Raw genomic sequence first — 56,363 nt, forward strand, 5'->3', positions numbered from 1 at the left:
TAAGGTACGGGGTTTTTTGCTTTTGTTTTCCCACTCTGGCCTTTCTCTTAATCCCTTATCCTGCTAATGGAATGTGTGATCTCTGTCTCAATGTGATTTATAACAAAATTATAACATTTCATTTACGAGGTTATTGAGTCTCCTGGCTCAATACGCCGCAGTTTATGGCAGGAGCATAATCATAATGATAGAAAGCATGACATCAAACGGGACGCTGGGTCACAGTGATACCCGAAGAAGGGTATGGGCAATCGTCAGCGCCTCTTCAGGGAATCTGGTTGAATGGTTCGACTTTTACGTTTACTCATTCTGTTCACTCTACTTCGCACATATCTTCTTCCCCTCCGGCAACACCACAACGCAGCTGCTTCAAACGGCAGGGGTATTTGCCGCAGGATTCTTGATGCGACCCATCGGGGGCTGGCTGTTTGGCCGCATTGCGGACCGTCGCGGGCGTAAGGCCTCTATGCTGATCTCGGTGTGCATGATGTGCTTTGGCTCGCTGGTGATCGCCTGCTTACCGGGATATGAATCGATTGGCACCTGGGCACCGGCGCTACTTTTGCTGGCCCGCTTATTCCAGGGATTATCGGTGGGCGGTGAATACGGTACCAGTGCGACCTACATGAGTGAGATTGCACTGGAAGGCCGTAAGGGTTTTTACGCCTCATTCCAGTACGTCACGCTGATTGGCGGTCAGCTGCTAGCCATCCTTGTGGTGGTGATCCTGCAGCAAATTCTGACGGACGAACAGCTTCATGCCTGGGGATGGCGGATCCCTTTCGCAATGGGCGCAGTACTGGCGGTCGTTGCACTTTGGCTACGCCGTCAGCTAGATGAAACCTCTCAGAAAGAGGTCCGGATGCTGAAGGAGGCGGGAACATTCAAAGGGTTGTGGCGTAACCGCAAAGCTTTCCTGATGGTGCTGGGCTTCACCGCGGGCGGCTCTCTTAGTTTCTACACGTTCACCACCTATATGCAAAAGTACCTGGTGAACACCACCGGTATGCACGCCAACGTCGCCAGCGTGGTCATGACCGTGGCGCTGTTTGTCTTTATGCTCATACAGCCGATCGTCGGTGCGCTCTCGGATAAAATTGGTCGACGTACGTCGATGCTGATTTTTGGCGGGCTGTCGGCGTTATGTACCGTTCCTATTCTGACTGCGCTTCAGCATGTCTCTTCACCGTATGCCGCCTTTGCGCTGGTGATGGTGGCGATGGTGATTGTCAGTTTCTATACCTCAATCAGCGGGATACTGAAAGCCGAGATGTTCCCGGCGCAGGTTCGTGCGTTAGGAGTAGGGCTTTCTTATGCGGTAGCCAACGCGGTGTTTGGCGGATCGGCGGAGTACGTTGCGTTGTCGCTTAAGTCATGGGGAAGCGAAACGACATTCTTCTGGTACGTAACGGGTATGGGGGCTCTGGCTTTTATTGTTTCCCTGATGCTGCATCGCAAAGGGAAAGGTATCCGACTTTAATAGCGCGCCATTTGCCACACGGCGTAGCCGGTCGTTGCGCCGGCAACATCCCAGGCGAAATCTTTCCAGCTCCAGCCGCTCCCTGCGGGGCGGCTATCCCACAGTTCTTTTGATGCCCCAAGACCTACTGAGAACATCAGCCCGATCGCCGCGCTACGGTCCCGGCTGTATCCCTGATGCTGGGCATATTCATTACCGGCTGCGGACAACATCGCGGAAGCGAGGAAATGCTGTGCTTTATCCTGTCCGGACCAGCTATCGTTGGCCATATGGCTACAGCCACTCAGGAAAAGGACGCTCAGTAACAGAGGAATACGCATCAACGGGCTCCATAAAAAAGCCCTGCGGGTGACAGGGCCTGGATATTACAGAATACGGCTGATAAGTCGGTCGATACGGATACGACGTAAGCGGCGAATAAGCTTGCGAACTTTTACCGGATAATCGGCAATGCTCTGCAGTTCGCGGTAGTGATTCACCACGGTCGTATGGGTGCGAATCAGCTCCAGCTCGTGTTCACGTTGGGCGGCTAACTCATGCTGCGGGTCATGAATCAGGATAGCGTTTTCCAGATCCAGTCGCCATGCGCGCGGGTTCAGGTTGTTACCGGTCAGCAACATCCACTCATCGTCGACCCACATGCCTTTCAGATGGTAACTATTGTCTTCATCTTTCCAGAGACGCACAACCAGCTGGTCAGTGTTGACGTAATACTGTAAGCGGCTCAGGAAACGACGCAGGTTAATCTCATAGAGATAAGGCAGCGCACCGATGATTTTGAACGGCTGATCTTCAGGAATGAAGAAGTCGTTTGCCGTTTTATCACCAACGATAATTTCCACTTTTTTACCGTCGCGCAGCAGCTGAATGATATTACGCACCAGCACGGCAGGAAGGTTAAAGTACGGCGTACAGATGGTGAGTTTCTGCTCCGCACACGGCATCAGATGGAAGATCGTTTTGTTCAGCTGGCTTGATTTGCCGAGTCCTACCAGCGGTGTAACGGATAACTCTTCGTTGTTCGCATCGCCCTGGAAATGATAGACCGCATCACGCAGCTCCTGGCGGAAGGCGCGAACATCGTTTTTGATTTCCGGGCTTTTAGGACGCTCGGGATCGTCAAGGCGGTTAACGCCACGGCCGTGGACCAGATTTTTATCAACCCAGTTAAACATGATATCGGCCATCTGCGGATTACGGATCAGATGGTAGCGGTCGTAGCGATATTTATCGAGCTGATGAAGGTAGACATCATTGAGGCTGGCGCCGCTATACAGCACGCTGTCATCAATGATGAATCCCTTGAAATGAAGGACGCCGAGCGCTTCACGGGTATTAACCGGGACGCCATAAACAGGCACATCGACGCCAGGATTTTCCTGCGCCGTACGGCAATACCAGTCAGCATTGGTGTTTGACGCGGCAGCGCCAATACGGCCACGCTGAGCGCGATGCCAGTCTACCAGCACGCGAACATCAAGTTCCGGGCGCTGACGTTTGGCGTCATAGAGCGCGTTCAGGATCGCGCGCCCGCCTTCATCCTGTTCAAGATACAGTGCCACAATGCAAATGCGTCGTGTGGCGCTGGCAATCTTTTCCAGAAGCGTCTCCCGAAAATGAGCGGGAGCGTAAAAGAACTCTACATCATCAACTGACTGAGAAATCTTCGGTAGTTGAGCAAGGTGTTGTTGATGTTTATTACGCTTAAATTTTGACAACATCACAGTGCGTATCTTCTCTGTTCATTGAAGGGTTGTCTGTACCATGCAAACAACATAAGCGGACAATGATACCACCAGTCCCGTCCAAAGTGGGTAACATTTCCAGTAGCTTACTCGCGTTTGCTGGCTGATGTCAGACTAAGGGACAAGGCAACAATACCTTCGTCAAGCTGAATATCAACGTCAAACCCAAGTTTTCGCGCCAGGGTCACCATACCGCGATTGTTAGGCATAGTAATGCCATTAAGGCGTAACAATCCGTGATCTCGCGTATAACTGATGAGTTTTTCCAGCAACCGTCTTCCCAGACCCAGGCCTTTAAGATCGGAGCGCACCAGCACCGCAAACTCCGCATCGACGTTATCCGGGTCAGAAATCGCACGCGTAACGCCGAGGATCTCATCACCCTTATCGGCGCGACGAACGGCAACAAACGCCATTTCTCGATCGTAGTCGATCTGGGTCATATTGGCTAAATCATCGTGGGTAAATTCGTTGATTTCGCTAAAATAGCGATAATAAAGATCCTCTTTCGTGACCTGAGAGATAAAGGCTCGCAGCTGGGGCTCATCTTCCGGCAGAATAGGGCGGAACAAGGCGCGTTCACCATTTTTCATCTCAACCCACTCCTCCAGCTGCAGGGGATACGGGCGGATTGCCAGGCGACTCTCTCTGTCTCCTTCGAATGGTGCGATATCCAGAGTCACGTCCAGCGCCGTAAACTCATTGCCGGAGGCGAGCAGCGGATGAATGTCCAGCCGCTGGATCTCGGCACAATCTACAATCAGGTTAGAGACCTGCACCAGGAACTGACTTAGCCCGGCAATATCGAGCGGACGCAGCGCGCTCCGGCCGCGGATCTTTTTACTTTTAATCGCCTGAATAATCAGATAACGCGCCAGATTCATGTTAAGAGGCGGCAACGCCACCACGGCCTGCTCTTCCGGACGCCACTCAACGCCGCCTTCTCCCAGCATGATGAGCGGACCGAAGACGGGATCGTGTTCAACCACCACCCGTAATTCCTGAGCACCAGCGCGGTTGGCCATACTTTGCACCAGCAATCCGTGGATCCTCGCCTGCGGCCAGGCCATTTTGACCCGATCGAAAATGGCATCAGCTGCCTGCTGCACCTCCGTTGCCGTGCGCAGGTACAACATGACCCCCTGCACATCCGACTTATGCGGGATATCCGGGGAACGCAGCTTCAGGGCAACCGGATAGCCAATCTGCTCGGCAATATGCACGGCCTCAGCGCTGTCGCTGGCGATCCAGGTCGGCAGGGTTTGCATCCCGTAGCTGCCCAGAATCGGCTGGACCTCATGTGTATCCAGCGACGTTGCGCCTTCTTCAATGGCCTGCTGCAGCAGCCTGTGAACGTCAACGGTGTTGGCCGTCAAATTCCCGGGCAAGGCCGGCGTCTCGCGGAGCTGTTTCTGGTTACGGCGATATTCCACCATATGCATAAACGCGGTGATGGTGCCTTCCGGCGTGCGGTAGGTTGGCAACCCGGCCTCGCTGAACAGGCGCCGCGCCTCCTGAGAAGAAAACTCACCGCACCAGTTGGTCAGCAGGGTGACATATTTGCCTCGCGGATGGTTGCGTACGGCCTCAATGAGCGCGCGCGCGCTTTCACTGCCCGGCGCGACCGCGCTGGGTGAGTGGATAATCATCAGCGCATCGAAATCCTGGCTATCCAGCAAAATTGAAATTGCCTTGATGTAGCGATCGCTGCTGGCGTCATCGCGCAAATCAAGCGGATTGCCGGGCGTCACGCTGGTCGGAAGCGCTTCTTTCAGGCGCTGCAGCGTCTCTTCACTTAGCGTTGCCAGCTTGCCGAAGCGCCGCCATAGCTCATCCAGAGCGAGCGCGGCAGGGGCGGCACCGTTACTGACGATCATTAGCTTCTCGCCGCGCAACGGGCGCATATGGCTTAACGTCTCAACGGCGGAAAAAAGTTCGTGTGTATCCTGCACCCGCAGCAACCCCGCGCGCTGGATGGCGGCGTCCCAGGCGGGATCCATGCCGGAATGCGAATGCAGCAGGCGCTGTGCCGCAGGGCTTCGCCCGCTTTTGATCACCAGGATCGGCTTATTGCGCGAAGCGCTTCGAGAAGCCGAGACAAAACGACGCGCGTCGCTGAGGTGCTCAAGATAAAGCAGGATTGCACTGGTTTTGCCGTCACGTGCCAGAAAATCCAGCAGCTCATCAACATCGATATCCAGACTGTCGCCGAGAGCAATGAAGTAGGAGAATCCCATTTCTCGCTGCTGCGCCCAGTCGAGGATAGTGTTCGATACCGCTGCCGACTGCGAGATAAACGCGAGCTTGCCTTTGCGGATTGGTACCGGAGAGAAGCTGGCATTTAAGCCCTGCCAGGGGGCGAGCAGGCCGAGACTGTTTGGCCCAAGAATGCGCATTTGATAGCGGCTGGCACAGGCCAGAAGCTCGGCTTTCTGTTCAGGCGGAGACGAGAGAATAATGCAGGTTTTACAGCCTTTCTTGCCGAGCGATTCCAGCAGCTCCGGATTCCGTTTCGCGTTTGTACACAGTAAGGCCAGATCCGGTACGAAAGGCAGGCTCTGTACATCAGGCCATGCAAGCACTCCCTGAACCGCCTTATACGCCGGCGTGACGGGCATGACGGGACCATTAAATCCCCCGGCCAGCAGGTTGCGCATCATCAGATAGCCAGCACGATCCGGTTTCATTGATGCGCCGATGACGGCAATGGATTTAGGACGAAGTAGCGCTTCTAACCCTCGCTGGCTCATGCAGGCCTCCTGTGAATGCAAGCGACCTGATGATTTTAAACGCTTTCCGTCTCGGCTGCTGTGACGCTGCCCTTATGAACGGTTTTTCCCGCCAGATAGCGTTCCCGGAAACAGGAGAAATGGTTGCCCAGGGCGCCAGCCGCAGCGGTATCACCCGCCAGGTCCAGAAGCGCAATCGCCACTTCGGCGGTGCAGTATTGCCCGTCAGCATGCGCCTCTCGCAGACGGTAGGCGGAGACGCGGGAAAGGTCGACAGAAATAACCGGCAGCGCGTCGAGATACGGGCTTTTGCGAAACATTTTTCGCGCTTCGGTCCAGGTGCCGTCCAGCATAATAAATAGCGGCGGTTTACCGGGTGGCGGCGTCGAAAGCACCTGGCGATCCACGCCTGCATAAGAGGCGGGGAAAACGACCATCGGCTGATAGTCCGGGCTAGCCACTAAGTCGAGCAGGGCCTGAGGGGGCTCCGTTCGGGACCACTGAAAAGCCGCGGTATCCGGGAGAATATCGGCGATAAGGCGTCCCGTATTGCTGGGCTTCATCGGCTCGGTATCGAACATGACCAGACAAAAACGGCTCTGTGCCGAACTCGGGGCCAGCGTCTCGCACAGGCAAACCTTCAGTGGCAACAGGCAGCGCTGGCAGCGGCGAATACGGTTTCCGCGCGCGAGGAATGGTCGAGTGGCGCGCGCAAGGCGTTCGGCGCGTAATTGAAGAACAGCGTTATCAGTCATGGGCGAAATGCAGGAAAAACCCTATTTTCGCAGAGGCAGGAGCGGGGCACAAGATGTGCCCCGTGAATGTTACAGCGACTCGTTTAACCAGCTTTCAAAAGGTGCTTTTGGAACTGCACCGTTGAGCATATCGATCACCTCACCATTTTTAAAAATCATAATGGTCGGGATGCTGCGGATGCGAAAACGGGCGCTTAGTTCGGGTTCAGCTTCAGTGTTGACCTTAACGAACCGCATTTTTCCGTTTCGCTCTTCGGCCACATCTTCGAAGATTGGCGCGAAGCTACGGCAAGGGCCGCACCATGGCGCCCAGAAATCGACCACGACAGGAAGATCGTCCTTGAGGAGTTTGTCCAGCGTAGCACCCGTTGCGTTAATGACGTCGCCATCAAACAATTCATGGCCGCAACGTCCGCATTTCGCACCATCTTCCATCCGATCGTCCGGAATGCGGTTAAGAGCCTGACAGTTGGCACATACGGTATTCATAACTAACCTCTGATAGAGCCGTGGGACAGCGGCGGAACGCCGATAATGTTTCTAATATGTTACATATTATCAATGAGCCTGTTTGAAACAACAATGCGTTTTATTCAATGAGAACAATAGTCACAGGCTTTTGTATGAAATTATGGCTATGCGCTGGCACATCGGGTAATCTGCGCGCTTCGCGCAGCGCTGGTGGAGAAAAGCATGAACGACGAAATGAAAAACAAAAGCGGCAAGGTCAAAGTGATGTATGTCCGCAGTGATGATGACTCTGATAAACGCACCCAAAATCCGCGTACCGGAAAAGGTGGCGGGCGTCCGGCGTCTTCTTCTCGTGCTGACGGTGGCCGTCGCCCCGCCCGCGATGACAGAAATAACCGCGGTGATGACCGCAAACGTGACGATCGTAAACGCGATGAACGTCCGCGTTCCGACCGCCCGCGTAGTGACCGTCCACGCGATGACCGTCCGCGGGAAGACTTCTCACGTGATAACGCCTCCCCGTGGCGTACCGTTTCTCGCGCCCCTGGCGATGAGACGCCGGAAAAAGCCGATCACGGCGGTATCAGCGGTAAAAGCTTTATCGACCCGGAAGTGCTGCGCCGCCAGCGTGCGGAAGAGACCCGCGTGTATGGTGAGAACGCCTGCCAGGCGCTGTTCCAGAGCCGTCCTGAGTGTATCGTCCGCGCCTGGTTTATCCAGAGCGTAACCCCGCGCTTCAAAGAAGCGCTGCGCTGGATGGCCGCGAACCGTAAAGCCTACCACGTGGTTGATGATGCTGAGCTGACCAAAGCCTCCGGTACTGAACACCACGGCGGCGTTTGCTTCCTGATCAAAAAACGTAACGGCACGACCGTGCAGCAGTGGGTCAGCCAGGCGGATGCCGATGACTGTGTGCTGGCGCTGGAAGATGTGGGCAACCCGCATAACCTGGGCGCAATGATGCGCAGTTGCGCGCACTTTGGCGTGAAAGGCGTGCTGTTGCAGGATGCTGCACTGCTGGAATCCGGTGCCGCGATCCGTACTGCGGAAGGCGGAGCCGAGCACGTGCAGCCGATCACCGGCGACAGCGTGCTGGATGCTCTTGAGCAGTTCCGTAAAGCGGGCTATTCCATCGTGACCACCTCGAGCCATGCCGGTACGCCGCTGTTTAAAGCGACGCTGCCGCGTAAAATGGTGCTGGTATTAGGTCAGGAACGTGATGGTCTGTCTGACGCGGCGCTCTCCAGTGCGGATCTGAGCGTCTCTATTGATGGGACAGGCAATGTAGAAAGTCTGAACGTATCCGTTGCTACCGGCGTACTGCTGGCCGAGTGGTGGCGTCAGAATAAGGCATAAGCCTCTTCATGTGCCGGGGCATACCCGGCACATTCAATTACTACTCGCTCTCAGCCGGTAGCACTGGCATCCAGTCAATGGGCGTTTCGCCACGTTTTTCCAGCCATTCGTTCGCCAGAACAAAATGATTACTGCCAAAGAAACCGCGATGTGCAGACAGCGGTGACGGGTGCGGCGCTTTCAACACGTGATGGCGCTGACGGTCAATAATCTCCCCTTTCTTCTGCGCATGCGATCCCCAGAGTAAAAACACGACCCCTTCACGATGCTCGTTGATCAGGCTGATGACTTTATCGGTGAACGTCTCCCAGCCCAGGCTGGCGTGCGAGTGCGCCTGGCCAGCCCGTACGGTGAGTACCGTATTCAGTAACAGCACTCCCTGACGCGCCCAGCTTTCCAGGTAGCCGTGGTTTGGCCGGGTAAACCCGGGCACGGTTCCTTCAAGCTCTTTATACATGTTGAGCAGAGAAGGGGGGATCGCCACGCCCGGACGTACGGAAAATGCCAGCCCATGCGCCTGGCCCGGGCCGTGATAAGGATCCTGGCCCAGAATGACCACTTTCACATCGCTCAGTTCGGTGTAGCGAAAGGCGTTGAACACGTCTTTCTGCGGCGGGTAAATCGTCTGTCCTGACTGACGCTCAGCGGCAACGGTGCTGAGCGTATTGATAAAATAAGGCTGCTGCTTTTCTTCTGCCAGCACGTCATGCCAGGTTAAAGGTGTTGTCATCTCGCTCTCCTGCGAATCTCAATCTGTCACTAGCTTACCTGTTTAAACCCGGTGAGCAAAATTACACGCTGAAATGTGCGCTAAGTGGCTAAATTTATGTTGAAAATGTGCAGGTAAAATTGAATTGGTAAGGTCGTGAAATTGATCTAAAACAATAAATTCAAACCACACTCTTTATGTGGTTGGTGTTTTTGTTGATTTAAATCAATAAATCACCGGGGTGTGAATGATATATATACACACAAGAAACAATGGTTTTACCAATTGGCCGCGAGAGGCCGACATCAGTTAATGTAGCCTAAGGGAGGCAACACATGATTACAGGTATCCAGATTACTAAAGCTGCAAATGACGATCTGCTCAACTCTTTCTGGCTGCTGGACAGCGAGAAAAACGAAGCGCGCTGTGTCGTTGCGAAAGCGGGTTTTGCTGAAGATGAAATCGTGCCGGTGAACAAACTGGGCGAAATCGAGTACCGTGAAATTCCAATGGAAGTGAAACCGGAAGTGCGCGTGGAAGGTGGTCAGCACCTGAACGTAAACGTACTGCGTCGCGAAACGCTGATGGACGCGGTTGAGCACCCAGAAAAATATCCACAGCTGACCATTCGCGTGTCTGGTTATGCGGTACGCTTTAACTCACTGACTCCAGAACAGCAGCGCGACGTCATCGCCCGTACCTTTACTGAAAGCCTGTAACGGCTTCTGCAGGGGGGAATAAAAAAGCCGGGGATTTCCCCGGCTTTTTTTTACTCTTCAGTTTTCGTCTCTGGTGCGGCAGAGCTTGGCTTACGTCGCTTACCAATATTCTTGGTGTCGCGGTGGCGCTGCTTCACGCGCGGTTTCTCTTTTTCTTTCTCTTTTCTCTCAGCACGTTTCGCGAGCGCTTTCTTGGACGGTTTACCCGTCATTTTTTCACTCGGCGCACGCGTGGTTGGGCGCAGGCCATCAATAACGCGCGCTTTCAGCGGCTCGTCAACATAGCGGCCAATTTTCTGCAGCAGCAGGTAGTCATGCGCTTCAACCAGTGAGATAGCAATACCTTTGCGGCCCGCGCGACCGGTACGGCCAATACGGTGCAGATAGGTATCGCCGCTGCGCGGCATATCGAAGTTAATCACGTGGCTGACGTCCGGAATGTCGATCCCGCGAGCGGCCACGTCTGTGGCAACCAGCACGTTAACGCGGCCATCGGTCAGGCGCTTAATGCCTTCGGTACGCTTGATCTGCGCCATCTCGCCTTCAAGATAGCAGTTATTGATCCCGGCGTTACGCAGCATTTCTGCCAGCTCGTGCACGCGCTCGCGCTTACGCACAAACACGATTGTGCGCAGCGCATCTTCCTGCTTCAGCAGGTGTTTCAGCAATTCGACCTTGTGCTCAAGGTTGTCCGCGCGGTAGTACCACTGGTGGATCTTCTTACGCTCACGGGTGGACGGCGTCGCCGACACTTCTACCGGATCTTCCAGCAGACGCTCGGCGAAGTCTTTAATCGCTTCCCCTTCGAGGGTGGCAGAGAAGAGCATCGTCTGGTTACGCCAGCGTGTTTCCCCGGCAATGTGCTCGATATCCTGTGCAAAGCCCATGTCCAGCATGCGGTCGGCTTCGTCGAGGATCAGCGTTTCAACCGCGCGGCAGTCGAAGTTCTCTTCTTTAATGTACTGCAGCAGGCGGCCCGTCGTCGCAACGACGATGTCCTGGTTTTCGCTGAACACTTCTGCGTGGTTCATGTACGCGACGCCGCCGGTAATGGTGGCGATATCCAGATGAGTATTTGCCGCGAGTTCACGCGCGTGATCGGCAACCTGCATTGCCAGTTCGCGCGTCGGCGTCAGGATTAAAATACGCGGCGGGCCAGATTTTTTACGCGGAAAGTCGAGCAGATGCTGCAACACAGGCAGCAAATAGGCTGCTGTCTTCCCCGTGCCGGTTGGCGCAGAACCGAGCACATCGCGGCCCTCAAGCGCAGGCGGAATGGCCGCTGCCTGAATGGCGGTCGGGCGTGTAAAGCCTTTGCTCTCAAGTGCATTGAGCAGGCTTTCATCGAGTTCAAGTTCGGAAAAAGTCGTTACAGTCATGTTCTACCTCTGTGTGGGGCGCTGATTATAGACGTTACGGCTGTAATCTTCATCTGTTTGTATGGATATCGCTTTTCGGCCACTTCGCTTTCCCCTATGCTACTCCAGTTTCACTTAGAAGGTTGCCCCGACATGTCTCAACTCAAAGCGCAGCTGCGCCGCGATGGTTTTACGTTTAAACAATTTTTTGTCGCTCACGATCGCTGTGCCATGAAGGTCGGTACGGACGGTATTTTACTGGGTGCATGGGCGCCTGTCGCAGGGGTTAAGCGTATTCTTGATATCGGTACCGGCAGCGGGCTGGTGGCGTTAATGCTGGCGCAGCGCACGGAAGAGCATGTCACCATTGATGCCGTCGAGCTGGATGCGCGAGCGGCAGATCAGGCGAATGAAAATGTAGCCGAATCCCCCTGGGCTGCCCGCATGAAAGTGGAATGCGCAGATGTGCTCGCCTGGGCGCCTGAACAAACCGCGCGTTACGATCTGATCGTCAGCAACCCTCCTTACTACGAGCCCGGCGTTGAGTGCGGTACCCCCGAGCGTGAGCAGGCGCGTTATACCGGTTCCCTCGATCACAAGGCCCTGCTCACCAGTGCGGCCGAGCTTATCTCCGAAGAAGGTTTTTTCTGCGTGGTCCTGCCTGAGAGTACCGGCAACACGTTCATCGGTATCGCGCAGGAGATCGGCTGGACGTTACGCCTGCGTACCGATATTTCGGATACGGAAGGACGACTGCCGCACCGCGTGCTGCTGGCGCTCTCGCCGAAAGAGGGGGAATGCTTTAACGATCGAATGGTGATCCGTGGGCCAGACCAGCGTTATTCCGAAGATTACACTGCCCTGACCCAGGCGTTTTATCTGTTTATGTAAACCTGCGGGGCGAGTATCGACGGGCCGGACTCAGCAAGCTGATTCGGGTAGTCCAGGGTGTAGTGCAGCCCGCGGCTCTCTTTACGCATCATCGCGCAGCGGACGATCAGCTCGGCAACCTGCACCAGATTGCGCAGCTCCAGCAGATTATTGGATACGCGGAAATTGGCATAATACTCATCAATTTCCTGCTGCAGCATAGTGATGCGGCGCAATGCGCGTTCAAGACGTTTTGTGGTGCGCACAATTCCGACGTAGTCCCACATAAACAGCCGTAGTTCATGCCAGTTGTGCTGGATCACGACCAGCTCGTCCGGGTTATCCACGCGGCTTTCATCCCAGGCTGGCAGGTGCTCAGTCTCGCGGGCGTAGGGCATGCGCTTCGTGATGTCTTCTGCGGCCGACCAGCCGTACACCAGACATTCAAGCAGCGAGTTAGAAGCCATACGGTTCGCGCCGTGAAGCCCGGTATAGCTGACCTCACCGATAGCATAAAGTCCGTCCACATCGGTACGCCCATGATCGTCAACCATTACGCCACCGCAGGTATAGTGGGCGGCTGGCACAATCGGCACCGGATCGCGCGTTAAATCAATGCCAAGATTGAGCAGCTTTTCATAAATCATTGGAAAATGCTGGCGAATAAACGCTGCTGGCTTATGGCTGATATCAAGATACATGCAGTCAACGCCAAGACGCTTCATTTCATGATCGATGGCGCGAGCAACGATATCGCGGGGAGCCAGTTCGCCACGGGCGTCAAAGTCCGGCATAAAGCGGGTGCCGTCAGGGCGTTTCAGATAGGCGCCTTCGCCGCGCAGGGCTTCCGTCAACAGGAAGTTGCGCGCCTGAGGGTGGAACAGGGCGGTTGGGTGAAACTGATTGAACTCAAGATTCGCCACCCGGCAGCCGGCGCGCCAGGCCATAGCGATACCGTCTCCGGAGGCAATGTCCGGGTTCGTGGTGTACTGATACACTTTGGAGGCCCCGCCCGTAGCCAGTACTACAGCCTTTGCCTGACAGGTTTCCACCTTCTCTTTATTACGGTTCCAGACCCAGGCGCCCACCACGCGACGCGTGCCGGGAAGGCCAATCTTGTCAGAGATAATCAGGTCAACGGCATTACTCCGCTCAAGAACCCGAATATTAGGATGGTTCAGTGCTTTACCGACCAGCGTGGTTTCCACTTCTTTTCCGGTGGCATCTGCTGCGTGCAGGATGCGGCGGTGGCTATGGCCGCCTTCGCGCGTCAGGTGGTAGCTCTCTTCACCGTTGGGTTGAACCTGCGTATCGAATAACACGCCCTGGTCGATGAGCCACTGCACGCAATGACGGGCATTGCTGGCGACAAACTCTGCGGCGTGTGCATCCACGATCCCGGCCCCGGCAATCAGCGTATCTTCAACGTGGGATGCAATGCTGTCTGTCTCATCAAACACCGCGGCAATACCACCCTGGGCATAAAACGTGGAACCCTCGCTTATCGGCCCTTTACTCAGAACGATAACGTTTTGATGCTCGGCCAGGCGCAGCGCCAGAGAGAGACCGGCAGCACCGCTGCCGATGATCAGTACATCACAATGGAGTTCAGGTGTTGTGTTCATGATTTTTGTTTAATTTACTAAACAGTGTTGGGTCAGAATAGCACTCGAATGCGATATATCGCACGTATTTTTTTAGCGACTGTTGCAATGGCTAAACGCTTAAGTTGAGGTAAACGAAGGGTAAATGAGTGAAATTATTTTGCGAAGCAGATCGTTAGCGTCAGATTTTGTGGTGAAATAAAGCCTGTGTTGCGTTACTCTTCTGGCGGGAAAAAGATGTTTCTTGTCAGAAACTGGTGCGTATCGTGAACAGACTTATAATGAGAGAAAATGAACAGTCTGCGGCGCGATGAACAAAAACAAAGGCGTTACGGAACTTATTGAAGATCAGACACTCTAATTCGGTGCTTGCTCAAAGTGCGGTATTTTTAGAGTGGCGTTTCGATAACGCGTGGAATTTAGGTTTGGGGAGACATTACCTCGGATGAGCGAGCAGTTAACGGACCAGGTCCTGGTTGAACGGGTCCAGAAGGGAGATCAGAAAGCCTTTAACCTACTGGTGGTGCGCTACCAGCATAAGGTGGCGAGCCTGGTTTCCCGTTATGTACCGTCAGGCGATGTGCCTGATGTGGTGCAAGAGTCTTTTATTAAGGCCTATCGCGCGCTGGATTCTTTCCGGGGAGATAGTGCTTTTTATACCTGGCTGTACCGTATTGCGGTCAATACGGCAAAGAATTATCTGGTCGCTCAGGGTCGTCGTCCGCCTTCAAGTGATGTTGACGCAATTGACGCCGAAAACTTCGAAAGTGGCGGCGCATTGAAAGAAATTTCGAACCCTGAGAACTTAATGTTGTCAGAAGAACTGAGACAAATCGTTTTTCGCACGATCGAGTCGCTCCCGGAAGATTTACGCATGGCAATTACGTTACGGGAGCTTGATGGTCTGAGCTATGAAGAGATAGCCGCTATCATGGATTGTCCGGTCGGCACGGTACGTTCACGAATTTTCCGTGCGCGAGAAGCTATTGATAATAAAGTTCAACCGCTTATCAGGCGTTGACGATAGCGGGATACTGGAAAAGGTATTAGGCATGCAGAAAGAAAAACTTTCCGCTTTAATGGATGGTGAAACGGTAGATAGTGAGCTGCTCAACGAGCTGTCTCATTCTCCCGAAATGCAAGAGACCTGGGAGAGTTACCATCTCATCCGTGACACCCTTCGCGGTGACACCGGCGAGGTTCTCCATTTCGATATCTCAGCCCGCGTAATGGCGGCGATTGAGAATGAGCCTGTTCATCAGACCACTCCGCTGATTCCTGAAGCTCAACCCGCACCTCACCAGTGGCAGAAAATGCCATTCTGGCAAAAGGTGCGCCCGTGGGCCAGCCAGCTTACCCAAATGGGTGTGGCTGCATGCGTATCGCTTGCAGTTATTGTTGGCGTCCAGCACTATAATACTCAGTCTGAAACTAATCAGCAGCCAGAAGCGCCAGTGTTTAACACACTGCCGATGATGGGCAAAGCCAGCCCGGTAAGCCTGGGCGTACCGGCTGATGCTTCCGCCAGCGGCGGCCAGCAACAGCAGGTTCAGGAGCAGCGCCGTCGCATTAATGCGATGTTGCAGGATTACGAGTTGCAGCGTCGTCTGCACTCTGAACAGCTTCAGTTTGAGCAGGCGCAGACACAGCAAGCTGCTGTGCAGGTGCCCGGAAACCAAACTTTAGGAACGCAATCGCAGTAATGAAGCAACTTTGGTTCGCCATGTCTCTGATGGCGGGTAGCCTGTTCTTCTCTGCCAACGCCTCGGCTGATGTATCATCCGGGGCGTTGTTGCAGCAAATGAATCTGGCCAGCCAGTCACTCAATTACGAGTTGGCATTTATCAGCATCAACAAGCAGGGCGTCGAGTCGTTACGCTATCGCCATGCCCGTCTTGATAACCAGCCGCTCGCCCAGCTTTTACAGATGGATGGTCCGCGTCGGGAAGTTGTCCAGCGTGGTAACGAAATCAGCTATTTCGAGCCCGGCCTGGAGCCTTTCACGCTGAATGGCGACTATATCGTTGATTCCCTGCCGTCACTCATTTACACCGACTTCAAACGGCTTGCCCCTTACTACGATTTTATTTCGGTAGGGCGTACGCGTATTGCGGACAGACTATGCGAGGTGATCCGCGTTGTCGCCCGGGATGGAACGCGTTACAGCTATATTGTCTGGATCGACGCTGAAACTAAACTCCCGATGCGTGTAGACCTGCTTGACCGTGACGGTGAAACGCTGGAACAGTTCCGCGTTATCTCCTTCAGCGTGAACAATCAGGTTGGCAACAGCATGCAGAATCTGGCTAAGGCCAGCCTGCCGCCGCTGCTTTCTGTTCCTGCCGGGGATTCCGTTAATTTCAACTGGGTACCTGCCTGGATCCCACAAGGGTTTAGCGAAGTGTCCAGCAGCCGTCGTCAGCTGCCAACGATTGAAACGCCGGTGGAATCGCGCCTCTATTCAGATGGTTTGTTCAGCTTCTCGGTGAATATCAATCGCGCAACGGCAAACAGCGCTGAACAAATGCTGCGTACCGGGCGCCGTACGGTGAGTACAACGGTACGCGATAATGCAGAGATCACCATTGTGGGAGAACTCCCTCCGCAAACGGCGAAGCGTATTTCCGACAGCATTAAATTCAGGGCAGCACAATGATCAAAGAGTGGGCGACGGTTGTCTCATGGCAGAACGGCATTGCGCTGGTGAGCTGCGATGTTAAAGCCTCATGTAATAGCTGCGCATCCCGCGCTGGCTGTGGCAGCCGCGTGCTGAACAAGCTCGGGCCACAAACATCGCACACGATTTCAGTGCCAAGCGAACAGCCGCTGATGGCCGGGCAGAAGGTGGAACTGGGCATCGCGGAAGGCAGCCTGCTCAGCTCCGCTATGCTGGTGTATCTCTCTCCGCTGGTCGGCCTGTTTATCATGGGTGGTCTGTTTCAGATGCTGTTTGGTACCGATATGGCCGCTATGTGCGGTGCCGCATTGGGTGGCGTGGGGGGATTCTGGCTTGCCAAAGGTCTCTCCCCAACGCTTGCCGCGCGCGAGGAGTGGCAGCCTGTCATTCTCAGCGTTGGGCTGGCGCCAGACCAGCTTCGTATTGAAACGCTCTCTTCTGAGGCCCGGTGATCCATCGGGCTTTATCTTTTTTTACACCCTAAAACAGAAAACGTCCTTTCTTCACGCTATACCAGTCTCTAAGTGCATTTCCAGGTAGCGAGGATGTAGTGTAGAATGCTGCGTTTTCGCACTGAAAAACGTCAGGCTAAGAACAGCGGCCTCCAGGAATTCGTAAGGCATAATTATTTAACTATATGAAGAACATACGTAACTTTTCGATCATTGCTCACATTGACCACGGTAAGTCGACGCTGTCTGACCGTATTATCCAGATTTGCGGTGGCCTGTCTGATCGTGAAATGGAAGCCCAGGTTCTGGACTCCATGGACCTGGAACGCGAACGCGGTATCACCATTAAAGCGCAGAGCGTTACGCTTGATTACAAAGCGGCTGATGGTGAAACCTATCAACTAAACTTTATCGACACCCCAGGCCACGTTGACTTCTCCTATGAAGTTTCACGCTCGCTCGCGGCCTGTGAAGGCGCGCTGCTGGTGGTGGATGCCGGGCAGGGCGTTGAAGCCCAGACCCTGGCAAACTGCTACACCGCGATGGAAATGGATCTCGAAGTTGTGCCGGTTCTGAACAAGATCGACCTGCCAGCCGCCGATCCTGAGCGCGTAGCGGAAGAGATTGAAGATATTGTCGGTATTGACGCGACCGATGCCGTGCGCTGCTCCGCGAAAACTGGTGTCGGCGTCACCGACGTGCTGGAGCGCCTGGTGCGTGATATTCCGGCCCCGGAAGGCGATCCGGATGCCCCGCTGCAGGCGCTGATTATCGACTCCTGGTTCGATAACTATCTGGGCGTTGTCTCCCTTGTGCGTATTAAAAACGGCACCATGCGCAAAGGCGACAAAATCAAGGTTATGAGTACCGGACAGGTCTACAATGCCGACCGTCTGGGTATCTTCACGCCAAAACAGGTTGACCGCACCGAGCTGACATGCGGCGAGGTAGGCTGGCTGGTCTGCGCCATCAAAGACATCCTCGGCGCGCCGGTGGGCGATACCCTGACCGGTGCGCGTAATCCGGCAGAAAAAGCGCTGCCAGGCTTTAAAAAGGTGAAGCCGCAGGTTTACGCGGGCCTGTTCCCGGTCAGCTCTGACGACTACGAAAACTTCCGTGATGCCCTTGGCAAGCTGAGCCTGAACGATGCCTCCCTGTTCTATGAGCCAGAAAGCTCAACGGCGCTGGGCTTCGGCTTCCGCTGCGGCTTCCTTGGTCTGCTGCACATGGAGATCATTCAGGAGCGTCTGGAGCGTGAATACGATCTGGACCTGATCACCACCGCGCCGACGGTAGTGTATGAAGTTGAAACCACCTCGAAAGAAGTGATCTACGTCGACAGCCCATCCAAGCTGCCGCCGTTGAACAATATTCACGAGCTGCGTGAGCCGATTGCCGAATGTCACATGCTGCTGCCGCAGGAGTTCCTGGGCAACGTCATTACGCTGTGTATTGAGAAGCGCGGCGTGCAGACCAACATGGTTTACCACGGTAACCAGGTGGCGCTGACCTACGAAATCCCGATGGCGGAAGTGGTACTCGACTTCTTCGACCGTCTGAAGTCGACCTCCCGTGGCTATGCATCACTGGATTACAACTTCAAACGCTTCCAGGCCTCCAACATGGTGCGTGTGGACGTGCTGATCAACGGCGAGCGTGTGGATGCGCTGGCGCTGATCACCCACAACGACAATGCGCCTTACCGTGGCCGCGAGCTGGTTGAGAAGATGAAAGATCTGATCCCGCGTCAGCAGTTCGATATCGCGATTCAGGCGGCCATTGGCAACCATATTATCGCGCGTTCCACCGTGAAACAGCTGCGTAAAAACGTTCTGGCGAAGTGCTATGGCGGTGACGTCAGCCGTAAGAAAAAGCTGCTGCAGAAGCAGAAAGAAGGTAAGAAGCGTATGAAGCAGGTCGGTAACGTCGAGCTGCCGCAGGAAGCATTCCTTGCCATCCTTCATGTTGGTAAAGACGGCAAATAACCCTAAGGAGTTGGCATGGCGAACATGTTTGCCCTGATCCTGGTCATTGCTACCCTGGTGACAGGTCTGCTGTGGTGTCTGGATAAGTTTATCTTCGCCCCAAAACGTCGCGAACGTCAGGCTGCCGCACAGGCAGCCACTGGCGATGAGATTGACGCGAAAACCCTGAAGAAAGTCGGCCCGAAACCGGGCTGGCTGGAAACGGGCGCCTCGGTATTTCCGGTGCTGGCGATTGTGCTGGTGGTACGTTCGTTTATTTACGAGCCGTTCCAGATCCCATCAGGTTCAATGATGCCAACGCTGCTGATCGGTGATTTTATTCTGGTAGAGAAGTTTGCCTACGGCATTAAAGATCCGATCTACCAGAAAACGCTGATCGAAACCGGTCATCCGAAACGCGGCGACATCGTGGTGTTCAAATATCCGGAAGATCCGCGCCTCGACTACATCAAGCGCGCGGTAGGTCTTCCGGGTGATAAAGTGACTTACGATCCGGTTGCGAAAGAAGTCACCGTTCAGCCGGGCTGCAGCTCCGGTACCGCATGCGAAAACGCGCTGCCAATCACCTACTCAAACGTTGAGCCAAGTGATTTTGTGCAGACCTTCGCCCGTCGTAACGGCGGCGAAGCGACCAGCGGATTCTTCCAGGTACCGAAAGGTGAAACCAAAGAGGACGGCATCCGTCTGGTTGAGCGCAAAGAGACGCTGGGCGATGTGACGCACCGTATCCTCACCGTGCCAATCGCGCAGGATCAGCTGGGTATGTACTATCGTCAGCCGGGCCAGCAGCTGGCGAGCTGGATTGTACCGCCAGGACATTACTTCATGATGGGTGACAACCGCGATAACTCTGCGGACAGCCGTTACTGGGGCTTTGTGCCGGAAGCGAATCTGGTCGGTAAAGCTACCGCCATCTGGATGAGTTTTGAGAAACAGGAAGGCGAGTGGCCGACCGGTGTTCGACTGAGTCGTATCGGCGGAATCCATTAATTCTCAATAAATGAACGCGTAGCCGCTTTAATTAGCGGCTACGCGAATTATTTCCACGATAAATCTCTTCGAACTAACGACATCCCCTGTCGTTGTGTATAGAATATTCCCCCGAAGTTTAAGGTTGGCCCTGCAAGGGTGCCACGGCACACGAAACCGCGTTGGTTTTCTCAGGTCGGTTTCGTGTGCTGCATTTTTGACGCATTCATTTATTGGTATCGCATGAACCCCATCGTAATTAATCGGCTTCAACGGAAGCTGGGCTACACTTTTCATCATCAGGAGTTGTTGCAACAGGCATTAACCCACCGCAGTGCCAGCAGCAAACATAATGAGCGTCTCGAGTTTTTAGGCGACTCTATTTTAAGTTTCGTGATTGCGAATGCGCTTTATCATCGTTTCCCGCGTGTGGATGAAGGGGATATGAGCCGCATGCGCGCCACGCTGGTTCGGGGTAATACCCTTGCGGAAATCGCGCGCGAATTTGAACTGGGCGAATGTCTGCGTCTTGGGCCGGGTGAACTGAAAAGCGGCGGCTTCCGTCGTGAATCTATTCTTGCCGATACGGTCGAAGCATTAATTGGTGGTGTGTTCCTGGACAGCGATATCCAGACCGTAGAAAAGCTGATCCTTAACTGGTATCAGACCCGTCTGGACGAAATCAGCCCGGGCGATAAACAAAAAGATCCGAAAACGCGTCTGCAGGAATATTTGCAGGGTCGTCATCTGCCGCTGCCGTCTTATCTGGTGGTGCAGGTTCGTGGCGAAGCGCACGATCAGGAATTTACCATCCATTGCCAGGTCAGTGGCCTGAGTGAACCGGTGGTGGGCACAGGTTCAAGCCGTCGTAAGGCTGAACAGGCTGCCGCCGAACAGGCGTTAAAAATGCTGGAGCTGGAATGAGCGAAGAAAAGACCTATTGCGGATTTATTGCCATCGTCGGACGTCCGAACGTTGGCAAATCCACTCTGCTGAATAATCTGCTTGGGCAGAAGATTTCTATCACCTCGCGTAAGGCGCAGACCACGCGTCACCGCATCGTCGGTATCCATACTGAAGGCGCGTATCAGGCGATCTACGTCGATACCCCGGGCCTGCACATGGAAGAGAAGCGTGCCATCAACCGTCTGATGAACAAGGCGGCGAGCAGCTCAATTGGCGACGTGGAGCTGGTGATCTTCGTTGTGGAAGGCACCCGCTGGACGCCGGACGACGAGATGGTGCTGAACAAGCTGCGTGACGGCAAAACGCCGGTCATCCTCGCGGTCAACAAAGTGGACAACGTGCAGGAAAAAGCCGATCTGCTGCCGCATCTGCAGTGGCTGGGTAGCCAGATGAACTTCCTCGACATCGTTCCGCTGTCTGCAGAGACGGGTCTGAACGTGGACACCATCGCGGGCATCGTGCGTAAGCATCTGCCGGAAGCGATTCATCACTTCCCGGAAGAGTACATCACCGATCGCTCTCAGCGCTTTATGGCGTCTGAAATCATTCGTGAAAAGCTGATGCGTTTCCTGGGCGCTGAACTGCCGTATTCTGTGACGGTGGAGATCGAGCGTTTCCAGAGCAACGAGCGTGGTGGCTACGACATTAACGGCCTGATCCTCGTTGAGCGTGAAGGGCAGAAGAAGATGGTGATCGGCAATAAAGGCGCCAAGATCAAAACCATCGGCATTGAAGCCCGTAAGGACATGATGGAGATGTTCGAAGCGCCGGTTCACCTCGAACTGTGGGTGAAAGTGAAATCTGGCTGGGCCGATGATGAGCGTGCTCTGCGCAGCCTCGGTTACGGCGAAGACCAGTAACTCAAGACGACGAGTATGATGGAAGGATGGCAGCGCGCCTTCGTTCTGCATAGTCGTCCCTGGAGCGAAACCAGCCTGATGCTGGACGTCTTCACGGAAGAGTCGGGCCGCGTGCGCCTTGTTGCCAAAGGCGCACGTTCCAAACGTTCTAACCTGAAAGGCGCCCTACAGCCTTTCACGCCGCTGCTGGTTCGCTTTGGTGGGCGAGGGGAAGTTAAAACCCTGCGCAGCGCCGAAGCCGTCTCCCTGGCGCTTCCTCTCTCCGGCATCACGCTCTACAGCGGTCTGTATGTCAATGAACTCATCTCTCGCGTTCTTGAACATGAGACTCGCTTCTCTGAACTTTTCTTTGATTATCTGCACTGTATCCAGGCGCTGGCTGGCGCAACCGGCACGCCCGAGCCTGCGCTGCGGCGTTTTGAGCTGGCGCTGCTGGGTCATCTTGGGTACGGGGTCGATTTTCTGCACTGTGCGGGCAGCGGTGACGAAGTGGAAGACTCCATGACCTACCGCTACCGCGAAGAAAAAGGCTTTATTGCCAGCGTCGTGATCGACAACAGCACCTTTACCGGGCGCCAGCTCCGGGCGCTGTATGAGCGCGAGTTTCCCGATCGGGAGACCCTGCGCGCAGCAAAACGCTTTACCCGGATTGCCCTCAAGCCGTATCTTGGCGGCAAGCCCTTAAAGAGCCGCGAATTATTCAGGCAGTTTCTGCCGAAACGTTAGACCACAGAATCGAAAAGAAAACCGAGGATTGTCATGGCTGAATTACTGTTAGGCGTCAACATCGATCATATCGCCACGCTGCGTAATGCGCGCGGCACGGCGTATCCCGATCCGGTTCAGGCGGCATTTATCGCTGAACAGGCTGGCGCCGACGGCATTACCGTTCATCTGCGCGAAGACCGCCGCCACATCACTGACCGCGACGTGCGCATTCTGCGCCAGACGCTGGACACCCGTATGAATCTGGAGATGGCGGTCACCGAAGAGATGCTGACCATTGCCTGTGAGACTCAGCCGCACTTCTGCTGCCTGGTGCCGGAAAAACGCCAGGAAGTGACCACCGAAGGCGGTCTGGATGTGGCCGGCCAGCTCGACAAAATGCGCGATGCCTGCAAGCGCCTGGCGGATGCCGGTATCCTGGTTTCTCTGTTTATTGACGCTGATTTCGCCCAGATTAAAGCGGCAGCCGACGTGGGCGCGCCGTATATCGAAATTCACACCGGCTGCTATGCCGATGCCAAAAACGATGCCGAGCAGGCGAAAGAGCTGGAGCGTATTGCTAAAGCGGCCACGTATGCCTCAAGCCTGGGCCTGAAGGTCAATGCCGGTCACGGCCTGACCTACCATAACGTGAAGGCCATTGCCGCCATCCCGGAAATGCACGAGCTGAACATCGGTCACGCGATCATTGGCCGCGCGGTAATGAGCGGCCTGAAAGAGGCGGTCGCCGAGATGAAACGCCTGATGCAGGAAGCGCGTCAGTAATGGCCATTCTGGGCTTGGGCACCGATATCGTGGAAATAGCCCGCATTGAAGCGGTGATCGCCCGCAGCGGCGATCGCCTCGCAAGGCGCGTGCTGAGCGATAACGAATGGGCCATCTGGGAAGCGCATCAGCAGCCGGTGCGTTTTCTGGCGAAGCGCTTTGCGGTAAAAGAGGCGGCGGCCAAAGCCTTCGGGACCGGCATTCGTAACGGTCTGGCGTTCAACCAGTTTGAAGTGTTTAACGATGAGCTGGGTAAGCCAAGCCTGCGTTTATGGGGCGAGGCGCAAAAGCTTGCAGAGAAGCTGGGCGTGAATCACATGCACGTGACGATCGCGGATGAACGCCACTATGCCAGCGCGACGGTGATCATCGAAAGTTAAAGTTTGTCCGCGTGGTGCATCAGGACAAACTTATCCCACAGCTGCTCTTCGCTCTCGACGTGCGCCGGATCCTTCAGAATGGTATTCGGGATCGGGCACACTTTCTGACAGGTCGGCGTTTCATAGTGGCCGATGCATTCGGTGCAGCGGTCGCTGTTAATCTCATAAATGCTGTCGCCCATCGAAATGGCCTGGTTCGGGCATTCGGGCTCGCACATATCGCAATTAATGCATTTTTTGGTAATTAACAGCGCCATCAGGAAATTCTCAGAAACAACACAAACTGGGCGGGCATTATACGCGTCAAACCAGTTTCTTTACCAGTTCTTCGCTGTGGCGAATGCGCTCTGGCGCTCGCTCCAGATCCTGCTGCACCAGCGCCATAAACAGCAGGTCCGTCAGCATCATTTGTGCGCTGGTGGACGAGATAGCCGCGCTGCGCGTGGCCTGCTCCTCGGCAATGGTATATAAACAGCGCGTGGCCCGCTGCTGCAGAGCATTCGGCGTAAAACCGGTGATTGCCAGAATTTTACCGCCGACGCGCAGCGCTTCATCAGTTGCCATGTTGATTTCACGACGCTCGCCGGAGTAAGAGATGGCCAGCAGCAGATCGTCAGGATCCATCGCCTGTACGGTCGCCAGCAGGGCGTGCATATCCTGTTCGACGATGGCGTTAAGGCCAATTTTCGTCAGCTTCCAGCCAAAGTTACGCGCCACAAGTCCGGACGCGCCGATGCCAGTCAGAATGATTCGCCGCGCGCCGCGCAGCATCGCCACGCTCTCCAGCAGCTTCTCTTCGGTATTCACATCAAGCGTCGCATGCATGGCCGCCACGTTCTCTTTGATCAGCTTTTCTCCAACCAGCCGCATCGGATCGTCTCCGCGGATCTGATTATGCACCGGCATGGACTGCGGATTGGGGTTGCTGACCAGCGCTTCACTGATCGCCAGCTTGAGGGCGGGGAATCCCTTAAAGCCAATCTTCTGGGCAAATTTCACCACGCTCGACTGGCTCACGCCGGCTTCACTCGCCAGCTGCTGCGAGCTGAGGTGGCGCGCGCGATCGGGTTGAGAAAGCAGAAAATCCGCCAGCTTCTTGTCGCTTTGGGCAAAGCCTGCGTAGCGCTGGCGAATGCGAATTAAACAGTTCATACGGTCTCCTGGCGAAAATGTGATTATCTGCGCAAATACGAATTTTGCTCGCCTGAATGAATTTTATATTCCATTATAGTGTGATTATTATGAATTAAAAATTCTTGAGGTACAAAAATGAATCTTGGCTCACTTGTTTCTGAAACGCGTAACCCGCAAACCATGGATCTGGATGCGCTCTCCACCCTGGAGCTGGTTAACCGCTTTAATCAACAGGATACGCTGGTCGCGCAGGCAGTGAAAGAGACATTACCCGAGGTGGCGAAAGCGGTCGATGCGGCGGCGGAAGCCCTCAAGGCCGGCGGACGCATTATCTACATGGGGGCGGGGACCAGCGGGCGTCTTGGAGTCCTGGATGCGTCAGAATGTCCGCCCACCTTTGGGGTGCCGCATGGTCTGGTCGTTGGGTTAATTGCCGGTGGTCCCGGTGCGCTGCTGAAAGCCGTTGAAGGGGCGGAAGATAACAAACAGCTGGGCGAGGATGACCTGAAGGCGCTGAATCTGACGGAGAAGGATCTGGTGGTCGGTCTGGCGGCATCCGGGCGCACGCCGTACGTCATTGGCGGCCTGGAATACGCAAACCAGACCGGCTGCACGACGGTGGCCATCTCCTGTAATCCGGGCTCCCCGATTGCGCAGGTGGCCGCTATCGCTATCTCTCCGGTGGTCGGGCCGGAAGCGCTCACCGGCTCCACGCGCCTCAAGTCCGGGACCGCGCAAAAGCTGGTGCTCAATATGATCTCCACCGGCGCGATGGTGAAGTTCGGCAAGGTGTATCAGAACCTGATGGTGGATATGCAGGCCACCAACGTCAAGCTGGTGGACAGAGCCTGCCGCATGGTGATGGAGGCGACGGGCGCAGGCCGTGAAGAGGCCGAAGCGGTACTCAAACAAACCGATCATGATGTTAAACCTGCCATTCTGATGATCTTAAGCGGGCTGGATGCGGCGACCGCGAGAGCAAAACTCGATGCGCATAACGGCTTCTTACGGGCGGCATTAGAAAACTAACAGAGGCGTCTATGGACAAAACAGCAGCGCTCGCCAGCGATATCCTGCAGGGGATTGGTGGGGAAAAAAATATTCAGCGTCTCGAAAACTGCATGACGCGCGTGCGCGTCGAGGTGCATAACGACGACCAGCTTGACGTGTCGCGTCTGAAGCAATTGTCTGGGGTCAGCGGTTACGTGAAGCAGGGCCAGCAGCACCAGCTGATCGTCGGCCCAGGGAAAGCGGCGCAGGTTGTCGATGCTATGCGCGCGCTGATGGGCGTTAGCGCGAGCGTATCGATTGACGATACTGAGCGCACCAAAGCGCAGGCGAAAGCCAAATACAAAGCCCCCATGAGCGATGCGCTGCGACAGCTGGCCAACGTCTTTATTCCGCTGATCCCGGCGTTTATTGCCTCCGGCCTGATCACCGGGATCATCAATATCCTCAAGCGACCGGATATCGTGGGGGATTTCGCCACGCAGTATCCGAACCTGCTGGGGATTCTCGGGATCTTCGGCAGCGCTGTTTTCGCCATCATGAACATTCTGGTTGGGGTGAATACCGCGAAGGTGTTTGGCGGATCGCTGGCGATGGGCGGCGTGATGGCGGGTATTTTGTCCAGCCCGCAGCTGGCGCAGATTACGCTGTTTGGTGAGGCGCTTCAGCCTGGCCGCGGCGGGGTGATTGCGGTGCTGCTGGTGGTCATCCTGATGTGCTGGATCGAGAAAAGGCTGCGCGCGGTTTTACCCGGCTCGATTGAGCTTATTCTCAATCCGCTGCTGACTACGCTGATTACCGGTAGCGTAGCGATTGTGGCCCTCCAGCCGTTAGGCGGGTGGATCTCTGAAGCCATCGCTCACGGTGCGTCTCTGGCGATTGACCGCGGCGGGCTGCTGGTTGGCGCTGTGCTTTCCGGTACCTTCCTGCCGCTGGTGCTGACCGGCCTGCACCAGGGGCTGGTGCCGATCCACGTCGAGCTGGTGCAGGCGCACGGCTATAACGCGCTGCTGCCTATCCTGTCGATGGCGGGCGTGGGGCAGGTCGGCGCGGCGATTGCCGTCCTGATGAAAACCCGCAACGCGCGTCTGAAGAAAATGATTAAAGGCGCGCTCCCGGTCGGCCTGCTCGGCATCGGCGAGCCGCTGATTTTCGGCGTTACGCTGCCGCTGGGTAAACCGTTCCTCGCGGCCTGTCTGGGGGGCGCGGTAGGCGGGGCGCTGATCAGCTACTGGAAAGTCGCCACCGTGATCACCTTTGGGCTTTCCGGTTTACCGCTGGCATTAACCATCGTGACCGGAAAAGTGATGCTCTATCTGTTAGGCTATTTAGTAGCGGTGATCGCCGGGTTCCTTTTTACCTGGCTATTAGGATTCAACGACCCAGAGGAGTAAGGTTTGGCAAATCACGCGCGTCGCGTTGTCTTTTTCGATCTGGATGGAACGCTGCATCAGCAGGATATGTTTGGTACGTTTATGCGTTACCTGCTGCGGCGTCAGCCTTTGAATGCGCTGCTCGTGCTACCGCTCTTACCCGTTATCGGTATCGCGCTGCTGGTGAAAGGCCGTGCGGCGCGATGGCCGATGAGTCTGCTGCTGTGGGGATGTACCTTTGGGCACAGCGAAGCGCGGCTCAAACAGCTCGAAAAGGATTTTGCGCACTGGTTTCGCGGTCACGTTGCGGCCTTTCCTGTTGTACAGGCGCGCCTGACCAGCTACCTCGACGCGAACGATGCCGACATCTGGCTGATTACAGGCTCCCCGCAGACGCTTGTGGAGCAGGTCTACTTTGATACCCCCTGGCTTCCGCGCGTGAATCTTATCGCCACGCAAATTGCCCGCGGTTACGGCGGCTGGGTGCTAACCCTGCGCTGTCTGGGGCATGAAAAAGTGGTCCAGCTGGAGAAACGCATCGGTACGCCGCTGCGCCTGTACAGCGGCTACAGCGACAGCAAACAGGACAACCCGCTGCTCTATTTTTGCCAGCATCGCTGGCGCGTCACGCCGTCAGGTGAACTCCAGCAACTCGAATAGTCTTATCCATAAGGGGTGTGTATAATGCCGCCGCTTTTCGACTGGAGAATCAACCGTTGTCCATCCCTGAATACAATCATGAATACTGGATGCGCCACGCGCTAACGCTCGCTCAGCGTGCCTGGGACGAGGGCGAAGTGCCCGTAGGCGCCGTGCTGGTCCACAATAACCAGGTGATTGGCGAAGGGTGGAACCGTCCGATTGGCCGCCACGATCCTACCGCGCACGCCGAAATCATGGCGCTTCGTCAGGGCGGTCTGGTGCTGCAAAACTATCGCCTGCTTGATACCACGCTGTATGTGACGCTGGAGCCGTGCGTGATGTGTTCCGGGGCGATGGTGCACAGCCGGATCGGGACTCTGGTTTTCGGGGCGCGGGATGAAAAAACCGGCGCGGCCGGTTCACTGATGGACGTGCTGGGTCACCCGGGGATGAACCACCAGGTGAAGACTATCGGCGGGGTGCTTGCACCAGAGTGTTCGGGGCTATTAAGTGATTTCTTTCGAATGCGCCGTCAGCAGAAAAAGCAGCAAAAGGCAGAATTGAAGCCGTCGGGCGATTAAGTTCGTCCGGCGCCACGACAGGGTAGCTTTGAGCCAGCCGTTTGGCCTCCGTCGCCTCTTTCTCTTTCTCCAGCAGATACCCGACCAGGCTAATCTGATATTTACGGATATTTTCCACGTAGGCGTAGGCTTCATGCCCGCGCGCGTAGCCGTATGTCAGTTTGTTATACCATGGCTTCTGGCTCAGCAGCGGCAGGCGCTGTTTTACGTCTGACCAGCTGTCCGGGTTGCCTTTCGTTTTGGCCGTCAATGCTCGCGCATCCAGCATATGCGCATAGCCCATATTGTAGGCCGCCAGCGCGAACCAGATCCGCTCCTCTTCCGGCACCGTTTCCGGTACTTTGGCCATCATATCCTGCAGATAACGCGCACCGCCGCTGATGCTTTGTTCGGCATCGGTACGGTCATTCACGCCCAGGCTCAGCGCGGTATTTTTGGTTAACATCATCAAACCACGTACGCCAGTCGGGGACGTGGCCTGGGTATCCCAGTGGGATTCCTGATACGAAATGGCCGCCAGCAGTTTCCAGTCAATTTCCTGGGCGTATTTTTCGAACAGCGGCTGCAGGTCCGGCAGGACGCTGTCTACCGCGCGCAGGAAGCTGCGGGTGTCAACGTAGTCAAAGTCATCGCCGTGCCCGAGGTACTTCTCCTCCAGACGCGCCAGGGTACCGTCTTCATTGATGGTGTTGAAAAAATCAAGCATCGCGGCAGAGAAGGTCTGATCGTCATCAAGCTGGCTAAACCAGGTCACGGGCTGCTCGTCGGTAACGTCCAGCGCCACGGCGATTTCAGGGTGCACGCGCTGGAACAGGCTGATTGCGACCGAATCGGCAATGGTGTAGGGCACTTTCTGGTCTTTTACCTGCTCAAGCAGCTCCGTCGTGCCGAGTTTCGGATCCACCGTCCAGCTCAGGTCGGGATATTTTTTCTCCTTGAGCTCACGCAGGTCGTCAATCACCACGTGGCCGGGCGCAATCGTCAGCTGCCGATCGTTAATCGAAGCCAGCGAGCGCGGGCGCAGGCTCCCGACGCGGTAAACCATCTGCTGCGAAACGGAGTAGTAGGTCGGGCCCGGCTGGTAGTTCTTGCTGCGCTCGCTGTTATACACCAGCCCGGCGGCAAGCATATCGGCATCGTCGTTATCGAGGTCGTCAAAAAGCTGGTTGATATTCTGGCGGACGGTGATTTTAAGCTTCACGCCAAGATAATCGGCGAACTGTTGTGCCAGCTCATAATCCAGACCAATGATTTTGCCGTTGATGTCGCTGTAAATGAGCGGGGAGTTGAGGGTACTGACGCGCAATTCCCCCCGCTCCTGAATGGCGGCGATACGGTTTTCGGCTTTGCCGAACCAGGGGATAGAAGGCCAGAGGGCCACTGCCAACAGCAACGTTACAATGCCGATGAGCAGATAATTAATCTTTAATTTTTTCAATTAGTTAATTCTCTGCGACGCCGATTGCCTCAGTTTGCTGTAGCCATGTTAATAATAAGGTTTGCCATTGAATGAGCGGCATTTTGCGTAAACTTGCGCCACTTGGCAACCAATTAGAGAGACAGGTCACATCTATTGTTAAACCTCTGGGCAAATTTTATTTCGACGCAAACGGTTTCGTCGGCGCTCAGGATTCTCTATAATGACGCCCGTTTTCCCCCCTTGCGCACACTGTAAGCGCCCCGGCGCTTCGAAGACGAGAGACTTATGATGGAAATTCTGCGTGGTTCGCCTGCACTGTCTGCCTTCCGTATCACTAAACTGCTGGCACGTTTTCAGGCGGCCGACCTTCCGGTAAGCAATATTTACGCTGAGTATGTCCATTTTGCTGACCTGAATGCCCCCCTGAATGCAGAGGAGCGCGTACAGCTGGAACGCCTGCTCAAGTATGGCCCAAGCCTCAGCAGCCATACGCCAACCGGCAAACTGATCCTTGCGACGCCGCGTCCGGGCACCATCTCCCCCTGGTCTTCCAAAGCCACCGACATCGCCCACAACTGCGGCCTGAGCCAGATTAACCGTCTGGAGCGCGGCGTAGCGTACTACGTCGAAGCCTCTACCCTGAGCGACGCGCAGTGGCAGGCGGTTGCGGGTGAATTGCACGACCGCATGATGGAGAGCGTGTTTGCCTCTCTTGATGACGCACAAAAGCTTTTCTCCCACCATCAGCCTGCGCCAGTACAGAGCGTGGACCTGCTGGGGCAGGGCCGCCAGGCGCTGATTGACGCCAACCTGCGTCTCGGCCTGGCGCTGGCAGAAGACGAAATTGACTACCTGCAGGACGCGTTCGTTAAGCTCAACCGCAACCCGAACGACATCGAACTCTACATGTTCGCGCAGGCCAACTCTGAGCACTGCCGCCATAAGATTTTCAACGCCGACTGGATCATCGACGGCGAACAGCAGCCGAAGTCGCTGTTCAAAATGATCAAAAACACCATGGAACAAACCCCTGACCACGTGCTGTCTGCCTATAAAGACAACGCCGCGGTGATGGAAGGTTCCGAGGTGGGCCGCTTCTTCGCCGATCGCGAAGCAGGGCGCTATGACTTCCATCAGGAGCCTGCGCATATTCTGATGAAAGTGGAAACCCACAACCACCCGACGGCCATTTCTCCGTGGCCGGGTGCGGCGACCGGCTCCGGCGGCGAAATCCGTGACGAAGGGGCGACCGGTCGTGGTGCAAAACCAAAAGCGGGTCTGGTCGGTTTCTCCGTCTCCAACCTGCGTATCCCGGGCTTTGAACAGCCGTGGGAAGAAGATTTCGGCAAGCCAGAGCGCATTGTAACCGCCCTGGATATCATGACCGAAGGTCCGCTGGGCGGCGCGGCGTTTAACAACGAGTTTGGCCGTCCTGCGCTGAACGGTTACTTCCGTACCTATGAAGAGAAAGTGGACAGCCACAACGGCGAAGAGCTGCGCGGCTACCACAAACCGATCATGCTGGCAGGCGGGATCGGCAACATCCGTGCCGATCACGTGCAGAAAGGCGAGATCGTCGTCGGCGCGAAGCTGATCGTACTCGGCGGCCCGGCGATGAACATCGGTCTGGGCGGCGGCGCGGCCTCTTCGATGGCCTCCGGCCAGTCTGATGCGGATCTCGACTTCGCGTCCGTGCAGCGTGACAACCCTGAGATGGAGCGCCGCTGCCAGGAAGTGATCGACCGCTGCTGGCAGCTAGGTGATGCCAACCCAATCCTCTTCATTCATGACGTAGGCGCGGGCGGCTTATCCAACGCCATGCCGGAGCTGGTGAGCGACGGCGGCCGCGGCGGTCGCTTCAACCTGCGCGACATCCTGAGCGATGAACCGGGCATGAGCCCGCTGGAAATCTGGTGTAACGAATCCCAGGAGCGCTACGTGCTGGCCGTTGCGGCGGACCAGCTGCCGCTGTTTGACGAGCTGTGCCGCCGCGAGCGCGCGCCGTATGCCGTCATCGGTGAAGCGACCGAAGAGCAGCATCTCTCCTTGAGCGATACCCATTTCGACAATCAGCCGATCGATCTGCCGCTCGACGTCCTGCTCGGTAAAACGCCGAAGATGACCCGCGACGTGCAGACCCGTAAGGCGGCGGGCAAAGCGCTGGATCGCCAGGGCATCACCGTGGCAGAAGCGGTTAACCGCGTGCTGCACCTGCCTGCTGTGGCAGAGAAAACCTTCCTGGTGACCATCGGCGACCGTACCGTGACCGGTATGGTATCCCGCGACCAGATGGTCGGCCCTTGGCAGATCCCGGTGGCGAACTGCGCCGTGACCACCGCGAGCCTCGACAGCTACTACGGCGAAGCGATGGCGCTGGGCGAACGCACCCCGGTGGCGCTGCTGGACTTCGCCGCATCTGCCCGTCTGGCGGTCGGTGAAGCGCTGACCAACATCGCCGCGACGCAGATTGGCGACATTAAACGTATCAAGCTCTCCGCAAACTGGATGGCCGCAGCCGGCCACCCTGGCGAAGATGCTGGCCTGTATGAAGCCGTGAAGGCGGTGGGTGAGGAGCTGTGTCCAGCCCTCGGCCTGACCATTCCGGTGGGCAAAGACTCCATGTCGATGAAAACCCGCTGGCAGGAAGGCAACGAGCAGCGCGAGATGACCTCTCCACTGTCGCTGGTGATCACCGCGTTTGCCCGCGTGGAAGACGTGCGTCACACCGTTACGCCGCAGCTTGCGACCGAAGACAACGCCCTGCTGCTGATTGACCTGGGTAAAGGCCACAACGCGCTGGGCGCCACCGCGCTGGCGCAGGTTTACCGTCAGCTCGGCGACAAGCCTGCCGATGTGCGCGACGTTGCGCAGCTGAAAGGCTTCTACGACGCCATCCAGGCGCTGGTGGCGCAGCGTAAGCTGCTGGCCTACCATGACCGTTCCGACGGCGGCCTGCTGGTGACCCTGGCAGAGATGGCCTTCACCGGCCACTGTGGCGTGGAAGCCAACATCGCTACGCTTGGCGAAGACCGTCTGGCTGCGCTGTTCAACGAAGAGCTGGGCGCCGTGATTCAGGTGCGTGCGGCGGATCGCGATGCGGTTGAAGCGATTCTGGCGAAGCACGGTCTGGCAGACTGCATCCACTATCTGGGTAAAGCCGTTCAGGGCGACCGCTTCGTCATTGAAGCAGACGGTCATACGGTGTTCAGCGAAAGCCGCACTACGCTGCGCATGTGGTGGGCGGAAACCACCTGGCAGATGCAGCGCCTGCGTGATAACCCGGAATGTGCCGATCAGGAGCACAACGCGAAGGCCAATGACCAGGATCCTGGCCTGAACGTGAAGCTCTCCTTCGATATTAACGAAGACATCGCTGCGCCGTACATTGCGACCGGTGCACGTCCAAAAGTGGCGGTGCTGCGCGAGCAGGGCGTTAACTCCCACGTTGAGATGGCTGCGGCCTTCCACCGCGCGGGCTTTGACGCTATCGACGTCCACATGAGCGACCTGCTGGCCGGACGTACCGGTCTGGAAGATTTCCAGGCGCTGGTGGCGTGCGGCGGCTTCTCCTACGGCGACGTGCTGGGCGCAGGCGAAGGCTGGGCGAAGTCCATCCTGTTTAACAGCCGCGTGCGCGACGAGTTCGAAACCTTCTTCCACCGTCCGCAGACCCTGGCGCTGGGCGTGTGTAACGGCTGCCAGATGATGTCAAACCTGCGCGAACTGATCCCGGGCAGCGAAGCCTGGCCGCGCTTTGTGCGTAACCAGTCTGACCGCTTCGAAGCGCGCTTCAGCCTGGTGGAAGTGACCCAGAGCCCGTCTCTGCTGCTGCAGGGAATGGTCGGTTCACAGATGCCAATCGCGGTGTCCCACGGCGAAGGTCAGGTAGAAGTGCGTGATGCTGCGCATCTGGCTCAGCTTGAGAGCAAAGGCCTGGTGGCACTGCGCTTTGTCGATAACTTCGGCAAAGTCACAGAAACCTACCCGGCTAACCCGAACGGCTCCGCCAACGGTATTACGGCGGTAACCAGCGAAAGCGGTCGCGCGACCATCATGATGCCGCACCCGGAACGCGTGTTCCGCACCGTGAGCAACTCCTGGCACCCGGAAAACTGGGGCGAGGACAGCCCATGGATGCGTATCTTCCGCAATGCGCGTAAGCAATTGGGTTAAGTTTTAGTCCCACATCCTTCCAGGCCCGGTAAGCGAAAGCTCAACCGGGCTTTTTTATTTGTGTCGCATAATTGCGACAGACCGGCAACTTAAGTGTCTCCAAAAAGAGACATTTAAGTTATTGATATATATATGGCAGGAAAGGTTTCCGTTAAGGTGTTGCTTAATAGCGACACTTAGCCTGAAAATCATTCAACCGATAATTAACAAGCTTAACGAGTAAAAACGTTATATTTCAATATGTTAATATTTTGTTTTGCATTCTGGCACGGGTGTTGCATAATATTAACCAGTGGCTCATTCACCTTCTTATGTCAGCCCCTTCGGGAAGCGCTACATAAACTTCGAATGACGCACAAAAAGGTGCCTGCCGTCCAACTACTGATCATAGCGATGCTTTATCAGGCCAGGGCGAAACGTCGAGTTAGGCACCGCCTCATTCCATGACAAAGCCGGGTTTTTACCCGGCTTTGTTGTATCTGAAGGGCAGACTCAGTTACGCTCTGCGTAAACCCCCATTAAGAGAGTAATGCGTTGAAACGCTGGCCCGTTTTCCCCCGCTCCCTGCGGCAGCTCGTCATGATGGCCTTCCTGCTGATTCTGCTGCCGCTGCTGATCCTTGCCTGGCAGGCGTGGCAAAGTCTGAACGCGCTGAGCGCGCAGGCGGCATTGACCAACCGCACGACGCTCATCGACGCCAGACGCAGTGAAGCGATGACCAACGCAGCCCTGGAGATGGAGCGTAGCTATCGTCAGTATTGCGTGCTTGACGATCGAACGCTGGAAAAGGTTTATCAGAGTCAGCGCAAACGCTACAGCGAAATGCTGGACGCTCATGCGGGGGTTTTGCCTGACGACAGGCTGTATCAGGCGTTACGTCAGGATCTGAACGATCTCGCGCAGCTGCAATGCAGTAACAGCGGCCCGGATGCGGCCGCCGCCGCACGCCTTGAAGCTTTTGCCGGTGCCAACACCGAGATGGTGCAGTCAACCCGCACGGTAATTTTCTCCCGCGGTCAGCAGCTTCAGCAGGAGATTGCCGAGCGCGGCCAGTTCTTCGGCTGGCAGGCGCTGGTGCTGTTCCTGGTGAGCCTCGGGCTGGTTCTGCTCTTTACCCGCATGATCATCGGCCCGGTGAAGGGTATCCAGCGGATGATCAACCGCCTGGGGGAGGGGAAATCGCTCGGGGATACGGTCGCCTTTAAAGGTCCCCGCGAGCTGCGATCCGTAGGCCAGCGCATTATCTGGCTGTCCGAGCGCCTGGCATGGCTCGAATCACAGCGCCATCAGTTCCTGCGCCATATCTCCCATGAGCTTAAAACGCCCCTGGCCAGCATGCGCGAAGGAACGGAGCTGCTGGCGGATGAAGTGGCAGGGCCACTTACGCCCGAACAGAAAGAAATTGTCGAGATCCTGGATAACAGCAGCCGGAATCTACAGAAGCTGATTGAGCAACTGCTGGATTACAACCGCAAGCTGGCTGACGGGGCGGTCGTACTGGAAAACGTCGAAATTGAACCGCTGGTGGATATGGTGATATCCGCCCATAGCTTGCCAGCAAGAGCTAAAATGATGCATACCGGTGTAGAGCTGAATGCGCCGACCTGTCTGGCTGAACCCATGCTGCTAATGAGCGTGCTGGATAATCTTTATTCCAATGCGGTGCACTATGGTACTGAATCCGGTAACATTTATATCCGAAGCTATACGAAGGGTTCCCGGGTGTTTATCGACGTCGCTAACACCGGCACCCCGATCCCCGATGACGAAAAAACCATGATCTTCGAGCCCTTTTTCCAGGGGAGTCATCAGCGGAAAGGTGCGGTGAAAGGAAGCGGTCTGGGCTTGAGCATTGCCCGGGACTGCATACGACGCATGCAGGGTGAGCTAAACATTGCCACGGACGAACGTTCGGATGTTTGCTTCCGTATTGAACTGCCCCTGAGCCGGAAAAATCAATAAAATGAATCTATGTCTGGTGAGTATGTCACACGTCTTTTCCCGCGCCGTACGCGCGGTGTTTTCCCGCCGCACGCTTCGCCTGAGCCTGCCCTGTTTATTTCTGGCAGGGTGTGTTTCCCATGTGCCGCAAAGTGCCATTAGCGATAAACAAGAAGATAAATGGCCCGATAACCAGCTGGCCGATTTCCTCTCGACCCGCTGCGAAGACATCTGGAACCTGTCAGGGCATGACGTCGAAAGCAACCCGCTGTTCTGGCTGCGGGGAATAGATTGCGCCCAGCGTCTGGCGCCGGTAGACGCCCGCTCGAAGGCGGCGATGCTGGACGACGACACCTGGCAGGACGCTTTCAAGCGCGGCATTTTGCTGGCTGATGCCAAAATCACCCCCGTCGAACGCCGCGTCAATGTAACCCGACTGGACACGTTTGTGGTCAATCTACCCGTACAGGTACGCCCGGTATACCAGCTCTGGCGCGATGGCCAGACGCTACAGCTTCAGCTTTCTGAAGAGCGCTCCCGCTACAGCAAGCTGCAACAGTCAACCGACAGCGAGCTTGATACGCTGCGTCAGCAGCAGCAACATTTACGTACCCAGCTGGATACCACGACGCGTAAGCTGGAGAACCTGACCGATATCGAAAGACAGCTCTCGTCGCGTAAATATCAGCCGGGGAGTTCATCCGCTGCGCCGGACAGCGATACGCCGAAACAAGAGGACGTGAAGCATGACGAGCCGTAAACCAGCCCATCTCTTACTGGTGGATGACGATCCCGGGCTATTAAAGCTGCTGGGGATGCGTCTGGTGAGTGAGGGCTACAGCGTCGTGACCGCGGAAAGCGGGCTGGAGGGGCTGAAAATTCTCAGCCGCGAGAAAATCGATCTGGTGATAAGCGACCTGCGGATGGATGAAATGGACGGCCTGCAGCTGTTCGCGGAGATCCAGAAGCAGCAGCCGGGTATGCCCGTGATTATCCTGACCGCGCACGGGTCGATCCCGGATGCGGTTGCCGCGACGCAGCAGGGGGTATTCAGCTTTCTGACCAAGCCGGTGGACAAAGACGCGCTGTATAAGGCTATCGACAGCGCGCTGGAACATGCTGCTCCGGCGGGGGATGAGGCGTGGCGGGAGTCTATCGTCACCCGCAGCCCCGTGATGCTGCGCCTGCTAGAGCAGGCGAGGATGGTGGCGCAGTCTGACGTCAGCGTGCTCATCAACGGCCAGAGCGGAACCGGGAAAGAGATCCTGGCGCAGGCGATCCATAACGCCAGCCCGCGCAGCAAGAACGCTTTTATTGCGATTAACTGTGGCGCGCTCCCGGAGCAGCTGCTTGAATCGGAACTGTTTGGTCACGCCCGCGGCGCATTCACCGGGGCGGTAAGCAGCCGGGAAGGGCTATTCCAGGCCGCGGAAGGTGGCACGCTGTTCCTGGACGAGATTGGTGACATGCCCGCGCCGCTGCAGGTCAAGCTGCTGCGCGTGCTGCAGGAACGCAAAGTGCGCCCGCTGGGCAGCAACCGCGATATCGATATTAACGTGCGAATTATTTCGGCAACCCACCGCGATCTGCCAAAAGTGATGGCTCGCAACGAGTTTCGCGAAGATCTCTACTACCGTCTGAACGTGGTTAACCTGAAGATCCCTGCGCTTGCGGAACGTGCGGAAGACATTCCGCTGCTGGCGAACCATCTTTTGCGCCAGGCGGCCGACCGCCATAAACCGTTCGTGCGCGCATTTTCCACCGATGCGATGAAGCGGCTGATGGCCGCAAGCTGGCCGGGTAACGTGCGTCAGCTGGTGAACGTGATTGAGCAGTGCGTGGCGCTGACCTCGTCACCGGTGATCAGCGACGCGCTGGTGGAGCAGGCGCTGGAAGGGGAAAACACGGCTCTGCCGACGTTTGCAGAAGCGCGCAATCAGTTCGAGCTGAACTATCTGCGCAAGCTATTGCAGATCACTAAAGGCAACGTGACCCACGCGGCGCGCATGGCCGGACGCAACCGTACCGAATTCTACAAGCTGCTGTCACGTCATGAGCTTGAAGCGAACGATTTTAAAGAGTAGTACCGCAAAATTCGCTTGAATATGATACTGTGAGCAATCGATTACGAGGCAGCTTACAGGCAAGAGTTTAAGGACCCACCATGAAAAAGATTGATGCGATTATTAAACCTTTCAAACTGGATGATGTGCGTGAAGCGCTGGCGGAAGTCGGCATCACCGGGATGACCGTGACGGAAGTGAAAGGTTTTGGTCGTCAGAAGGGCCACACCGAGCTTTACCGTGGCGCAGAGTACATGGTCGACTTTCTGCCGAAAGTAAAAATTGAAATCGTGGTCAGCGACGATATCGTCGATACCTGTGTGGACACCATTATCCGCACGGCGCAGACCGGCAAGATTGGCGATGGTAAAATCTTCGTCTTCGACGTGGCGCGCGTGATCCGTATCCGTACCGGCGAAGAAGACGACGCGGCGATTTAAATATTTTCCAGGCCGGGTAAGGCGCAGCCGCCATCCGACGAAAAAAAAGCCCCTCAAACGAGGGGCTTTTTGCATTACAGCACCTTATGCGGCCCGAAGCATTCGTAATGAATGTTGTCCTTGTTCACGCCCAGCTCAACCAGCTGCTTCGCGGCATACTGCATAAACGCCACCGGCCCGCAGACGTAGAACTGCATCTCCGGTGCGCTGAATAGGCCTTCGTGCTGGCTAAGATTCATCAGACCTTCGCTGTCAAAGCGGGCAGCTGCGCGGTCAGCTTCCGTCGGCAGGCGATACCAGGTGTGCGCGGTGAAGCGCGGCAGGGAGGCCCCGAGCGTTTTCACCTCATCCGCAAAAGCGTGCACGTCGCCGTTCTCGGCTGCATGGAACCAGTTAACCTGCGCCCCGTGGTGTGATCTTGCCAGCGTATCGAGCATCGCCAGCATCGGCGTTTGGCCGACGCCCGCAGAGATAAGCGTGACCGGCGTATTGGTGTCAACGGCCATAAAGAAATCGCCCGCCGGCGCGGCCAGATGCACCACGTCGCCCACGTTAGCTTCGTTGTGCAGCCAGCTGGAAACCTGACCGCCGTCCTCACGCTTCACCGCAATGCGGTAGCCTTTGCCGTTTGGCTTGCGGGTAAGGGAATACTGGCGGATCTCCTGATGCGGGAATCCTTCAGGCTTCAGCCACACGCCCAGATACTGCCCTGGCTGGTAATCGGCCACCGGTTGACCGTCCACCGGCTCAAACTCGAAGCTGGTGATTAATGCGCTGCGCGGCGTTTTCTCAACGATGCGGAACGCGCGCGTGCCTTTCCAGCCGCCGTTCTTGCTGGCGTTTTCGCTGTAGATCTGCGCTTCACGGTTGATAAACACGTTTGCCAGTACCCCGTAGGCTTTACCCCAGGCGTCCAGCACCTCCTGACCCGGGCTGAACATCTCGTCCAGGGTTGCCAGCAGGTGTCCGCCCACAATGTTGTACTGTTCAGGTTGGATCTGGAAGCTGGTATGTTTCTGCGCGATTTTTTCCACCGCAGGCAGCAATGCTGGCAGGTTTTCAATATTGCTGGCGTAGGCCGCGATGGCGTTGAACAGCGCTTCACGCTGATCGCCGTTACGCTGGTTGCTCATGTTGAAAATTTCTTTGAGCTCCGGGTTGTGCGTGAACATGCGATCGTAGAAATGGGCGGTGAGTTTAGGGCCGGTTTCCACCAGCAGGGGAATGGTGGCCTTTACGGTAGCGATGGTTTGAGCGTCGAGCATAGCTGCTTCCTTCCGATGTGACTTTAATAATGTATTTTAAATGCATCTTATAAAAAATACCCCTGCGTTGTAAATGGTTCTTTGCAAGATGAAAAATATGCATCACAAACCTGAAAAGAAATCCGCTGGAAAGGGCGAGAGCTTTATTCCTCAAACCCTTGCGTGGCGGGTAGGAAAACGTTTGCGTAAAATCGTTTGTCAAGACCTGTTATCACAGAACTAATCAGTTATACTGTTGCCCGTCGTCCAACAGGACTGCCTTTTCAGGCCAAAATTTACTTGTTAGCTGAGTCAGGAGATGCGGATGTTAAAGCGTGAAATGAACATTGCCGATTATGATGCCGAACTGTGGCAGGCTATGGAGCAGGAAAAAGTACGTCAGGAAGAGCACATCGAACTGATCGCCTCCGAAAACTACACCAGCCCGCGCGTTATGCAGGCGCAGGGTTCTCAGCTGACCAACAAATACGCTGAAGGTTACCCGGGCAAACGCTATTACGGCGGTTGCGAGTATGTTGATATCGTTGAGCAGCTGGCTATCGACCGTGCGAAAGAACTTTTTGGCGCTGACTACGCAAACGTGCAGCCGCACTCTGGCTCTCAGGCTAACTTCGCGGTCTACACCGCGCTGCTGCAGCCGGGCGATACCGTTCTGGGTATGAACCTGGCGCAGGGCGGCCACCTGACTCACGGCTCCCCGGTTAACTTCTCCGGCAAACTGTACAACATCATCCCTTACGGTATTGATGAGTCCGGTAAAATTGACTACGAAGACATGGCGAAGCAGGCTAAAGAGCACAAGCCGAAGATGATCATCGGTGGCTTCTCTGCTTACTCCGGTATCGTTGACTGGGCAAAAATGCGTGAAATCGCAGACAGCATCGGTGCTTACCTGTTCGTTGACATGGCGCACGTTGCGGGTCTGATCGCCGCAGGCGTTTACCCGAACCCGGTTCCACACGCTCACGTTGTGACCACCACCACCCATAAAACCCTGGCGGGTCCACGCGGTGGCCTGATCCTGGCGAAAGGCGGTGACGAAGAGCTGTACAAAAAACTGAACTCCGCGGTGTTCCCAAGCGCGCAGGGTGGCCCGCTGATGCACGTTATCGCGGCAAAAGCGGTAGCGCTGAAAGAAGCGATGGAGCCAGAGTTCAAGGTTTACCAGCAGCAGGTTGCTAAGAACGCCAAAGCGATGGTGGAAGTGTTCCTGAACCGCGGCTACAAAGTGGTATCCGGCGGTACTGAAAACCACCTGTTCCTGCTGGATCTGGTTGATAAGAACCTGACCGGTAAAGAAGCTGACGCTGCCCTGGGCCGTGCCAACATCACCGTGAACAAAAACAGCGTGCCAAACGATCCGAAGAGCCCGTTCGTGACCTCCGGTATTCGTATCGGTTCTCCGGCCGTGACTCGCCGCGGCTTCAAAGAAGCGGAAGTGAAAGAGCTGGCTGGCTGGATGTGCGACGTTCTGGACAACATCAATGACGAAGCGGTTATCGAGCGCGTCAAAGGTAAAGTTCTGGATATCTGCGCACGCTTCCCGGTCTACGCATAATTCCTCTGCCCTGCAGAAATAAAAAAGGCCGCGCTTGCGGCCTTTTTTTATGGCTTAACGCCGGTCCAGGGAAATAGCCCCCGGCCCAACAATGGCCAGCAAAATAAAGGCGCCAGCAATACTGACGTTCTTATAGAAGTTAATCATATTCGGCACGACCGCATCACCGGTCATATCCCAGTAATGGTGACCGATAATCGCCGTGCCCAGGGTATAGAACACAAACAGTACCGCGAGAGGACGTGTGAAAAAGCCCAGTACGATCAGAATGGCGGCAGGCACTTCCATCACTACCGCAATAATGGCCGCCAGCATGGGCATCGGCGTTCCCAGCGAGGTCATGTATTGTACGGTGCCGCTAAACCCCGTCAGTTTTGGATAACCAAAGATAATAAACAGCACGACAAGTGCGATGCGGCCAATGAGCAGCAGCAGGTGACGTGACTGGCCGAAATCGAGATAACGTAGTGAGTTCATGGCAGAAAAACCTCTGCAAGTGGAGTAATTTAAACGTAATACATATTTTCATTCCCTGCCATAAGCCAGACGATTGCACAAGATGTTAAATTTTCGTTAATTTATAGCAGGCTATCTACTTGCTTAATTTTTATATTCTCGCCAGACTATGGCCTCGATTTCGGGAGGGATTCATGGTCTTGCATTCCACGCGCTGGCTGGCGCTCAGTTATTTCACCTATTTCTTTAGCTACGGCATTTTTCTGCCTTTCTGGAGCGTCTGGCTTAAGGGTATCGGCCTGACGCCCGAGACCATCGGCGTCCTGCTCGGGGCCGGGCTGGTGGCGCGTTTCCTGGGCAGCCTGCTGATTGCCCCGCGCGTCAGCGATCCCTCCTTACTGATCAAGGCCGTGCGCATTCTTGCTCTGCTGACCCTGGTCTTTGTGGCCTGCTTCTGGGTCAGCCACCAGTTTGCCTGGCTGATGGTGGTGATGGTCGGCTTTAACCTGTTCTTCTCACCCCTGGTACCGCTGACGGATGCCCTTGCGAACACCTGGCAAAAGCAGATCACCATGGACTACGGTCGCGTGCGCCTGTGGGGCTCTATCGCCTTTGTGATTGGCTCTGCGCTGGTGGGGAAACTGGTCAGCCTTTACGATTACCGCGCCATTCTTGCCCTGCTGAGTATCGGTATTGCCTCGATGCTGCTGGGCATGCTGCTGCGACCGTCGGTGATGCCGCAAGGGAAAAGTCGCCATCAGGAGAGCGCGGGCTGGCCCGCGTGGCGGAGCCTGGTTGCACAGAGCTGGCGTTTTCTGGCGTGTGTCTGTCTGCTTCAGGGGGCACATGCGGCGTACTATGGCTTCAGCGCCATCTACTGGCAGGGAGCGGGATATTCTGCTTCTGCAGTGGGCTATCTTTGGTCGCTGGGCGTGGTGGCCGAAGTCATTATTTTCGCCCTGAGCAAGAAGCTGTTTCGACGCTTTGGCGCACGTGACCTGCTGCTGCTTTCCGCCGTGTGCGGCGTGGCGCGCTGGGGGATTATGGGCTGGACGACCGATCTGCCGTGGCTGATTGTGGCGCAAATCCTTCACTGCGGCACCTTTACCGTGTGCCATCTGGCGGCCATGCGCTATATCGCAGCGCGCGAGGGCGGAGACGTTATTCGTCTGCAGGCCGTCTATTCGGCGGTAGCCATGGGGGGCAGTATCGCGATCATGACGGTCTTTGCGGGGTTCCTTTACCAGCACCTGGGGCATGGCGTGTTCTGGGTAATGGCGCTGGTGGCGCTACCGGCAATGTTTGTTCGACCGAAAGTGGCCGCACGCGCGTAACTACGATTCCAGCATGGCGCGAATATGTTCTTGCTGCTGCGCGTTCAATGTCTCAACGGCATGAATCAACGGCGGCGAGAACAGCGGCAGGGCCGTAGGGTAGGGGGTGATAACCAGCGCGGCCTCGCGCGGTGCTCCCTCTTTCTGAAAAGCCTGCAGCGTCAGATAGCGAATGTTGAGCGGCAACAGGGTCAGCTCGCGAAGCTGCTGTTCAATCAGGTCCTCACTGGCTTTATCGTCTCCCGTCAGCAGGATCACCTGTTTTTCGTGCAGATCGGTCTCCTGCATCAGCCAGGCACCGAAAATCACAGCCACGAGGCTCATCTCTTCATCGGAAAAACGCAGCCCAAACTCCGCTTCCAGCTCAAACAGCGCTTCCTTCGTGGTGCGTAACAGCCGGGGATAGAGACGGTGGATCTCCTCCGGCAGGCTATTATCGATGCCGATCTCAAACAGCGAGCGGTCCAGCGCCTGAGCAAGGTGGATATACAGCTGATCGGTGAGCCCTTGCTCATCGCTGAAGTTCATCCCGGTCTGCGAGCGAAAGCGGGCGACCATGCGTACGATGGCCCGGCGCAATCGCTGATCCTGCTGGTGTTTATCGAGCACCGGGTCGGGCGTGCGGAGCATCATAAACAGCAGCGCCAGAAACAGCTGCTCATCCCCGTGTGCACCCTGCGGGACGCGCCGTCTCCAGTGGCGCACGATCTCCTGCGCCGTAAAATACTCCCCTCTCGACTGGGTCCAGCTGCGCTGAACGTGGGAAAACTGCGGCGTATTCCCGAGCTGGTGCTGAATAAGGCAGTATTGCAGATAGAGCTGTAAAAACTGGACGTCGCGGCATTCAAACTGGCGCTGCAGCTTGCGAGAGCAGAAGCCGATCAGCGCCCGCAGGTTCGCATCGTCGTAAAGCGGACGCGCGATGCCGTGTTGTTTAAGCGCGGTTTTTAATGCGGGGGTAAACTGGTGCGAGACAAACTGCGGGCAAAGCCGCAGCGCCCGGCGCAGCCAGTGCAGCAGGCATAAACGCTGATTCAGGGCTGTACCTTCAATCCGGTAGCTGCCGTCGTGGTGCGTGACGATATCCAGCCGGTGATAGCGCTGGATTTCATCGCGCGTCTCGGCTATATCTTGCCGTGCCATCGCGTCGTCCACGCCGTTGGCAGCAATTATGCTCTGTGCGGTGACGGCAGCATCGGGCAGGTAAAGCATCAAAAGCACCTGGCAGCGGCGCTGCGAACTGGAAAGCACAGATGGAATTTCAAGCGTCGTCATCATCTGTCGGGTATCCAGTGTGAATGTTTGATAAGAATAGCTAAAGGATGAACGCTGAAAAGCGCGCCGGCAGGCCTTTCATTCAGGATTGCTGGGGAACATCACAGAATTTTTGACGTGAGGAATTGATGCAAATAGTTAAACAAAGTGCGATGGCGTTATTTTTGGCGGTTATCAGCTTCACCGCCAGCGCACATCCTCACAGTTTTATTGACCTCCAGACCGAGCTGGTCACCGACGGCACGCAGCTCAGCGGCCTGAAAATGCGCTGGACGATGGATGAAATCACCTCGGCCGATCTGCTCTATGATGCGGGAAACGCGAAGCCCGGTGACGAAATATGGAAAAAGCTGGCGGCAGAAGTGATGGCCAACGTGCTCGGCCAGCACTACTTCACCGAGTTCTGGCATAACGGGCAAAAGGTCAAATTTCTGAACCGACCCACGGAATACGGGATGATGCGCGACGGGCACCGGGCGGTGCTGACGTTCGTGCTCCCGCTGGCGCACCCTCAGCCGCTGGCGGGGCAAACGTACCGCTTTTCCACTTTTGACCCTACCTACTATGTCGACATGCGCTATGGCAAAGACAGCGACGTGCGGCTGCCGGACGCGCTGCAAAAAAGCTGCAAAATCGGCGTTCATACCCCGAAGCCCAGCGAAGAGACGCTGAACTTTGCGGTCTCTCTCGACAAGGAAGATGCCCCGCCTGAGGACATGGAATTGGGTAAACAGTTCGCGCAGGAGGTGACGTTACAATGTCAGTGATCTCCTCTCCGGTTCGAAAACAGCGCCGCTGGCTTCACCTCTGGCCGCTGGCGATCTTTTTGCTGTTCGCCGTTTGCGGCGCGATGTGGCTTTGGCAGGCCTGGCCGCAGGTCATGATGAAAAGCATTATCTGGCAGCGTGAGGTCAACCAGCAGATGAGTGGTCTGCTGAAGGCGGTGGCGGAGAATCCGGCAAAAGCGGGCGGTTCCCTGCTGGCGTTCAGCTTTATCTATGGCGTGCTGCACGCGCTGGGGCCGGGGCACGGCAAAATCATCATTACGACCTGGCTCGCCACCCATCCGTCAAAGCTGAAATCAAGTATCGGCCTGACGCTGGCCTCTTCGCTGCTTCAGGGCGGCGTGGCGATTGCGCTGGTCGTGGTCGTCCTTTCGCTGTTACAGCTTCCCGCGCGCCAGCTGCACATGAGCAGCTTCTGGCTTGAGAAGGGCAGCTACGCGCTGGTGGGCGTGCTGGGGCTGATCCTCTGCTGGCGGGCGCTGAAAAAGCTGCGCGCGCTGCTGCGAAAGCCAACGTTCAAATCCTTTACGCCGCACCACGTTCATGATGAACACTGCGGCTGCGGGCATCAGCATTTGCCCACGCAGGAACAGTTGCAGAACGGCGACGACTGGCGCGCGCGGTTGATGATTGTTCTCTCGATGGGTATGCGCCCGTGCTCGGGTGCCATCATGGTGCTGCTGTTCAGTAAGGTGATTGGCGTGTTCGGCTGGGGCATGCTGTCCGCGCTGGCGATGGCGGCAGGAACCTCTCTCACTATTTCGTCGTTAGCGCTGCTGGTACACAGCTTCCGTCAGCTGGCGGTCAAACTCAGCGGCAATAAAACGCCGGTGCTGTGGCGACAGGTAGGGTGGACCACGCTTGCGCTGGCGGGCGGGGTCATTCTGCTGGTGGCGGCGGTAACAATGTGGATGAGTGCGGTGCCGGTGGGAAGGGGATTACGGCCGTTTTAGTTGGGATCCCCTCTCCCACAGGGAGAGGGAATTACCGGGATTAACGCTTCAGCGCATCGCTCAGTTCATCACGCATGTTTGCCAGCATGGCTTTAACAACGCGTGGGTTACCCGCAACGATGTTGCCGGTAGACATATAGTTATGGCCGCCGGTGAAGTCACACACGATGGCGCCTGCTTCACGTGCGATCAGCTCGCCCGCTGCAAAATCCCATGGCTTCAGTGAGAGTTCGAAGTAACCGTCAACGCGGCCGGTTGCCACGTAGGCCAGATCCAGCGCAGCAGAACCGGTGCGACGGAAGTCCGCGCATTCGGTGAACAGTTTGCCCAGGATATTCATGTAGGTGGTCGCGTGCTGTTTCGCCTTGAACGGGAAACCGGTCGCCAGAATGGTGCCGTCCAGATCGCGTGCGTTGCTGCAGCGCAGACGGTAGCCGTTCAGCTGTGCGCCCTGACCGCGGGTCGCGGTGAACAGTTCGTTACGCATTGGATCATACACAACGGCGACTTCAGTACGGCCTTTAATGCGTACTGCGATAGACACAGAGAAGTGTGGCAGGCGTTTAACGAAGTTGGTGGTGCCATCCAGTGGATCGATAACCCATTGAACATCCTGATCGGTACCTTCATGTTCACCGCTTTCTTCGGTGATGATGGTGTGCTGTGGGTAAGATTTGCGGATCGTTTCGATAATAATCGCTTCTGCGGCTTTATCGACGTTAGTCACGAAATCATTGCTGCCTTTCTGGCTGGTTTCTACGGAGTCTGGCGTTTCGTAGTGTTTGGCAATTACATTACCCGCCTTGCGCGCTGCGCGCACGGCGATGGTCAGCATCGGATGCATCGGTCTCTCTCACTGGATGTTAAAGAACAGGAAAATCGGCGCAGAGTATAGCAGCGGGATCGGATTATGTCTCCCGTTTATGATAATATGCCCGAATATTCTTCAGACACTGAATTCAGACATTAAAAATTATGCTGCAAAACATTCGAATTGTGCTGGTTGAAACATCGCATACCGGCAACATGGGCTCCGTTGCCCGCGCTATGAAAACCATGGGCTTAACGAACCTGTGGCTGGTTAACCCGCTGGTGAAGCCTGACTCTCAGGCGATTGCTCTGGCGGCCGGTGCCAGCGACGTAATCGGCAATGCCCAGATCGTCGATACCCTTGACGAAGCGCTGGCCGGCTGCAGCCTCGTTGTCGGTACCAGCGCGCGTTCACGCACGCTGCCGTGGCCAATGCTCGATCCGCGTGAATGCGGCCTGAAAAGTGTCTCGGAAGCAGCACAGGCACCGGTTGCGCTGGTGTTTGGCCGCGAGCGCGTAGGCCTGACTAACGACGAGCTGCAGAAGTGTCATTATCACGTCGCGATTGCGGCAAACCCGGAGTACAGCTCGCTGAACCTGGCGATGGCGGTGCAGGTTATCGCTTACGAAGTACGAATGGCGTGGCTGGCGACGCAGGAGAAAGAGGTCGAGCCAAAAGAAGAGACGGCTTACCCGCTGGTGGATGACCTTGAGCGTTTCTACGGTCATCTGGAGCAGACGCTGCTCTCAACCGGCTTTATTCGCGAAGGCCACCCGGGGCAGGTGATGAACAAGCTGCGCCGTCTGTTTACCCGCGCGCGTCCGGAAAGCCAGGAGCTGAACATCCTGCGCGGGATTCTGGCGTCGATTGAGCAGAAGAATAAAGAGTAGTGTCGATTTTCCCCTCTCCCTGTGGGAGAGGGCCGGGGTGAGGGCATCAGCCCGCACCTGGGTTATGAAGGCACAGAAGGTTAAATACCTGACTAAAACAGTCAAGTAAATAGTTGACCATTTTAGTCAGGAATGTCAGACTTGGCCCTGCTATGCAATACCCCCATTTTACAATAAAAAACCCCGGGCAGGGGCGAGTTTGAGGTTAAGTAAGACATGAGACTGACATCTAAAGGGCGTTATGCCGTGACCGCGATGCTGGACGTTGCGCTCAACTCCGAAGCGGGCCCGGTTCCGTTGGCTGATATTTCTGAACGACAAGGGATCTCCCTCTCTTACCTGGAACAGCTGTTCTCCAGACTGCGTAAAAATGGACTGGTTTCCAGCGTTCGTGGCCCAGGCGGCGGTTATCTGCTGGGTAAAGACGCGGGCAGTATTGCAGTTGGCGAAGTGATCAGCGCAGTTGACGAATCCGTTGACGCGACCCGTTGCCAGGGTAAAGGCGGCTGTCAGGGCGGCGACAAATGCCTGACCCACGCGCTGTGGCGCGATCTGAGCGACCGTCTCACCGGCTTCCTCAACAACATCACCCTCGGTGAGCTGGTGAATAACCAGGAAGTTCTGGACGTATCGGGCCGTCAGCACGGCCATGATTCCCAACGCAGCACCCGCGCGCAGGACGCTATCGACGTCAAACTGCGCGCGTAATAAAACGATAAGTATTTCAGAATCAGGCCGGGGCGAAGACTCGCCCCGTGTACTCGGTCGTACATCCAGCCGGTTGCCTGATTCCTTGCATTGAAGCGATGTACGGAGTTTATAGAGCAATGAAATTACCGATTTATCTCGACTACTCCGCAACCACGCCGGTGGACCCGCGTGTTGCCGAGAAAATGATGCAGTGTCTGACCCTGGACGGAAACTTTGGTAACCCAGCTTCCCGTTCACACCGTTTTGGCTGGCATGCTGAAGAGGCGGTTGATATCGCCCGTAATCAGATTGCTGACCTGGTCGGTGCCGACCCGCGTGAAATTGTTTTCACCTCCGGCGCGACCGAATCCGACAACCTGGCGATCAAAGGTGCAGCCAACTTTTATCAGAAAAAAGGCAAGCACATCATCACCAGCAAAACCGAACACAAAGCCGTGCTGGACACCTGCCGTCAGCTGGAGCGTGAAGGGTACGAAGTCACCTATCTGGCGCCACAGAGCAACGGCATTATCGATCTGAAAGAGCTCGAAGCGGCCATGCGTGATGACACCATTCTGGTCTCCATCATGCACGTTAACAACGAAATCGGCGTCGTTCAGGACATCGCGACCATCGGCGAAATGTGCCGCGCGCGCGGTATCATCTATCACGTGGACGCGACCCAGAGCGTGGGCAAACTGCCTATCGACCTGAGCCAGCTGAAAGTGGACCTGATGTCCTTCTCCGGCCACAAAATCTATGGCCCGAAAGGGATCGGCGCGCTGTACGTTCGTCGTAAACCGCGTATCCGCATCGAAGCACAGATGCACGGCGGCGGTCACGAGCGCGGCATGCGTTCCGGTACGCTGCCTGTTCACCAGATCGTGGGCATGGGCGAAGCCTACCGCATTGCAAAAGAAGAGATGGAAACCGAGATGGCACGCCTGCGCACGCTGCGTAACCGTCTGTGGGACGGCGTGAAAGATATGGAAGAAGTGTATCTGAACGGCGATCTCGAGCAGGGTGCTCCGAACATCCTCAACGTCAGCTTCAACTATGTTGAAGGCGAATCGCTGATCATGGCGCTGAAAGACCTGGCGGTTTCTTCCGGTTCTGCCTGTACCTCTGCAAGCCTTGAGCCATCCTACGTGCTGCGTGCGCTGGGTATGACTGACGAGCTGGCACACAGTTCTATCCGTTTCTCTTTAGGTCGTTTCACTACCGAAGAAGAGATTGACTACACCATCAAGCTGGTTCGCAACTCCATTGGCCGTCTGCGCGACCTTTCTCCACTGTGGGAAATGTTCAAGCAGGGCGTGGATCTGAACAGCATTGAATGGTCACATCACTAATCGGTACATAAGGAGAATTCAATCATGGCATACAGCGAAAAAGTCATCGATCATTACGAAAACCCACGCAACGTTGGCTCTTTTGACAACAGCGACGAATCTGTTGGAAGCGGCATGGTCGGTGCGCCAGCGTGTGGCGACGTGATGAAGTTGCAGATTAAAGTCAACAATGAAGGTATCATTGAAGACGCGCGCTTCAAGACCTACGGCTGCGGTTCTGCTATCGCGTCCAGCTCCCTGGTCACCGAATGGGTGAAGGGCAAGTCTCTGGACGAAGCACAGGCAATCAAGAACACGGATATTGCTGAAGAACTCGAACTGCCACCGGTGAAAATTCACTGCTCAATTCTGGCAGAAGACGCGATCAAAGCCGCCATTGCGGATTACAAAAGCAAACGTGAAGCAAAATAATTGAGGTTTGAGTATGTCGATTACCCTTAGCGACAGCGCTGCCGCGCGAGTAAGCTCTTTTCTGGCGAACCGTGGTAAAGGCTTTGGCCTGCGACTGGGCGTACGTACCTCCGGCTGTTCTGGTATGGCTTACGTACTGGAGTTTGTTGACGAACCGGCGTCTGACGACACCGTGTTTGAAGACAAGGGCGTGAAGGTGGTGGTCGATGGCAAAAGCCTGCAATTCCTCAACGGCACTCAGCTGGACTTCGTTAAAGAAGGCCTGAACGAAGGGTTTAAATTCACGAACCCGAACGTCAAAGACGAGTGTGGTTGCGGCGAAAGCTTCCACGTTTAACCGCGCGTCATCCGAAACCCCACCGTGGCGTACCCGCTGCGCGTGGGGTTTGTTCTAACAGGCTACCCCTGAGATTGTTATGGATTACTTCACTCTCTTCGGACTACCCGCTCAATACCCGATCGATCTCCAGGCGTTGACGATCCGTTTTCAGGATCTGCAGCGTCAGTACCATCCGGACAAATTCGCGAGCGGTACTCAGGCAGAGCAGCTGGCTGCGGTTTCCCACTCTGCCACCATCAACCAGGCCTGGCAGACGCTGCGCCACCCGCTGGCGCGCGCTGAATATCTGCTCTCGCTCCACGGTTTTGATCTGGCGAGCGAACAGCACACCGTGCGCGACACGGCGTTTCTGATGGAGCAGCTGGAGCTTCGCGAAGAGCTCGATGAGATTGAACAGGCCAAAGACGAAGCGCGTCTGGAAAGCTTTATCACGCGCGTGAAGGGCATGTTCGATACCCGCCATCAGCAGATGGTGGAGCAACTGAACAACGAGACCTGGGACGTGGCGGCAGACACTGTGCGCAAACTCCGTTTTCTCGATAAACTGCGAAGCAGTGCTGAACAACTCGAAGAAAAGCTGCTCGATTTTTAATTTCGGAAGCAATTATGGCCTTATTACAAATTAGTGAGCCTGGCTTAAGTGCCGCACCGCACCAGCGTCGTCTGGCGGTGGGTATCGATCTGGGCACCACCAATTCCCTCGTGGCGACCGTGCGCAGCGGCCAGGCGGAAACGCTGGCTGACGAGCAGGGCCGCCATCTGCTGCCTTCCGTGGTCCACTACCAGCAGCAGGGTCACGCGGTAGGCTATGACGCCCGCGCTAACGCCGCCCGCGATCCGGCGAATACCATCAGCTCCGTCAAGCGCATGATGGGCCGCTCGCTGGCCGATATTCAGACCCGCTACCCGCATCTGCCGTATCAGCTGCAGGCCAGTGAAAACGGCCTGCCGATGATTGCGACCGCGGCCGGTCTGCTGAACCCGATTCGCGTTTCCTCCGACATCCTCAAAGCGCTGGCTGAGCGCGCTACGGCAACGCTCGGTGGCGATCTGGACGGCGTAGTCATTACCGTTCCGGCCTATTTTGACGACGCACAGCGCCAGGGCACCAAAGACGCCGCGCGTCTGGCGGGCCTGCACGTGCTGCGTCTGTTGAACGAACCGACGGCGGCGGCGATTGCCTACGGCCTCGATTCCGGTCAGGAAGGGGTGATCGCGGTTTACGATCTTGGCGGCGGGACCTTTGATATCTCCATCCTGCGCCTGAGCCGCGGGGTGTTTGAAGTGCTGGCGACCGGCGGGGATTCCGCGCTGGGCGGTGATGACTTCGACCACCTGCTGGCGGACTACATCCGCGAGCAGGCGGGCATCAGCGATCGCAGCGATGCGCGCGTACAGCGTGAACTGCTGGATGCGGCCATCGACGCCAAAATCGCCCTGAGCGATGCGCAGACGGTTACCGTCAATGTTGTGGGCTGGCAGGGTGACATCACCCGCGACCAGTTCAACGAACTGATTGCGCCTTTAGTTAAACGCACCCTGCTGGCCTGCCGTCGCGCATTGAAAGATGCCGGCGTTGAGGCGAACGAGGTGCTGGAAGTGGTCATGGTGGGCGGTTCGACCCGCGTGCCGCTGGTGCGCGAGCGCGTGGGCGAATTCTTTGGCCGCACGCCGCTGACCTCCATCGACCCGGACAAAGTGGTTGCCGTGGGCGCCGCGATCCAGGCCGATATTCTGGTTGGTAACAAGCCGGACAGCGAAATGCTGCTGCTGGACGTCATCCCGCTGTCGCTGGGCTTAGAAACCATGGGCGGCCTGGTGGAGAAAGTGATCCCGCGTAACACCACCATTCCGGTGGCGCGCGCGCAGGAGTTCACCACCTTTAAAGACGGCCAGACCGCGATGTCCATCCACGTGATGCAGGGTGAGCGCGAGCTGGTGCAGGACTGCCGCTCTCTGGCGCGCTTTGCGCTGCGCGGAATTCCAGCGCTGCCTGCGGGCGGGGCGCATATTCGCGTTACCTTCCAGGTGGATGCGGACGGCCTGCTGAGCGTCACGGCGATGGAAAAATCCACCGGCGTGGAATCGTCCATTCAGGTGAAGCCGTCCTACGGCCTGACCGATGGCGAAATCGCCTCCATGATTCAGGACTCAATGAGCTACGCCGAGCAGGATGTGAAGGCGCGTATGCTGGCTGAACAAAAAGTGGAAGCCGCACGCGTGCTGGAGAGCCTGAACGGCGCGCTCGCTGCCGACGCCGCGCTGCTCAGTGCCGCTGAGCGCCAGGTGATTGACGACGCTGCCGCGCGCTTAAGCGCCGTGGCCGAAGGCAATGACGCTGACGCAATAGAAGAAGCCATTAAAAACGTTGATAAACAAACCCAGGACTTCGCTGCTCGCCGCATGGACAAATCTGTCCGCGTCGCGCTGAAAGGCCAGTCCGTGGACGAGGTTTAATATGCCAAAGATTGTTATTTTGCCTCATGCGGACCTCTGTCCGGATGGCGCTGTTCTGGAAGCGAAGACCGGTGAAACCATTCTCGATGTAGCCCTGCGTGCAGGTATCGAAGTGGAACACGCCTGTGAAAAATCCTGTGCCTGCACCACCTGCCACTGCATCGTGCGTGAAGGTTTCGACTCTCTCGCCGAGAGCACCGAAGATGAAGACGACATGCTGGATAAAGCATGGGGTCTGGAGCCAGACAGTCGCTTGAGCTGCCAGGCCGCGGTGACCGATGAAGATCTGGTCGTGGAATTCCCACGCTACACCATCAACCACGCACGCGAGCATTAATATGGGACTGAAGTGGACAGACAGCCGTGAAATCGGCGAAGCGCTCTACGACGCGAACCCGGATCTCGATCCGAAGACCGTACGATTCACCGATATGCATCAGTGGATCTGCGATTTAGAGGATTTCGACGACGATCCAAACGCATCGAATGAAAAAATTCTGGAGGCGATTCTGTTAGTCTGGTTAGATGAAGCAGAATAAATAACAAAACGGGCTGCCTTCAGGCGGCCCGTTTGCTAGTTGCTAATAAGGAAAAATAAAATGACCGAAGCGATGAAGATTACGCTCTCTACGCAGCCCGCCGACGCGCGCTGGGGCGAAAAAGCCACCTACAGCATCAACAACGACGGTATTACCCTGCACCTGACGGGCAACGATGATTTGGGCCTGATCCAGCGTGCTGCCCGCAAAATCGACGGTCTGGGCATTAAGCATGTTTCTCTGGAAGGCGAAGGCTGGGACACCGACCGCAGCTGGGCATTCTGGGCGGGTTACAAAGGGCCGAAAGGCAGCCGCAAAATTGAGTGGGCGAACCTCGACGAAGCCGGTCAGAAAGAGCTGGAAAGCCGCCTGCAAATCATCGACTGGGTACGCGACACCATTAACGCTCCGGCGGAAGAGTTAGGCCCTGAGCAGCTGGCGCAGCGCGCGGTTGACCTGCTGTGCGGCGTGGCGGGCGACAAAATGTCCTACCGCATCACCAAGGGTGAAGACCTGCGCGAGCAGAACTACATGGGTATCCACACCGTGGGCCGCGGCTCCGAGCGTCCTCCGGTCCTGCTGGCGCTGGACTACAACCCAACCGGCGATAAAGCAGCGCCGGTCTTTGCCTGCCTGGTAGGTAAAGGCATCACCTTCGACACCGGCGGCTACAGCCTGAAGCAGAGCGCGTTCATGGACTCCATGAAGTCCGACATGGGCGGCGCGGCAACCATCACCGGTGCGCTGGCGTTTGCGATTACCCGCGGTCTGAAAAAGCGCGTGAAGCTGTATCTGTGCTGCGCGGACAACATGGTGAGCGGTAACGCCTTCAAGCTGGGCGACATTATTCGCTACCGCAACGGTAAAAACGTTGAGGTGATGAACACCGACGCCGAAGGCCGTCTGGTGCTGGCCGATGGCCTGATCGACGCGTCTGCCCAGAAGCCTGAGCTGATCATCGACATGGCGACCCTGACCGGCGCGGCGAAAACCGCCCTGGGCAACGATTACCATGCGCTGTTCAGCTTCGACGACAAGCTGGCTGCTCGCCTGCTGGCAAGCGCCGCTGCGGAAAACGAACCGTTCTGGCGTCTGCCGCTGGCCGAGTTCCACCGCAGCCAGCTGCCGTCCAACTTTGCCGAGCTGAACAACACCGCGAGCGCGGCGTACCCGGCGGGTGCAAGTACGGCGGCAGGTTTCCTGTCCCACTTCGTTGAGAATTATCACGAAGGCTGGCTGCACATTGACTGCTCCGCAACCTACCGTAAAGCGGCGGTGGAGCAGTGGTCCGCGGGCGCGACCGGTCTGGGCGTGCGTACCGTGGCGAACCTGCTGACGGCTGAGTAATCTTCATTGCCCTCACCCTAACCCTCTCCCACGGGGAGAGGGCCGGGGGGAGGGGGAAATGCATCATCTGGAATTGCTATGTCCGAAACCAAAAACGAATTAGAAACCCTGCTGGAGCAGGCGGCGACCGAGCCCGCCCACCGTCCGGCATTTTTCCGCACCCTGCTGGAATCCACCGTCTGGGTGCCGGGTACCGCCGCGGAAGGTGAGCAGGTCGTAGAAGACAGCGCGCTGGATCTGCTGCACTGGGAGAAAGACGACGGCACGTCGGTGATCCCGTTCTTCACCTCGCTGGAAGCGCTTCAGAAAGCGGTAGAAGACGAACAGGCGTTCGTGGTGATGCCGGTGCGTACCCTGTTTGAAATGACGCTCGGCCAGACGCTATTCCTCAACGCGAAGCTGCCGACCGGGAAAGAGTTTACGCCGCGTGAAATCAGCCACCTGATTGGCGAAGAGGGCAACCCGCTCAGCACGCAGGAAGTGCTGGAAGGGGGCGAAACGCTGCTGCTCTCTGAGGTGGCCGAGCCGCCCGCGCAGATGATTGATTCCCTGACGACGCTGTTCAAAACGCTCAAGCCCGTCCGGCGCGCGTTTCTCTGCTCCATTAAAGAGCGTGCGGACGAACAGCCGGTGCTGTTGATCGGTATTGAAGCCGATGGCGGTATCGACGAAATCATTCAGGCGGCGGGCAGCGTGGCGACCGACACGCTACCGGGCGATGAGCCGATTGATATCTGCCAGGTGAAAAACGGTGAGAAGGGTATCAGCCACTTTATTACCGAGCACATCACCCCGTTCTACGAGCGTCGCTGGGGCGGTTTCCTGCGCGATCTTAAAACTAACCGCATCATCTGATTACGGCGGGGTGAATATCACCCCGTTGCTTCCAGCAGCAGTAAATCCATCAGCAGCACCAGATTCGACTCAAACGACGTCACCCCTGCCGCTTCGGCGGCGAAGTGTACCGCTTCGTCATAGAGAGCAAAATGCACGTCCGCCATTCCCGCCAGCGTATTGGCTGAGGCGCGGGTAAACGCGACGATCGTCATACCGACGTTTTTGGCTATCCTCGCTTTATCCAGCACCTGTTCCGTTTCGCCGCTGCGCGAGACGGCAATAAACACCTGATAGCGGGCGGCGTTGCTGAGGAAAATATTCCGGCTGTCACCCGGCCCGGAGATAAACGCCGTTTTGCCCAGTACCTGCAGCTTCTTGGTCAGGTACTCCGCAAACAGATAAGAAAACCCGGCGCCGTAGAGAAAGAAACTCTCTTTCTGGCGCAGCAGGTTAGCAAACTGCTGGCGTTTCTCCTGGGTAACCCACTGAAAGGTATGCTGATAGTTGGCTATAAACTGATTAAACAGCACCGGGAGTTCAGGACGCGACTGCGCCTGAGCGGCAATATGCGGCGTGTCGGAGAGCAGCTGCTTGCAGTGCCAGATAAACTCGCTAAAGCCGCTGAACCCCAGCTTCTGACACAGCCGCATAATGGTGGCGGTAGAAACGAACGTCGCCTGCGCCAGCTCGCGAACCGTGGTGTTGCCCACCA

At 56.3% G+C, this 56,363-nt stretch carries 56 protein-coding genes (1 of these 56 running past the window's edge); 40 read left to right on the plus strand and 16 right to left on the minus strand.

Annotation, left to right across the window (positions count from 1 at the left end):
• Positions 1-184 precede the first annotated feature (184 nt).
• Positions 185-1,480, plus strand: coding sequence for an MFS transporter (locus LRM19_RS08470; protein WP_271368239.1), 1,296 nt, complete (start codon positions 185-187; stop codon positions 1,478-1,480).
• On the opposite strand, the gene LRM19_RS08475 is transcribed toward LRM19_RS08470, so the two are convergent.
• The 5 genes from LRM19_RS08475 to trxC form a co-directional block, all read right to left on the minus strand.
• Positions 1,477-1,800: a YfiM family lipoprotein gene (locus LRM19_RS08475; RefSeq protein WP_032643716.1), complete on the minus strand. Its 324-nt coding sequence runs from the start codon at positions 1,798-1,800 to the stop codon at positions 1,477-1,479. The genes LRM19_RS08470 and LRM19_RS08475 overlap by 4 nt on opposite strands.
• A 45-nt stretch (positions 1,801-1,845) precedes the next feature.
• Positions 1,846-3,201, minus strand: a complete 1,356-nt coding sequence (gene pssA / locus LRM19_RS08480; RefSeq protein WP_271368675.1) for a CDP-diacylglycerol--serine O-phosphatidyltransferase — start codon at positions 3,199-3,201, stop codon at positions 1,846-1,848.
• Between the two features lie 110 nt (positions 3,202-3,311).
• Positions 3,312-5,975, minus strand: a complete 2,664-nt coding sequence (locus LRM19_RS08490; protein WP_271368241.1) for a bifunctional acetate--CoA ligase family protein/GNAT family N-acetyltransferase — start codon at positions 5,973-5,975, stop codon at positions 3,312-3,314.
• Between the two features lie 35 nt (positions 5,976-6,010).
• The gene (tapT, locus tag LRM19_RS08495) at positions 6,011-6,709 is read right to left on the minus strand and encodes a tRNA-uridine aminocarboxypropyltransferase (RefSeq protein ID WP_248174890.1); all 699 of its coding nucleotides are present in this window, start codon (positions 6,707-6,709) and stop codon (positions 6,011-6,013) included.
• A gap of 69 nt (positions 6,710-6,778) precedes the next feature.
• Positions 6,779-7,198: a thioredoxin TrxC gene (trxC, locus tag LRM19_RS08500; RefSeq protein ID WP_111965120.1), complete on the minus strand. Its 420-nt coding sequence runs from the start codon at positions 7,196-7,198 to the stop codon at positions 6,779-6,781.
• Positions 7,199-7,402: 204 nt separating this feature from the next.
• Between trxC and LRM19_RS08505 the strand changes: the two genes are divergently transcribed.
• Positions 7,403-8,536 (plus strand): tRNA/rRNA methyltransferase, encoded by a 1,134-nt coding sequence (locus tag LRM19_RS08505; protein ID WP_133294946.1) that lies wholly within the window; start codon positions 7,403-7,405, stop codon positions 8,534-8,536.
• Positions 8,537-8,576: 40 nt separating this feature from the next.
• Here the strand turns inward: LRM19_RS08505 and ung are convergent, their stop codons facing one another.
• Positions 8,577-9,266, minus strand: a complete 690-nt coding sequence (gene ung, locus LRM19_RS08510; RefSeq protein ID WP_133294945.1) for a uracil-DNA glycosylase — start codon at positions 9,264-9,266, stop codon at positions 8,577-8,579.
• Between the two features lie 314 nt (positions 9,267-9,580).
• Between ung and grcA the strand changes: the two genes are divergently transcribed.
• Positions 9,581-9,964 (plus strand): autonomous glycyl radical cofactor GrcA, encoded by a 384-nt coding sequence (gene grcA, locus LRM19_RS08515; RefSeq protein WP_047652709.1) that lies wholly within the window; start codon positions 9,581-9,583, stop codon positions 9,962-9,964.
• Between the two features lie 50 nt (positions 9,965-10,014).
• Here grcA and srmB read toward each other — a convergent pair whose 3' ends face one another.
• The gene (gene srmB / locus LRM19_RS08520) at positions 10,015-11,343 is read right to left on the minus strand and encodes an ATP-dependent RNA helicase SrmB (protein WP_023344704.1); all 1,329 of its coding nucleotides are present in this window, start codon (positions 11,341-11,343) and stop codon (positions 10,015-10,017) included.
• Between the two features lie 132 nt (positions 11,344-11,475).
• Here srmB and trmN point away from each other — a divergent pair, with 132 nt between their 5' ends.
• Positions 11,476-12,213 carry a tRNA(1)(Val) (adenine(37)-N(6))-methyltransferase TrmN gene (trmN, locus tag LRM19_RS08525; RefSeq protein WP_271368244.1) on the plus strand — a complete coding sequence of 246 codons (738 nt, stop codon included), beginning with the start codon at positions 11,476-11,478 and terminating at the stop codon, positions 12,211-12,213.
• Here the strand turns inward: trmN and nadB are convergent.
• Positions 12,198-13,817, minus strand: a complete 1,620-nt coding sequence (gene nadB, locus LRM19_RS08530; protein ID WP_143345407.1) for an L-aspartate oxidase — start codon at positions 13,815-13,817, stop codon at positions 12,198-12,200. The genes trmN and nadB overlap by 16 nt on opposite strands.
• Positions 13,818-14,161: 344 nt before the next feature.
• Between nadB and rseD the strand changes: the two genes are divergently transcribed.
• The 12 genes from rseD (at position 14,162) to acpS (ending at position 23,576) form a co-directional block, all read left to right on the plus strand.
• Entirely contained in the window at positions 14,162-14,245 is an 84-nt protein-coding gene (rseD, locus tag LRM19_RS21205) for a rpoE leader peptide RseD (RefSeq protein ID WP_223605340.1), read from the plus strand.
• A complete protein-coding gene (gene rpoE / locus LRM19_RS08540) occupies positions 14,242-14,817 on the plus strand; it encodes an RNA polymerase sigma factor RpoE (RefSeq protein ID WP_006176728.1) in 576 nt (191 codons plus the stop codon). Before rseD ends, rpoE begins: the two co-directional genes overlap by 4 nt.
• 31 nt (positions 14,818-14,848) lie before the next feature.
• On the plus strand, positions 14,849-15,499 hold the full coding sequence (gene rseA / locus LRM19_RS08545) for an anti-sigma-E factor RseA (protein WP_008502186.1): 651 nt from the start codon (positions 14,849-14,851) through the stop codon (positions 15,497-15,499).
• The gene (rseB, locus tag LRM19_RS08550; protein ID WP_023308851.1) at positions 15,499-16,452 is read left to right on the plus strand and encodes a sigma-E factor regulatory protein RseB; all 954 of its coding nucleotides are present in this window, start codon (positions 15,499-15,501) and stop codon (positions 16,450-16,452) included. Before rseA ends, rseB begins: the two co-directional genes overlap by 1 nt.
• Positions 16,449-16,925 carry a SoxR-reducing system protein RseC gene (gene rseC, locus LRM19_RS08555; protein ID WP_271368260.1) on the plus strand — a complete coding sequence of 159 codons (477 nt, stop codon included), beginning with the start codon at positions 16,449-16,451 and terminating at the stop codon, positions 16,923-16,925. The genes rseB and rseC overlap by 4 nt, the downstream gene beginning before the upstream one ends.
• Positions 16,926-17,110: 185 nt before the next feature.
• Positions 17,111-18,910, plus strand: a complete 1,800-nt coding sequence (gene lepA, locus LRM19_RS08560) for a translation elongation factor 4 (protein ID WP_008502183.1) — start codon at positions 17,111-17,113, stop codon at positions 18,908-18,910.
• 15 nt (positions 18,911-18,925) lie between these two features.
• Positions 18,926-19,900 (plus strand): signal peptidase I, encoded by a 975-nt coding sequence (lepB, locus tag LRM19_RS08565; protein WP_271368261.1) that lies wholly within the window; start codon positions 18,926-18,928, stop codon positions 19,898-19,900.
• A gap of 222 nt (positions 19,901-20,122) precedes the next feature.
• Complete coding sequence (gene rnc / locus LRM19_RS08570; protein WP_003860711.1) at positions 20,123-20,803, plus strand: ribonuclease III; 681 nt, start codon at positions 20,123-20,125, stop codon at positions 20,801-20,803.
• Positions 20,800-21,705, plus strand: a complete 906-nt coding sequence (era, locus tag LRM19_RS08575) for a GTPase Era (RefSeq protein ID WP_087449597.1) — start codon at positions 20,800-20,802, stop codon at positions 21,703-21,705. The genes rnc and era overlap by 4 nt, the downstream gene beginning before the upstream one ends.
• 18 nt (positions 21,706-21,723) lie before the next feature.
• Positions 21,724-22,431 carry a DNA repair protein RecO gene (recO, locus tag LRM19_RS08580; protein WP_271368676.1) on the plus strand — a complete coding sequence of 236 codons (708 nt, stop codon included), beginning with the start codon at positions 21,724-21,726 and terminating at the stop codon, positions 22,429-22,431.
• Between the two features lie 33 nt (positions 22,432-22,464).
• Positions 22,465-23,196 (plus strand): pyridoxine 5'-phosphate synthase, encoded by a 732-nt coding sequence (gene pdxJ, locus LRM19_RS08585; protein WP_271368263.1) that lies wholly within the window; start codon positions 22,465-22,467, stop codon positions 23,194-23,196.
• Positions 23,196-23,576 carry a holo-ACP synthase gene (gene acpS / locus LRM19_RS08590; RefSeq protein ID WP_023294331.1) on the plus strand — a complete coding sequence of 127 codons (381 nt, stop codon included), beginning with the start codon at positions 23,196-23,198 and terminating at the stop codon, positions 23,574-23,576. Before pdxJ ends, acpS begins: the two co-directional genes overlap by 1 nt.
• On the opposite strand, the gene LRM19_RS08595 is transcribed toward acpS, so the two are convergent.
• The gene (locus LRM19_RS08595; protein WP_008502177.1) at positions 23,573-23,833 is read right to left on the minus strand and encodes a YfhL family 4Fe-4S dicluster ferredoxin; all 261 of its coding nucleotides are present in this window, start codon (positions 23,831-23,833) and stop codon (positions 23,573-23,575) included. The genes acpS and LRM19_RS08595 overlap by 4 nt on opposite strands.
• A 46-nt stretch (positions 23,834-23,879) precedes the next feature.
• Positions 23,880-24,728: a MurR/RpiR family transcriptional regulator gene (locus tag LRM19_RS08600; RefSeq protein ID WP_023333056.1), complete on the minus strand. Its 849-nt coding sequence runs from the start codon at positions 24,726-24,728 to the stop codon at positions 23,880-23,882.
• A 117-nt stretch (positions 24,729-24,845) separates the two neighbouring features.
• On the opposite strand from LRM19_RS08600, the gene murQ reads away from it, so the two are divergent.
• Genes murQ through tadA form a run of 4 tightly spaced genes read left to right on the plus strand, consistent with a single transcriptional unit; the run spans position 24,846 to position 28,314 of the window.
• Positions 24,846-25,739 (plus strand): N-acetylmuramic acid 6-phosphate etherase, encoded by an 894-nt coding sequence (murQ, locus tag LRM19_RS08605; RefSeq protein WP_111965129.1) that lies wholly within the window; start codon positions 24,846-24,848, stop codon positions 25,737-25,739.
• Positions 25,740-25,750: 11 nt separating this feature from the next.
• Positions 25,751-27,112 carry a PTS transporter subunit EIIC gene (locus LRM19_RS08610; RefSeq protein WP_271368269.1) on the plus strand — a complete coding sequence of 454 codons (1,362 nt, stop codon included), beginning with the start codon at positions 25,751-25,753 and terminating at the stop codon, positions 27,110-27,112.
• Positions 27,113-27,115: 3 nt separating this feature from the next.
• Positions 27,116-27,751 (plus strand): phosphatidylglycerophosphatase C, encoded by a 636-nt coding sequence (gene yfhb / locus LRM19_RS08615; protein ID WP_039263757.1) that lies wholly within the window; start codon positions 27,116-27,118, stop codon positions 27,749-27,751.
• A 56-nt stretch (positions 27,752-27,807) separates the two neighbouring features.
• Positions 27,808-28,314 carry a tRNA adenosine(34) deaminase TadA gene (gene tadA / locus LRM19_RS08620; RefSeq protein WP_271368271.1) on the plus strand — a complete coding sequence of 169 codons (507 nt, stop codon included), beginning with the start codon at positions 27,808-27,810 and terminating at the stop codon, positions 28,312-28,314.
• Here the strand turns inward: tadA and mltF are convergent.
• Positions 28,202-29,752 (minus strand): membrane-bound lytic murein transglycosylase MltF, encoded by a 1,551-nt coding sequence (gene mltF / locus LRM19_RS08625; RefSeq protein WP_271368273.1) that lies wholly within the window; start codon positions 29,750-29,752, stop codon positions 28,202-28,204. The two genes, tadA and mltF, sit on opposite strands and share 113 nt — an antisense overlap.
• Positions 29,753-30,019: 267 nt before the next feature.
• On the opposite strand from mltF, the gene purL reads away from it, so the two are divergent.
• The 5 genes from purL to glnB all read left to right on the plus strand — a co-directional run bounded on the left by purL (position 30,020) and on the right by glnB (position 38,351).
• The gene (gene purL, locus LRM19_RS08630; RefSeq protein WP_271368274.1) at positions 30,020-33,907 is read left to right on the plus strand and encodes a phosphoribosylformylglycinamidine synthase; all 3,888 of its coding nucleotides are present in this window, start codon (positions 30,020-30,022) and stop codon (positions 33,905-33,907) included.
• 534 nt (positions 33,908-34,441) lie between these two features.
• Positions 34,442-35,869 carry a two component system sensor histidine kinase QseE/GlrK gene (gene qseE / locus LRM19_RS08635; protein WP_271368276.1) on the plus strand — a complete coding sequence of 476 codons (1,428 nt, stop codon included), beginning with the start codon at positions 34,442-34,444 and terminating at the stop codon, positions 35,867-35,869.
• Between the two features lies 1 nt (position 35,870).
• A complete protein-coding gene (qseG, locus tag LRM19_RS08640) occupies positions 35,871-36,608 on the plus strand; it encodes a two-component system QseEF-associated lipoprotein QseG (protein WP_249576272.1) in 738 nt (245 codons plus the stop codon).
• Entirely contained in the window at positions 36,595-37,932 is a 1,338-nt protein-coding gene (glrR, locus tag LRM19_RS08645) for a two-component system response regulator GlrR (RefSeq protein WP_021241871.1), read from the plus strand. Before qseG ends, glrR begins: the two co-directional genes overlap by 14 nt.
• 80 nt (positions 37,933-38,012) lie before the next feature.
• Positions 38,013-38,351, plus strand: coding sequence for a nitrogen regulatory protein P-II (glnB, locus tag LRM19_RS08650; RefSeq protein ID WP_003860685.1), 339 nt, complete (start codon positions 38,013-38,015; stop codon positions 38,349-38,351).
• A 74-nt stretch (positions 38,352-38,425) separates the two neighbouring features.
• Here the strand turns inward: glnB and hmpA are convergent, their stop codons facing one another.
• Positions 38,426-39,616, minus strand: a complete 1,191-nt coding sequence (hmpA, locus tag LRM19_RS08655; RefSeq protein WP_149366371.1) for an NO-inducible flavohemoprotein — start codon at positions 39,614-39,616, stop codon at positions 38,426-38,428.
• 304 nt (positions 39,617-39,920) lie between these two features.
• On the opposite strand from hmpA, the gene glyA reads away from it, so the two are divergent.
• Positions 39,921-41,174 (plus strand): serine hydroxymethyltransferase, encoded by a 1,254-nt coding sequence (glyA, locus tag LRM19_RS08660; RefSeq protein WP_008502165.1) that lies wholly within the window; start codon positions 39,921-39,923, stop codon positions 41,172-41,174.
• Between the two features lie 54 nt (positions 41,175-41,228).
• Here glyA and LRM19_RS08665 read toward each other — a convergent pair whose 3' ends face one another.
• Positions 41,229-41,651, minus strand: coding sequence for a DoxX family protein (locus LRM19_RS08665; RefSeq protein ID WP_023615984.1), 423 nt, complete (start codon positions 41,649-41,651; stop codon positions 41,229-41,231).
• A 173-nt stretch (positions 41,652-41,824) separates the two neighbouring features.
• Between LRM19_RS08665 and LRM19_RS08670 the strand changes: the two genes are divergently transcribed.
• Positions 41,825-42,964: a 3-phenylpropionate MFS transporter gene (locus tag LRM19_RS08670; RefSeq protein ID WP_271368280.1), complete on the plus strand. Its 1,140-nt coding sequence runs from the start codon at positions 41,825-41,827 to the stop codon at positions 42,962-42,964.
• On the opposite strand, the gene csiE is transcribed toward LRM19_RS08670, so the two are convergent.
• The gene (gene csiE / locus LRM19_RS08675) at positions 42,965-44,242 is read right to left on the minus strand and encodes a stationary phase inducible protein CsiE (RefSeq protein WP_127731966.1); all 1,278 of its coding nucleotides are present in this window, start codon (positions 44,240-44,242) and stop codon (positions 42,965-42,967) included. It lies immediately after the preceding gene.
• Positions 44,243-44,367: 125 nt separating this feature from the next.
• Between csiE and LRM19_RS08680 the strand changes: the two genes are divergently transcribed.
• Together LRM19_RS08680 and LRM19_RS08685 are read left to right on the plus strand one after the other, a co-directional pair.
• Positions 44,368-45,006 (plus strand): DUF1007 family protein, encoded by a 639-nt coding sequence (locus LRM19_RS08680; RefSeq protein ID WP_271368283.1) that lies wholly within the window; start codon positions 44,368-44,370, stop codon positions 45,004-45,006.
• On the plus strand, positions 44,997-45,977 hold the full coding sequence (locus LRM19_RS08685; protein WP_271368284.1) for a nickel/cobalt transporter: 981 nt from the start codon (positions 44,997-44,999) through the stop codon (positions 45,975-45,977). The genes LRM19_RS08680 and LRM19_RS08685 overlap by 10 nt, the downstream gene beginning before the upstream one ends.
• Positions 45,978-46,017: 40 nt before the next feature.
• On the opposite strand, the gene suhB is transcribed toward LRM19_RS08685, so the two are convergent.
• Positions 46,018-46,821: an inositol-1-monophosphatase gene (gene suhB, locus LRM19_RS08690; RefSeq protein ID WP_003860668.1), complete on the minus strand. Its 804-nt coding sequence runs from the start codon at positions 46,819-46,821 to the stop codon at positions 46,018-46,020.
• A 131-nt stretch (positions 46,822-46,952) separates the two neighbouring features.
• Between suhB and trmJ the strand changes: the two genes are divergently transcribed.
• The 11 genes from trmJ to sseB all read left to right on the plus strand — a co-directional run bounded on the left by trmJ (position 46,953) and on the right by sseB (position 55,669).
• Positions 46,953-47,678 (plus strand): tRNA (cytosine(32)/uridine(32)-2'-O)-methyltransferase TrmJ, encoded by a 726-nt coding sequence (gene trmJ, locus LRM19_RS08695; protein ID WP_111965142.1) that lies wholly within the window; start codon positions 46,953-46,955, stop codon positions 47,676-47,678.
• Positions 47,679-47,894: 216 nt separating this feature from the next.
• Entirely contained in the window at positions 47,895-48,386 is a 492-nt protein-coding gene (iscR, locus tag LRM19_RS08700; protein WP_045399615.1) for a Fe-S cluster assembly transcriptional regulator IscR, read from the plus strand.
• Between the two features lie 119 nt (positions 48,387-48,505).
• Positions 48,506-49,720 carry a cysteine desulfurase gene (gene iscS, locus LRM19_RS08705; protein ID WP_008502157.1) on the plus strand — a complete coding sequence of 405 codons (1,215 nt, stop codon included), beginning with the start codon at positions 48,506-48,508 and terminating at the stop codon, positions 49,718-49,720.
• 24 nt (positions 49,721-49,744) lie between these two features.
• A complete protein-coding gene (gene iscU / locus LRM19_RS08710; RefSeq protein WP_003860661.1) occupies positions 49,745-50,131 on the plus strand; it encodes a Fe-S cluster assembly scaffold IscU in 387 nt (128 codons plus the stop codon).
• A gap of 13 nt (positions 50,132-50,144) precedes the next feature.
• Positions 50,145-50,468, plus strand: coding sequence for an iron-sulfur cluster assembly protein IscA (gene iscA, locus LRM19_RS08715; RefSeq protein ID WP_003860659.1), 324 nt, complete (start codon positions 50,145-50,147; stop codon positions 50,466-50,468).
• A 79-nt stretch (positions 50,469-50,547) separates the two neighbouring features.
• Positions 50,548-51,063: a co-chaperone HscB gene (gene hscB / locus LRM19_RS08720; RefSeq protein WP_024908642.1), complete on the plus strand. Its 516-nt coding sequence runs from the start codon at positions 50,548-50,550 to the stop codon at positions 51,061-51,063.
• Between the two features lie 14 nt (positions 51,064-51,077).
• On the plus strand, positions 51,078-52,928 hold the full coding sequence (hscA, locus tag LRM19_RS08725) for a Fe-S protein assembly chaperone HscA (protein ID WP_271368293.1): 1,851 nt from the start codon (positions 51,078-51,080) through the stop codon (positions 52,926-52,928).
• A gap of 1 nt (position 52,929) precedes the next feature.
• Entirely contained in the window at positions 52,930-53,265 is a 336-nt protein-coding gene (fdx, locus tag LRM19_RS08730) for an ISC system 2Fe-2S type ferredoxin (protein ID WP_003860652.1), read from the plus strand.
• 1 nt (position 53,266) lies between these two features.
• Complete coding sequence (gene iscX / locus LRM19_RS08735; RefSeq protein ID WP_003860650.1) at positions 53,267-53,467, plus strand: Fe-S cluster assembly protein IscX; 201 nt, start codon at positions 53,267-53,269, stop codon at positions 53,465-53,467.
• A 60-nt stretch (positions 53,468-53,527) separates the two neighbouring features.
• A complete protein-coding gene (gene pepB, locus LRM19_RS08740) occupies positions 53,528-54,814 on the plus strand; it encodes an aminopeptidase PepB (protein WP_149366375.1) in 1,287 nt (428 codons plus the stop codon).
• 78 nt (positions 54,815-54,892) lie between these two features.
• Entirely contained in the window at positions 54,893-55,669 is a 777-nt protein-coding gene (gene sseB, locus LRM19_RS08745; RefSeq protein ID WP_271368297.1) for an enhanced serine sensitivity protein SseB, read from the plus strand.
• A gap of 17 nt (positions 55,670-55,686) precedes the next feature.
• Here the strand turns inward: sseB and LRM19_RS08750 are convergent, their stop codons facing one another.
• Positions 55,687-56,363, minus strand: partial view of a MurR/RpiR family transcriptional regulator gene (locus LRM19_RS08750; protein ID WP_271368298.1) — the 3' portion only. The gene runs 94 nt beyond the window's last position; the window shows 677 of its 771 coding nt (coding positions 95-771); its start codon lies beyond the right edge, outside the window; the stop codon is at positions 55,687-55,689.

Source organism: Enterobacter sp. PI-10 (genome assembly GCF_027947695.1).
Lineage (GTDB): Bacteria > Pseudomonadota > Gammaproteobacteria > Enterobacterales > Enterobacteriaceae > Enterobacter > Enterobacter vonholyi.

What these genes read in the sequence shown, in the direction of transcription:
- acpS (WP_023294331.1), top strand. Translation starts at nt 23,196, where the DNA reads ATGGCCATTCTGGGCTTGGGCACCGATATCGTGGAAATAGCCCGCATT.
- LRM19_RS08505 (WP_133294946.1), top strand. Translation starts at nt 7,403, where the DNA reads ATGAACGACGAAATGAAAAACAAAAGCGGCAAGGTCAAAGTGATGTAT.
- rnc (WP_003860711.1), top strand. Translation starts at nt 20,123, where the DNA reads ATGAACCCCATCGTAATTAATCGGCTTCAACGGAAGCTGGGCTACACT.
- LRM19_RS08610 (WP_271368269.1), top strand. Translation starts at nt 25,751, where the DNA reads ATGGACAAAACAGCAGCGCTCGCCAGCGATATCCTGCAGGGGATTGGT.
- grcA (WP_047652709.1), top strand. Translation starts at nt 9,581, where the DNA reads ATGATTACAGGTATCCAGATTACTAAAGCTGCAAATGACGATCTGCTC.
- pdxJ (WP_271368263.1), top strand. Translation starts at nt 22,465, where the DNA reads ATGGCTGAATTACTGTTAGGCGTCAACATCGATCATATCGCCACGCTG.
- pssA (WP_271368675.1), bottom strand. Translation starts at nt 3,201, where the DNA reads ATGTTGTCAAAATTTAAGCGTAATAAACATCAACAACACCTTGCTCAA.
- iscX (WP_003860650.1), top strand. Translation starts at nt 53,267, where the DNA reads ATGGGACTGAAGTGGACAGACAGCCGTGAAATCGGCGAAGCGCTCTAC.
- LRM19_RS08680 (WP_271368283.1), top strand. Translation starts at nt 44,368, where the DNA reads ATGCAAATAGTTAAACAAAGTGCGATGGCGTTATTTTTGGCGGTTATC.
- rseC (WP_271368260.1), top strand. Translation starts at nt 16,449, where the DNA reads ATGATCAAAGAGTGGGCGACGGTTGTCTCATGGCAGAACGGCATTGCG.
- rseA (WP_008502186.1), top strand. Translation starts at nt 14,849, where the DNA reads ATGCAGAAAGAAAAACTTTCCGCTTTAATGGATGGTGAAACGGTAGAT.
- hscA (WP_271368293.1), top strand. Translation starts at nt 51,078, where the DNA reads ATGGCCTTATTACAAATTAGTGAGCCTGGCTTAAGTGCCGCACCGCAC.
- LRM19_RS08600 (WP_023333056.1), bottom strand. Translation starts at nt 24,728, where the DNA reads ATGAACTGTTTAATTCGCATTCGCCAGCGCTACGCAGGCTTTGCCCAA.
- iscA (WP_003860659.1), top strand. Translation starts at nt 50,145, where the DNA reads ATGTCGATTACCCTTAGCGACAGCGCTGCCGCGCGAGTAAGCTCTTTT.
- tapT (WP_248174890.1), bottom strand. Translation starts at nt 6,709, where the DNA reads ATGACTGATAACGCTGTTCTTCAATTACGCGCCGAACGCCTTGCGCGC.
- murQ (WP_111965129.1), top strand. Translation starts at nt 24,846, where the DNA reads ATGAATCTTGGCTCACTTGTTTCTGAAACGCGTAACCCGCAAACCATG.
- hmpA (WP_149366371.1), bottom strand. Translation starts at nt 39,616, where the DNA reads ATGCTCGACGCTCAAACCATCGCTACCGTAAAGGCCACCATTCCCCTG.
- fdx (WP_003860652.1), top strand. Translation starts at nt 52,930, where the DNA reads ATGCCAAAGATTGTTATTTTGCCTCATGCGGACCTCTGTCCGGATGGC.
- iscU (WP_003860661.1), top strand. Translation starts at nt 49,745, where the DNA reads ATGGCATACAGCGAAAAAGTCATCGATCATTACGAAAACCCACGCAAC.
- lepA (WP_008502183.1), top strand. Translation starts at nt 17,111, where the DNA reads ATGAAGAACATACGTAACTTTTCGATCATTGCTCACATTGACCACGGT.
- glnB (WP_003860685.1), top strand. Translation starts at nt 38,013, where the DNA reads ATGAAAAAGATTGATGCGATTATTAAACCTTTCAAACTGGATGATGTG.
- LRM19_RS08685 (WP_271368284.1), top strand. Translation starts at nt 44,997, where the DNA reads ATGTCAGTGATCTCCTCTCCGGTTCGAAAACAGCGCCGCTGGCTTCAC.
- qseG (WP_249576272.1), top strand. Translation starts at nt 35,871, where the DNA reads ATGAATCTATGTCTGGTGAGTATGTCACACGTCTTTTCCCGCGCCGTA.
- iscR (WP_045399615.1), top strand. Translation starts at nt 47,895, where the DNA reads ATGAGACTGACATCTAAAGGGCGTTATGCCGTGACCGCGATGCTGGAC.
- suhB (WP_003860668.1), bottom strand. Translation starts at nt 46,821, where the DNA reads ATGCATCCGATGCTGACCATCGCCGTGCGCGCAGCGCGCAAGGCGGGT.
- pepB (WP_149366375.1), top strand. Translation starts at nt 53,528, where the DNA reads ATGACCGAAGCGATGAAGATTACGCTCTCTACGCAGCCCGCCGACGCG.
- LRM19_RS08470 (WP_271368239.1), top strand. Translation starts at nt 185, where the DNA reads ATGATAGAAAGCATGACATCAAACGGGACGCTGGGTCACAGTGATACC.
- LRM19_RS08475 (WP_032643716.1), bottom strand. Translation starts at nt 1,800, where the DNA reads ATGCGTATTCCTCTGTTACTGAGCGTCCTTTTCCTGAGTGGCTGTAGC.
- hscB (WP_024908642.1), top strand. Translation starts at nt 50,548, where the DNA reads ATGGATTACTTCACTCTCTTCGGACTACCCGCTCAATACCCGATCGAT.
- glrR (WP_021241871.1), top strand. Translation starts at nt 36,595, where the DNA reads ATGACGAGCCGTAAACCAGCCCATCTCTTACTGGTGGATGACGATCCC.
- glyA (WP_008502165.1), top strand. Translation starts at nt 39,921, where the DNA reads ATGTTAAAGCGTGAAATGAACATTGCCGATTATGATGCCGAACTGTGG.
- LRM19_RS08670 (WP_271368280.1), top strand. Translation starts at nt 41,825, where the DNA reads ATGGTCTTGCATTCCACGCGCTGGCTGGCGCTCAGTTATTTCACCTAT.
- LRM19_RS08595 (WP_008502177.1), bottom strand. Translation starts at nt 23,833, where the DNA reads ATGGCGCTGTTAATTACCAAAAAATGCATTAATTGCGATATGTGCGAG.
- ung (WP_133294945.1), bottom strand. Translation starts at nt 9,266, where the DNA reads ATGACAACACCTTTAACCTGGCATGACGTGCTGGCAGAAGAAAAGCAG.
- rpoE (WP_006176728.1), top strand. Translation starts at nt 14,242, where the DNA reads ATGAGCGAGCAGTTAACGGACCAGGTCCTGGTTGAACGGGTCCAGAAG.
- trmN (WP_271368244.1), top strand. Translation starts at nt 11,476, where the DNA reads ATGTCTCAACTCAAAGCGCAGCTGCGCCGCGATGGTTTTACGTTTAAA.
- trxC (WP_111965120.1), bottom strand. Translation starts at nt 7,198, where the DNA reads ATGAATACCGTATGTGCCAACTGTCAGGCTCTTAACCGCATTCCGGAC.
- LRM19_RS08665 (WP_023615984.1), bottom strand. Translation starts at nt 41,651, where the DNA reads ATGAACTCACTACGTTATCTCGATTTCGGCCAGTCACGTCACCTGCTG.
- csiE (WP_127731966.1), bottom strand. Translation starts at nt 44,242, where the DNA reads ATGATGACGACGCTTGAAATTCCATCTGTGCTTTCCAGTTCGCAGCGC.
- rseB (WP_023308851.1), top strand. Translation starts at nt 15,499, where the DNA reads ATGAAGCAACTTTGGTTCGCCATGTCTCTGATGGCGGGTAGCCTGTTC.
- LRM19_RS08490 (WP_271368241.1), bottom strand. Translation starts at nt 5,975, where the DNA reads ATGAGCCAGCGAGGGTTAGAAGCGCTACTTCGTCCTAAATCCATTGCC.
- iscS (WP_008502157.1), top strand. Translation starts at nt 48,506, where the DNA reads ATGAAATTACCGATTTATCTCGACTACTCCGCAACCACGCCGGTGGAC.
- lepB (WP_271368261.1), top strand. Translation starts at nt 18,926, where the DNA reads ATGGCGAACATGTTTGCCCTGATCCTGGTCATTGCTACCCTGGTGACA.
- era (WP_087449597.1), top strand. Translation starts at nt 20,800, where the DNA reads ATGAGCGAAGAAAAGACCTATTGCGGATTTATTGCCATCGTCGGACGT.
- trmJ (WP_111965142.1), top strand. Translation starts at nt 46,953, where the DNA reads ATGCTGCAAAACATTCGAATTGTGCTGGTTGAAACATCGCATACCGGC.
- sseB (WP_271368297.1), top strand. Translation starts at nt 54,893, where the DNA reads ATGTCCGAAACCAAAAACGAATTAGAAACCCTGCTGGAGCAGGCGGCG.
- recO (WP_271368676.1), top strand. Translation starts at nt 21,724, where the DNA reads ATGGAAGGATGGCAGCGCGCCTTCGTTCTGCATAGTCGTCCCTGGAGC.
- srmB (WP_023344704.1), bottom strand. Translation starts at nt 11,343, where the DNA reads ATGACTGTAACGACTTTTTCCGAACTTGAACTCGATGAAAGCCTGCTC.
- nadB (WP_143345407.1), bottom strand. Translation starts at nt 13,817, where the DNA reads ATGAACACAACACCTGAACTCCATTGTGATGTACTGATCATCGGCAGC.
- purL (WP_271368274.1), top strand. Translation starts at nt 30,020, where the DNA reads ATGATGGAAATTCTGCGTGGTTCGCCTGCACTGTCTGCCTTCCGTATC.